The organism is Streptomyces sp. NPDC127595, from assembly GCF_042671685.1.
GTDB lineage: Bacteria > Actinomycetota > Actinomycetes > Streptomycetales > Streptomycetaceae > Streptomyces.
The window spans coordinates 1-57286 of sequence record NZ_JBHXWK010000022.1 but is presented as its reverse complement, the minus strand read 5'-3'; the positions used below and the strand labels follow the sequence as shown (position 1 = coordinate 57286).

Genomic DNA, 57286 nt, shown 5'->3' with positions numbered 1-57286 from the left:
GGGACGGTGTCGTACGGCCCGCGGGCGAGCTGCTCGCCGAGGCCGGCATCACCCCCGTCGAACTGCGCGAGAAGGAAGGCCTCGCCCTCCTCAACGGCACCGACGGCATGCTCGGCATGCTGGTCATGGCCCTCGCCGACCTGGAGACCCTCTACAAGTCGGCCGACGTGACAGCCGCCCTGTCGCTTGAGGCCCTGCTCGGTACCGACAAGGTCCTCGCCCCCGAGCTGCACGCCATCCGCCCGCACCCCGGGCAGAGCGCCGCGGCCGCCAACATGCTGGCCGTACTGAAGGGTTCGGAACTCACCGGGCACCACCAGGACGGCGCCCCGCGCGTCCAGGACGCCTACTCGGTGCGCTGCGCCCCGCAGGTGGCCGGTGCCGGACGCGACACCCTCGCGTACGCCCGCACGGTCGCCGAGCGCGAGCTGGCCTCCGCCGTCGACAACCCCGTGGTGCTCCCCGACGGCCGGGTGGAGTCGAACGGCAACTTCCACGGCGCCCCGGTCGCCTACGTCCTCGACTTCCTCGCCATCGCCGCCGCCGACCTCGGTTCCATCGCCGAGCGCCGCACCGACCGGCTGCTCGACAAGAACCGCTCGCACGGACTGCCGCCGTTCCTCGCGGACGACGCCGGCGTCGACTCGGGCCTGATGATCGCCCAGTACACGCAGGCGGCGCTGGTGAGCGAGATGAAGCGGCTTGCCGTACCGGCTTCCGCGGACTCCATCCCGTCCTCCGCGATGCAGGAGGACCATGTGTCGATGGGGTGGTCCGCCGCCCGCAAGCTGCGCACGGCCGTGGACAACCTCACCCGCATCGTCGCCATCGAGCTGTACGCCGCCACGCGCGCGATCGAGCTCCGCGAGGGACTCGTCCCGGCCCCGGCATCGCAGGCGGTCATCGAGGCCGTCCGCGCGGCCGGCGTCCAGGGCCCGGGGCCCGACCGCTTCCTCGCTCCGGACCTGGCGGCGGCGGACGCGTTCGTGCGCGCGGGGCGGGTGGTTGCGGCCGTGGAGCCCGTGACGGGTCCGCTGGCCTGACGGAGCAAGTCCTATGTGGCGAGGGCCGCCGTCGGCTGTACGGTGGTCCTCGTCACGTCCGGGCCCTTCGGGGGCCGGAGGCGATCACGGGTGTGCTACTGTCACATTGATACGTTTTTGGTACCCATTTACTTTGTGCGCCTGATCGGAATCTTCCGCAGGCGCGTTTTGTTTTACCGGCATCTCCGGCTTTTCCCGGTGCATCTCCGGATGGGGGCCCCTACCTATTCAGGAGAGAAACATGGCAACAGGCACCGTGAAGTGGTTCAACGCGGAAAAGGGCTTCGGCTTCATCGAGCAGGACGGCGGCGGTCCCGACGTCTTCGCTCACTACTCCAACATCGCCAGCTCCGGCTTCCGTGAGCTGCTGGAGGGCCAGAAGGTCTCGTTCGACGTCGCGCAGGGCCAGAAGGGCCTGCAGGCGGAGAACATCGTTCCCGCCTAAATCAGGGGAAGCGCTTTTCCAGAGCCGGGGCCCCGCACCTTCGGGTGCGGGCCCCGGCTCGCGCTGTGCGCGTGTGCTGTCCGTGTGGCCCAGGAAGGAAATCCAGATCCAGCATGACTCGATCCGAACGTCCCGTCCGTAAGAGGCCGGCGAACGCACGCGGTACTCAGCCCCAGACCGGCGCTGCCTCCGCCTCCGCGAGGAACGCGGGCCGGGGCGCCGGCAACAAGGGCGGGGCCCGTAAGGCCGCGCCCACGCCGCAGGAGTTCTCGCTGCCCGAGAGCATCACGCCCGCGCTGCCCGCCGTCGAGTCCTTCGACGCGCTGGACATGCCGGCCGCGCTGACCAAGACCCTGACGGCCCAGGGCGTCACCGAGCCCTTCCCGATCCAGGGCGCCACCCTGCCCAACGCCCTCGCCGGGCGCGACGTGCTCGGCCGCGGCCGCACCGGCTCCGGCAAGACGCTCGCCTTCGGCCTCGCCCTGCTGGCGCGCACCGCGGGCCGCCGGGCCGAGAGCAAGGCGCCCCTCGCGCTGGTCCTCGTCCCCACCCGTGAGCTCGCACAGCAGGTCAACGACGCGCTGACGCCGTACGCGACCGCGGTGAACCTCCGTATCGCGACCGCCGTCGGCGGTATGTCGATCGGCCGCCAGTCCGGGACGCTGCGGCGCGGCGCCGAGGTGCTGGTGGCCACCCCCGGGCGGCTCAAGGACCTCATCGAGCGCGGCGACTGCACGCTCGGCCAGGTCGCCATCACCGTCCTCGACGAGGCCGACCAGATGGCCGACATGGGCTTCATGCCGCAGGTCACGGCGCTGCTCAAGCAGGTCGAGCCGGGCGGTCAGCGGCTGCTCTTCTCGGCGACGCTCGACAAGAACATCGACCGGCTGGTCAAGATGTTCCTCACCGACCCCGTCGTGCACTCCGTGGACCCGTCGGCGGGCACGGTGACCACCATGGAGCACCACGTGCTGCATGTCGCCGACGAGACCGACAAGAAGGCCGTCGCGATGCGGATCGCGGCGCGCGAGGGCCGGGTGATCCTCTTCGTGGACACCAAGCGGGGCGCCGACCGGTTCACCAAGCGGCTGCTGGCCAACGGTGTCCGGGCGTCCGCGCTGCACGGCGGGCGCAGCCAGCCGCAGCGCAACCGCACCCTGGACCAGTTCAAGACCGGTGAGGTCACCGTGCTGGTCGCCACCAACGTGGCCGCCCGCGGTATCCACGTCGACGACCTCGACCTCGTGGTCAACGTCGACCCGCCGGCCGACCACAAGGACTACCTGCACCGCGGCGGCCGTACCGCCCGTGCCGGTGAGTCCGGCAGCGTCGTCACGCTGGTGCTTCCCGAGCAGAAGCGCGAGATGACCCGCCTGTTCGCCGACGCCGGCATCAACCCGCGCATCGCCCGGGTCACGTCTTCCGACGAGGAGCTGGCCCGTATCACCGGCGCCCGCGAGCCCTCCGGTGTCCCGGTGGTCATCGAGGTGCCCCAGGTCGCCGAGCAGCCGAAGCGGCCCAAGTCCCGTCCCCGGGTGGGCGGCGGAGCCCGTCGCCCCCAGGGCACGGGTACTCGCACACAGGGCACCGGGACGCGTACGCAGAGCACAGGTACGGGTGCCCGCACGCAGAAGTCGGGATCGGGCGCCGTCGGCGAGTCGCAGGGCCGTCAGCCCCAGCGCTCCGGCGGCCGCCGTACCGAGAACGGCGGCGCCGCGGGCGCGAGCCGTGCGGGCGGCCGTGGCCGTGCCCCGCAGCGCCGCACGGAACGCGGCGGCGAGGGCGGCGGAGGCCGTCGCGCGGCGTAGGCAGCAGGCGTACGGCTGAGGGGTGTCGTGCGGGCCGATCGGCCCGCACGGGGGGTGTGTCGCGCGGGGCGCGCCCCCGCCCCCCCCACCACACCCCTCAGTTTTTGCCGGAAGCCACCCTCAGTCGTGCACCTCGCCGAAGAAACCCGGGTCGACCGAGTCGAGCTTGAGGGCGGAACTGCGGTGCAGGTCCAGGAGCTCCGCCAGGGGGGCCGGGCGGCGGGTGGTGGCCGTGAGGTCGCGGCGGGCGTCGGCCGACCAGAGGAACGGGGAGACGGAGATGCCCTGCGTGCCCGTCAGAGCGCCGGACTCGCCCCGCCAGCCGGGCCAGCGCAGGGTGTCGTAGAACTGGTCCATACCGCCGGTCAGGAGCCAGTCGAGCCAGGTCGAGTAGCCCACTTCGAGGGACTCCCAGCGCAGCGAGTCCGGCGCGAAGTAGATCATCTCGCCGGGCCGGCCGGGGCGGCCCTCGGCTTCGGGGTCGGGGCCGTTCAGGACGAAGACGCCGCCCAGGACGTCATGGCCGATGACGAGCCCGCCCTCCGGCCGCCACGCGGGATCGAAGCGGGCGGGGAAGTCGTTCACCTCGGCGAGGCCGGGCGGGCCGGAGGGAGTCTCCTCGCCCGGGCTGCCGTAGATGCGCAGCCATCCGCTGTCCAGCACCACTCCGCCGCAGTTCAACACCAGCGCGCCGAGCCAGGACCGGGCCGTTACCTGTAACTGGAGCAGGGTCCCGCGGCCCTGCGCGGGGTCCACCGGGAGCACTTCCAGTGACACCGAGCTTGTGGTGGAGAGCTTCTCGGAGAGGAGTGGCCACGCGGGCTCCTCGACATCGGTCAGCTCGGTCAGGTCTCGCATGGGTTCCCCGATGGGTCCGGGCGCCGCAGCACCGCGCTCAGTAGGCCGCCGTGCGCTCCCGGCGCACCGAGTAGGTCACGAACCCGGCGCCGAGGCCGAGGCAGAGGGTGCCGCCGATGACGTACGGCGTCGTGTCGAAGCTTCCGGTGTCGGCCAGCCGGGTCCCGTCGCCCAACTGCGACTGCGGCCCCGACTCCGTGGAGGTCCCGTCCACGGTGGTCGTGGTGGTGGGACCGGCCGACGGACCGGCCGGTGCGCTGGTCGACGTCGAGACGTGCTCGACGGGCTCGTCCTGGGTCGCGTTGGCGGACGGGACGAACCACAGGGCCCCCAGGAGGGTCCCCGCGGCGGTGGCGGTCAGCAACGATCGACGTGCGGCGGACACGAAATATCGATCCCCTTGTGGCGCTGGCGAATTGGCCGTGTGGACCGATGCTAATGAAAGGCGCGGGTCGTGGGAAAGTCGCGGAACCTGTGGGTCGTACGCTCCGTCTCATGAGTACTCCTGAGACAGCACAGTTTGTCCGGCTTCGTGTCGAACTGGTGCTTGAAGTCGATGACGCCGACGCCGTCGCCAAGGCCGCGCTGCGGCGGATCGCCGAGGACACCGCCATGCCGGCCGACGAGCGGGCGCACGCGGAAAACGCAGTGACGGAAGACACTGCCGAAGCCCTCGCCTATCTCGTCGACCCGTTCGACCTGGTCAGCGAGGTGCCCGGGATCGAACTCGCCCAGGCTTCCTGGAGCAGCGAGCCGATCGACTACGACCCCGATTCGCCGGATTGGGACCTCGACGAGGATGATGACGCCGAGGACGACGAGGAAGTGGGCGTCGGCTGAAGCTTCTTGGGGAAATCGTGACCCCGGGTGGCAACCGCCGTCCGGGGTTTCCTCGTCTCTGGAGATCGCGGGAGGCGCACGGATCACCTCCGTGCCCCCCGCCTCGGACGTGGTGTGCCCCACACATCCACCGGATGTGGAACGGGATGAACCGGCCGTAGCGTTGAAAGTTCTTACGGGGCTCTCACGGTTTTTTGGGTATTCGGCAACGATGGAGAAGCGTGTGATGACGGATGGTAAGCGGCGCAGGGGCCTGATGGTCGCCTCCGCCCTGCTCGGCGGGGTGCTGGCGCTCTCCGCGTGCAGCGGGAGCGACGGCAAGGCCGGCGGTGACGGCGAGAGCAGCAGCGCGCAGGCCAGCGCCGACGCGGCCGCCGCCAAGAAGACCTCCGAGGCCTCGATCACGATCACGCCCAAGGACGGCTCCGACAACGCCTCCATCAACGACGCGGGCAAGGTCACCGTGAGCAAGGGCACACTCACGGAGGTCACCATGGAGACCGGGGACGGCAGCGCCGTCGCCGGTGAGATATCCGCGGACAAGACGAGCTGGGCCCCCACCGGTCAGCTCGAGCGCTCCACCACGTACAAGGTCACGGCCGCGGCCACGGACTCCGAGGGCCGCGTCGCCCACGAGAACGGCTCGTTCACCACGGTCTCCCCGGCCAACAGCTTCATCGGCAACTTCACGCCGGAGGACGGCTCCACCGTCGGCGTCGGCATGCCGGTCTCGATCAACTTCGACAAGGCGATCACGAACCAGGCCGACGTGCAGAAGGGGATCACCGTCAGCTCCAGCAGCGGCCAGGAGGTCGTCGGGCACTGGTTCAGCGCCAACCGCCTGGACTTCCGCCCCGAGGACTACTGGACCGGCGGCTCCACCGTCACCCTCAAGCTGAACCTCGACGGCGTCGAGGGCGCGAGCGGTGTGTTCGGTGTGCAGCAGAAGACGGTCACCTTCAAGATCGGCCGTAACCAGGTCTCCATCGTCGACGCCCAGACGAAGACCATGAAGGTCACGCAGGACGGCAAGACGATCAAGACCATCCCGATCTCCGCCGGTTCGCCCGAGAACAAGACGTACGAGGGCCAGATGGTGATCTCCGAGAAGTTCAAGGAGACCCGGATGAACGGCGCTACGGTCGGCTTCACGGACGACGACGGCAAGGGCGAGTACGACATCAAGGACGTACCGCACGCGATGCGTCTGTCGAGCTCCGGCACCTTCATCCACGGTAACTACTGGGGCGCCAAGTCCGTCTTCGGCAGCGTCAACACCAGCCACGGCTGCGTGGGCCTGTCGGACACCAAGGGCGCGAACGACCCGAACACGACTGCCGCCTGGTTCTACAACAACTCGATGATCGGCGACGTGGTGGTCGTCCAGAACACCGGCGACAAGACCATCGCCCCGGACAACGGCCTCAACGGCTGGAACATGGACTGGGCGGCGTGGAAGGCCGGTTCGGCCGCATAACACCCCTTGCCCGCGCTTCGTCCGAAGGCCCGTACCCGGCAGGGTGCGGGCCTTCGTGCTGGGCCGCACCCTGGCAGGAGAGGGGCCTTCGTGCTGGGCTCCCGCACAGGCTTGCTCGGTGGTGCACAGGTGAACTCCCGCTCCGCCACAGCCTTCTCATCATTCTCTTATCTCGGCCTTATGCCTTCATCACGCGCCGTACCTAGCTTTCGGCCATGTTCTTCACTTACCTGAGGCGCGAACTGCGCCGCCGCAGAAAGGCGGCCCTCGTCGTCGCCTCCGGGCTCGCCCTGGGCATCGCCCTGGTCATCGTGGTCAGCTCCGTGTCCTCGGGCATGGAGAAGGCCCAGGGCAAGGTCCTCCAGTCGCTGTACGGGCTGGGCACGGACATGACGGTCACCAAGGCCGCCGCGGCTCAGACGGACACCAGCCAGCGCCCGCGCTTCAACTTCGACGCGAGCGACGGCGACTCCGAGCAGAGCAGCGACCGCGTGATGGTCCAGGGCTTCCAGACCCTGGCCTCCAGCACCGTCACCAAGGTCGACTCCCAGGCGGGCGTCGCGGACTCCGTCGGAGGGCTGAGCCTCCAGGTCATCAAGGTCAACGGCCAGTTCCGGCAGGGCCAGTTCCAGCAGGACGAGGGCGCGTCGGCCGCTCCGGGCGGCCGCGGTGGCGGCAGCGCACCACCCCAGGGCCGTGTCGAGGGCGGCGGCGCCGACTTCGACGTCAACCAGTACACCGTCTACGGCACCGACGTCACCAAGCCGGAACTCGGCCCGCTGACCTCCTCGAAGATCACCAGCGGCCGTACGTTCACGACGTCCGAGACGGATGCCAAGGTCGTCGTCGCCGACGCGTCGTACGCCAAGGAGAACAAGCTCGCTCTCGACGACACCGTCACGATCAAGAGCGTCAAGTACAAGGTCATCGGCATAGCGACGCCCGACAGCGGTGACGCGGCGGCCAACCTGTACATCCCGCTCAAGCAGGCGCAGACGCTCAGCGACTCCAAGGACAAGGTCACCACGATCTACGTCCAGGCGTCCGACTCGCAGCAGATCGACAGCGTCAAGAGCACCATCCAGAAGAACATCTCGGGTACGACGGTCACCACCTCCGCCGACCTCGCGAGCACCGTCTCCGGGTCCCTGTCGACCGCCTCAGACCTCGCCTCGAACGTGGGCAAGTGGCTGTCCATCGCGGTGCTCATCGCCGCGTTCCTGGTCGCCGGTCTGCTCACCTCCTCGGCTGTCTCCCGGCGTGTCCGCGAGTTCGGCACCCTCAAGGCGCTCGGCTGGAAGTCCGGCCGGGTGACCCGCCAGGTGGTCGGCGAGGCCATCGTCAACGGTCTGGTCGGCGGCGCTCTCGGTATCGCGCTCGGCCTCGCCGGCGCGTTCGTCGTGACCGAGATCAGCCCCACCCTCCAGGCGGAGGTGGGGAGTTCGGGCGGTGCTGCGGCCGGTCCCGGCGGCGGTGGCGGCTTCGGCGGCGGCGGTGGCGGTGGTGGCGGCTTCGGCGCCGCCAGGGAGGCGGCGTCCTCGACCCTCGACGTCGCTCTCAGTGCGCCCGTCAGCGTCAACACCATCGTCGTCGCGGTCGGCCTCGCCGTCGCCGGCGGGCTGATCGCCGGTGCCTTCGGTGGCTGGCGAGCCTCCCGGCTGCGTCCCGCGGACGCGCTGCGCCGCGTCGAGTAGTCCGGCCCCGCACGGCTCAGGTGGTCCCGCCCCGCACGGCTCACGCGGCCAGGGCCTGTCCGGCCTGATCCGCCGGGCAGGCCCTAACCCTCTTACGCACAACAGGAGTTGTTCCATGTACGAACTCAGAGGCGTCATCAAGCGCTATTCGCGGGGCAGGGACACGATCAACGCCCTCGCCGGTGTCGACCTGACCATCGCGGACGGCGACCGGCTGGTCATCCAGGGCCCCACCGGTGGCGGAAAGTCCACCCTCCTTCAGATGCTCGGCGGCCTCGACCGGCCCACCGAGGGCAGCGTCGAGCTCGACGGCACGGACATGGCGAAGCTGTCCGAGGCGAAGCTCACCAAGGTGCGGGCCGAGAACATCGGCTTCGTCTTCCAGAGCTTCAACCTGATTCCCACGCTCACCGCGCAGGAGAACGTGGAGACCGCTCTCGTACCCCTCGGGGTGAAGGCGAAGGAGCGGCGGCAGCGGGCCGCCGACGCGCTGGCGTCGGTCGGCCTCGAGGAGCGGCTCGGGCATCTGCCCGCCGAGCTGTCCGGCGGTCAGCAGCAGCGCGTCGCGATCGCCCGCGCACTCGTCAAGCAGCCGAAGGTGCTGCTCGCCGACGAACCGACCGGCAACCTGGACGAGTCGATGCGCGACGAGATCATGGACGTACTGGAAACCATGTGGAAGGAGCACGGGCTCACTTTCATCATGGTCACGCACGACTCCTCGATCGCGAAGAAGGCCCCGCGACTTGCGACGATCCGCAAGGGCAAGCTCACCGTCAAGGAGAACGCGGGGGCGTAGTGGAGCGCAACAGAGGGGGCTCGGGGGTGCGGCGGAAGGTGCCGGTCAATTCTTAACCTGTGCCCCGCCATTGAGAAGCCGATCACCCCCCGGGCATACTTACGTATTCCGGGGGGTGCACGTATGCGCGTGCGGAACTTCCCTCCGGCCGGATGAATGGGGATTCGTCCGGATCTCATCTCAGGGGGAGTTTTGCGCAGACAAGTGAAACGAACGTGCCTTGCCACGGTCGCCACGGCGGCCGCTGTGGCCCTGGCGGCGGGAATGACCACCCCGGCGTCGGCGGAGCACGCGAGTGGTACGTCCGCGGCCGGGCAGGCAGCCCAGGCCAAGCAGGCCGGGCTCACGGCCAAGCACTACATCACGCTGATCACCGGTGACCGGGTGGCCGTCGACGCCGAGGGCCGTGTCGTCGGCGTCGAGCGTGCCGAGGGCCGCGAGAACATACCGGTCCGGACCCGCGAGGCCGACGGCCACACCTTCGTGGTGCCGGCCGACGCGCAGAGTCTGATAGCCAGCGGCAAGGTCGACCAGCGGCTCTTCGACGTCACCGAGCTGAACACGGCGGCGTCCATCAAGTCCCAGAAGCAGGGACTGAAGGTGATCGTCGGCTACAAGGGCACGGCGGCGGCCGCCAAGGACGACGTGCGTGACGCGGGCACCGTCCGCAGGACCCTCAAGTCCCTGAACGCGGACGCCGTGGTGACGCCGAAGCAGGACGCCACCGAGCTGTGGGACGCGGTCACCGAGGACGGGAGCCCCGCTTCCGGCGTCGCGAACGTCTGGCTGGACGGCGTGCGCGAGGTCAGCCTCGACAAGTCCGTGCCGCAGATCGGCGTCCCCAAGGCGTGGGCCGCCGGCTACGACGGCACGGGCGTCAAGATCGCCGTCCTGGACACCGGAGTCGACGCGACCCACCCGGACCTCGCGGGCCAGGTGACGGAGTCCAAGAACTTCTCCACCTCGCCCGACGCGACCGACAAGTTCGGCCACGGCACGCATGTCGCCTCGATCGCGGCCGGCACGGGCGCCAAGTCGAACGGCAAGTACAAGGGTGTCGCGCCCGGCGCGAAGATCCTCAACGGCAAGGTCCTCAGCGACGAGGGCTTCGGCGACGACTCCGGCATCCTCGCCGGCATGGAGTGGGCGGCCGCACAGGGCGCCGACGTCGTGAACCTCAGCCTGGGCGGCGGGGACACCCCCGAGATCGACCCGCTCGAGGCCGAGGTCAACAAGCTGTCCGAGGAGAAGGGCATCCTCTTCGCGATCGCCGCGGGCAACTCCGGCCCCGGCCCGCAGACCATCGGCTCCCCGGGCAGCGCGGCCGACGCGCTGACCGTCGGCGCCGTGGACGGCAGCGACAAGCTGGCGTCCTTCTCCAGCCGCGGCCCCGGCCTGGACGGCGCGGTCAAGCCGGAGGTCACGGCCCCCGGTGTGGACATCACGGCGGCCTCGGCCCCGGGCAGCGTCATCGCCACGGAGGTCGGCGAGAACCCGGCCGGCTATGTGACCATCTCGGGTACGTCGATGGCGACGCCGCATGTCGCGGGCGCGGCGGCGATCCTCAAGCAGCAGCACCCGGACTGGAAGTTCACCGAGCTCAAGGGTGCGCTGACCGGCTCCGCGAAGGGCGGCGCGTACACGCCGTTCCAGCAGGGCTCGGGCCGGATCCAGGTCGACAAGGCCATCCAGCAGACGGTGATCGCCGAGACCGCGTCGGTGAGCTTCGGCATCCAGCAGTGGCCGCACACCGACGACATCCCGGTGACCAAGCAGGTCACCTACCGCAACTTCGGCACGGCCGACGTCACCCTGAACCTCACGGCGACGGGGACCAACCCCAGTGGCCAGGCGGCTCCGGCGGGCTTCTTCACGCTCGGCGCGAAGACGGTCACCGTCCCGGCGGGCGGCACGGCCTCCGTCGACCTGACGGCCAACACGAAGCTGGGCGGCACCACGGACGGCGCTTACTCGTCGTACGTGACGGCGACCGGTGGCGGCCAGACCGTGCGTACGGCGGCGGGGGTGCAGCGCGAGGTCGAGTCGTACGACGTGACGGTGAAGTACATCACCCGTCCGGGCGAACAGCCCATCCACCTGACCGACCTGTGGGCCTACTCGGGCGCGGCCAACGGTCAGGACTTCTACCGTGAGGGCACCGGCGCCACCGACACCATCCGGGTGCCCAAGGGCTCGTACATCCTGGACAGCCTCCTGGTGAAGGACCTCATCACGTTCGAGGGCGGCGCGGACTGGCTGGTCCAGCCCAAGCTGAGCGTCACCAAGGACACCACGGTGACGATCGACCAGCGCACCGCCAAGACCGCCGACATCACGGTGCCGGACGCGGCGGCGCAGCAGGTCTCCGGCGCTGTCTCCTACTCGTACGACGCTGCCGGCGTCGGTACGGGCATCGGCGTGGACTCCTTCGCGAACCTGCGGGTGGCGCACGTCGGCCCTGCGATCACCTCCGGTCTCACCCAGAGCTGGTCCGGCACCTGGCTCAAGGGTGCCGCCACCGAGTACGACATCTTCACCGGCGGCAAGGTCACCAAACTGCAGGGCACCAAGACCAAGCACTACAAGGCGAGCGAACTCGCCACGGTGAAGGTGAACCTGGGGTCCTCGGTCGCCGGCAAGACGGGTGCGGTCGCCGCCTACGGCGAGCTGCCCGACGACTTCTCCTTCAGCGTCCCGGTCGAGCAGAAGCTGCCCGGCACACGGACGCTCCACGTGTCCACCGGGGACAAGGTCAAGTGGGGTGTCGACTTCGCGCAGTACGGGCCTCTCGTGGGCGGCTACCCGAGCATCGAGGCCTACTACACCCTGGACGACACGCTGACCCTCGCGGCGGGCAAGACCTACTCGAAGACCTTCAACAACCCGGTCTTCGGCCCGAAGCTCAGCAGTCTGTACGGCGTCTACCGCAGCGACGACTACCTCTACGCTTATCTGCCGGTGTTCGCCGACGGCGGGGGCCACGGAGGTGAGTCGCTCTACACCTCGGTCAAGACGACCCTGTACCGCAACGGCACCAGGATCGCCGCGACCGACGATACGCTGTACGGCGGCGGCCAGTACAAGGTCCCGGCCGCGGACGCGCTGTACCAGCTGTCCACCTCGATCACACGTTCCGCGAAGGTGGCCACGGCCGCCTCGAAGATCAACGCGAGCTGGACGTTCCGCTCGAAGAAGGTCACCGACGCGAAGCTGCCGATCTCCACGGCCCGCTTCGGCGCCTCCGTCGGCCTGGACGGCCGTGTCACGGCCGGCAAGAAGGTGACCATCCCGGTCATCGTCCAGGGCGCGGCCGCCGGCAGCAACCTCAAGTCCCTCTCCGTGTCCGTCAGTTACGACGCGGGCAAGAAGTGGACCAAGCTGACCGTCAAGAACGGCAAGGTCACCTTCAAGAACCCGGCGAAGGGCAAGGCCATCTCGCTCCACGCGACGATCACCGACAAGAAGGGCAACAAGTCGGCGGTCTCGATCTACAACGCGTACTACGGCAAGTGAGCCCGTACGTGAAGTGAGCCCATAGCGAACGGCCCGTCGGAGGGAGAGCCTCCGGCGGGCCGTCCGTGTTTGTGTGGGGGCATGACTGTTCAGACCGTCGAGTACATCCGGTACGGCATCCCCGAGCAGCAGTCGGCGGAGTTCCTCGCCGCGTACACCCGGGCCGCCGTGCATCTCGCGGCGGCGCCCGAGTGCGTCGACTACGAACTCGCGCGCTGCGAGGAGGACTTCGAGCACTTCGTCCTGCGTATCACCTGGACGTCGACCGAGGCCCACGAGGAGGGCTTCCGCAAGTCGGAACTCTTTGCCGACTTCCTCGCCGAGATCCGCCCCTACGTCTCCAGCGTCGAGGAGATGCGCCACTACAAGCCGACGGCGGTACGGGGGACGGGCGCGGCGGTTCCCACGCTGTACGCCTGGGCGGGGGGCGCCGAGGCGTTCACCCGCCTCACCGAGGTCTTCTACGACAAGGTCCTCAAGGACGACGTCCTGGCACCCGTCTTCGAGGACCTGGCCCCCGAACACGCCGCGCACGTGGCGCTCTGGCTCGGCGAGGTCTTCGGCGGCCCCGCGGCCTACTCCGAGACGCAGGGTGGCCACGGGCACATGGTCGCCAAGCACCTCGGCAAGGGCATCACCGAGGTCCAGCGCCGCCGCTGGGTCAATCTCCTCCAGGACGCCGCGGATGACGCCGGTCTGCCGACCGACGCGGAGTTCCGCTCGGCGTTCGTCGCGTACGCGGAGTGGGGGACGCGGCTGGCCGTCTATTTCTCCGGCCCGGACGCGGTCGCTCCGGGGGAGCAGCCGGTGCCGCGGTGGGGGTGGGGGGCGGTGACGCCGTATCGGGGGTGACGGGGCGGGTTTTTCGCCCCCTCCGCCCCTGCCCGTCCCGTACCTGGGGGCTGCCGCCCCCAGACCCCCGCATCGCGCTGAACACGCTCGTCCTCAAACGCCGGACGGGCTGAAACCGCAGCTCGGGACACCTACGGCGGTGACCCCGCCCCCGCACGCGTCGCGTCCCGCCCCCAGCTGGCCAGCAAGCGCAGCGCCTCCTCGGAGGCCGACCCGGGCTCCGCGTGATACGTGACCAGCATCTGCTCACTCTCACCGGCCAGTTGGAAGGACTCGTACTGAAGGGAGAGGTCACCCACCAGGGGATGACGGAGCCGCTTCACCCCGTGAGTCTTCTCCTTCACATCGTGCGTGGCCCACAGCCGCCGGAAGTCCTCACTCTTCACCGAGAGCTCACCGACCAGCGCGGACAGCCGGGGATCGTCGGGATGACAGCCCGCGTCCATGCGCAGCAGACAGACGATGTCGATCGCCTTCTGCTCCCACTCCACGAAAAGGTCCTGGTACTCGGGCCTGAGGAACACCATCCGCGCCCAGTTCCGCTCCTGCGCCGGCAACTCCGACCAGTCGCCGAACACGGCCGCGGCCATCCGGTTCCACACGAGAACGTCGGAACGCCGGCCGGTGATGTAGGCCGGCACCCCGTCCAAGGTGTCGAGGAGCTGCCGCAGGGCCCCCCGCACCTGCTGCTGCCGAGCCCCCTGCTTCTTCTTGTGCTGCTTGGGCTTCGCGAGGTGGGTGAGATGCGCGTGCTCGGCGTCCGTGAGCCGCAGGGCGCGGGCGATCGCGTCGAGTACCTCCGACGACACGTTCTGTCCGTTGCCCTGTTCGAGGCGCGTGTAGTACGCCACCGACACCCCGGCCAGCTGCGCCAGCTCCTCGCGGCGCAGCCCCGGCACCCGCCGGTGCCGGCCGAAGTCCGGCATCCCCACGTCCTCGGGCTTCAGCCGGGCTCGGCGCGTGCGCAGGAATTCGCTGAGCTCGGCGCGCCGGTCCAGTGGCTGCCCCGCCGCGCCCGCGGGCTGCTGAGAAGACTGTGGTGGCTGTGGGTCCATGCCTTCAGTATTCACGGTCCTCTCACGGTCGTACGCGTACGAGGCTGACCCCCTCAGTAGTAGGACCAGCGAACGTACGTAAAGCGGTGACCTGGGTGAATGTCACGCGGGCGAGCACGCTGGACGACGTACCCGGTCGGAAAGTTCAGCAAGGTCAGAAGGCAGCCGGGTACACGACCACTCCTTAGGAGAACCCCGGCATGACCACTGTTGCTGCGTACGCCGCCCCCGCCCCCAAGGCGCCGCTGGAGCGCACCACCATCGAACGCCGCGCGGTCGGCGAGTTCGACGTCCTGATCGACATCAAGTTCGCCGGCATCTGTCACTCGGACATCCACCAGGCCCGGGAGGGCTGGGGCGAGGCCATCTTCCCGATGGTCCCGGGCCACGAGATCGCCGGCATCGTCACCGCGGTCGGCTCCGGCGTCACCAGGTTCCAGGTGGGCGACCGCGCGGGGGTCGGCTGCATGGTCGACTCCTGCCGCGAGTGCGAGAACTGCAAGGCGGGCCTGGAGCAGTACTGCCTCAAGGGCGGCGTCATGACGTACAACGGTGTCGGTGTGGACGGCGCGCCCACCTACGGCGGCTACTCCACGCACATCGTCGTCGACGAGAACTACACCCTCCGCATCCCCGACGGCATCTCCCTCGACGAGGCCGCACCCCTGCTCTGCGCCGGCATCACCACATACGCCCCGCTCAAGCACTGGAACGCGGGCCCGGGCAAGAAGGTCGCCGTCCTCGGCCTGGGCGGCCTCGGCCACATGGGCGTCAAGATCGCGCACGCGCTCGGCGCCGAGGTGACCGTCCTCTCGCAGTCGCTCCGGAAGAAGGACGACGGCCTGAAGCTGGGCGCCGACCACTACTACGCGACCAGCGACCCGAAGACCTTCGAGGAGCTTGCGGGCACCTTCGACATCATCCTGTCGACGGTCTCGGCACCGCTGGACTTCGGCGCGTACCTCTCCCTGCTGAAGACGGACGGCGCCCTCGTGAACGTCGGCGCCCCCGAGGAGCCGATCTCCCTCAACCTCTTCGCCCTGATCGGCGGCCGCAAGACCCTCGCCGGCTCCATGATCGGCGGCATCGCAGAGACCCAGGAGATGCTGGACTTCTGCGCCGAGCACGGGCTGGGCGCGGAGACCGAGCTGATCACCGCATCCGAGATCAACGACGCGTACGAGCGTGTCCTCACGAGCGACGTCCGCTACCGGTTCGTGATCGACACGGCCACGATCTAGCCAGGTCCGCGGCACACCGCTGAACCCGGGTCCGATTCTCCGGGCCCGGGTTCAGTGCCAGGCCGGCCCGGTTCTCCGAGGCTGGGTTCAGCGCCTGCCCGAACGCCCCAGCAGCCACAGCAGATACGGCCCCCCGACCAGGGACGTTAGCGCCCCCACCGGGATCTCCAGCGGCGGCAGCAGCGTACGGGCCACCAGGTCGGCGCCGACCACGATGACCGCCCCCGTCAACCCGGAGGCGACGAGCGGCAGTTGAGGGGTGCGCGTGATGCGGCGGGCCAGCTGCGGCCCGGTGAGCGCGACGAAACCGATCGGGCCCGCGGCACCCGTCGCGACCGCGGCCAGCACCACGCCCAGGAAGGTGAGCCCGAGTTGGGTGCGGTGCACGCGTACGCCGAGCGCGGCGGCCGTCTCGGGGTCGAGGCCGAGCGGCCGCAGCGCCCGGTTCGCCCACACCAGCGCGGGCAGCGAGAGGAGCAGGACCCAGCCGAGCGGCCCCGCCTGCTCCCAGCCGCGCCCGTTCAGGCTCCCGGTCAGCCACAGCTTGAGCGCTTCGGCCTGGGAGAGTTCGCTCTCGGTCAGATACAGCTGTACGACGGCCGAGAGCGCGACCCCGATCCCGACTCCCGTCAGTACGAACCGACTTGGCTGCATCCCGTGCCGCCAGGCCAGCACGTACACCAGCGCGGCGGCCACCAGACCGCCGGTGACCGCGACGGCGGGGAGCGCGCCCGGTGAGGCGACGGTACCGGTGGCGAGCGCCAGGACGGTCGCGGCGGCTGCGCCGTGTCCGACGCCGATGACGTCCGGGCTGGCCAGCGGGTTGCGCGTCACCGTCTGCACGAGCGCCCCGGACAGCCCGAGCGCGGTGCCGACCAGCGCGCCGAGCACGATCCGCGGGACCCGAAGCTCACCGACGATCAGGTCGTACGGGCCTCCCTGACCGCGCAGCACCCGCCACACCTCACCCGGCGGGATGTACGTCTGCCCGACACACGCCGACAGCAGCATGACGCCCGCGAGGACCAGGACGAGTGCGCAGACGACGGCCGCCGAGCGCCGGTGCAGGAGGACGGAGAGGCCGCGGTGGCGGACGGCGGAGAGGCCGGCTGAGCGGGGGTAAGCGCTGGTGCTCATGCGCCCACCGACTTCCGGCGTACGAGCACGATCAGTACGGGCACGCCCACGAGCGCGGTCATCACACCGGCCGGGACCTCCGCGGGGGCGCGGACCACCCGTCCCGCCACATCAGCCGCGAGCAACAGGGCGCCGCCGAGGAGGGCGGACAGGGGGAGGGTCCAGCGGTGGCCGCCGGAGACGAGGCGGGCGGCGAGGTGGGGTACGGCGAGGCCGATGAAGGCGATGGGCCCGGCGGCGGCGACCGCGGCCGCGGTGAGGACCGTCGCGCCGAGCGCCGCACACCCTCGTACCAGCGCGACCCGGTGGCCCAGCGCCCGCGCCGTGTCGTCGCCGAGCGCGAGCGCGTCCAGGCCGCGGGCACAGGCCAACACCAGAAGCGCGCCCGCGATCAGGAACGGCAGCATCCGTCCGACGGTCCCCGCGTCCCGCCCGCTGAGCGCGCCCACCTGCCAGAACCGGAACTGGTCGAGGGTCGCCGAACTCGACGTCAGGACAACGGTGGTGGCGCCTGCCGTCATCGCGGACAGGGCCGTTCCTGCGAGCGCGAGCTTCACCGGCGAGGCGCCGCCGCGCCCGCGTGAGGCGATGGCGTACACGACACACGCGGCGGCGACGGCGCCGGCGAAGGCGTACCAGACGTACCCGGAGAAGCCGTTCGCCCAGCCGAGCGCGATCGCGAACACGACGCCGGCCGCCGCACCCTGGCTCAGTCCGAGGATCCCCGGATCGGCGAGCGGATTGCGGGTGACCGCCTGCAGCGCCGCCCCCGCGAGCCCCAGCGCGGCCCCCGCCGTCAGCCCGATCGCGGTCCGCGGCACCCGCAGCGACCGTACGACCAGCGCGTCCGGTGAACCCCCGCCGTGCACGAGGGCGTCGAGGACCGCGGACAGGGGGACGGGCCGGGTGCCGACGGCGAGACTGAGCGCGACGGCGGTGACCGTGAGGAGGAGGGCGGCGGTGAGCCAGGCGGTGCGCCTGGCGGCCGTGCGCCTGCCGACCGTCGTATGACTGGTCGCTTGCCGGTTCACTTGCCGATGGTGTCCGTGAGCTGCTTGATGACGAGCTTCGCGGCGGTCGGGCCGGCGTTGAGGTACCAGGGGTCGTCGTCGACCTTCACCGCCCGGCCCGCCTTGACGGCCTTCATCGACTTCCACAGCGGTCCGGCGAGCACGCTGCCGGCGTCGGTCTTGGACGCGTCGCCCTGCACGGAGTAGAAGATCCAGTCACCGTCCGCGGTGTCGATGCTCTCCGCGCCGATGTCCTGCGAAATCGCGTTGAACTGCTGCGACTTGGGCCGGCCGAGCCCCATGTCGACGGCGATCGACCCGGTGAAGGAGGACACCCCGAACATCCGCGTACGGTCCGGCGTGAACCGGAGCATCGACACGGCGGGATCGCCGAGGCTCTTGCCGCTGGTGGCGGCGTCGGCCGTGATGTCGTCGAGCAGCTTCTGCGCCTGCTCGCCCTTGCCGACCGCGTCGCCGACGAGCAGCAGGTCGCGCTTCCAGTTGATGCCGTTGCCTGCCGTGACGACGGTCGGCGCGATCTTCGACAGCTGCGGGTAGAGGTCACCGAGCGAGTCGTTGAGCAGGATCAGGTCGGGCTTGGCGGCGGCCAGCGTCTCCAGGTTCGGCGCCTGGCGGGTGCCCGCGTCGGTCATCTCCGCGAGCTGCTTCTTGTCCGCGGGGAAGGCGTCCGCCAGATAGTCCGGCACGAGCCCGGCGTTGTCGGCGCGGGTCGTGACCGTCGGGACGATGCCGAGGGACAGCAGGTCGTCGAGCTGTCCGGTGCTGAGCACGGCGATCTTCTCGGGCTCGGTCTTGATTTCCGTCTTGCCCTCGAAGTGCCCGACGGTCCGCGGGAACTCCCCGTCCTTGGCACTGCCGGCGCCCATACCGGCCTCGACGGCGCTGGGGGCCACGGAGGGTCCCTCGGAGGCGCCGGCCACGAGATTGCGGTCCGAGTCGGAGGAGGCGCTCCCGCTCTGGGAGGAGGCCTCATCGCTGGACGAGCATCCGGCCAACAGCCCGCCGACGACGGCAACGGCCAGTACGGCCTTCGATCCCCATGATCCCCAGGTGCGCACGACGACTCCGATCGGTGAATTAGGTAAGGCTTACCTTAAGCTCCCTTGCTGGGTCGGTCGGAACCGGGGGCCCCGCTTGTGCGTTGTGCCACTGCTGCCACTGCTGCCACTGCTGCCACTGCTGCCACTGCTACTCGGATCGCCGCCGGATCGCCGCGAGCAGGCGCCGCTGGCCCGCCGCGTGCGCGCCCGTTCCGGTGATGAGCCGTCGGTACAGGCGGCCGGCCGGGCCGGGGAAGGCGGCCCGGGTCTCGGCGCGCAGCCGGGTTCGTCCCGGTGCCGCGTGGTCCAGACGGAAGATGAGGGCGTACGTCGAGAAGCGGTGGCGCCCCTCGAGGAGCAGCTCCCGCCCCGGCACCGCGGTGACCACCCGGAACCCGGGGAAAGCCGACCCCTCGGCAAGGGGCCGCGGCCCGGCCGCCGTACGGTCGGCGCATCCGACCAGCCGCGCGTAGCCCGCCGCGCGGGGACGCGAGAAGGACCGCTCCAGCGTCTCGGCCAGAGCACGCCAGACGTCGTCGGCCTCCGCCACGACGACCGTGACGTGCTCGTCGACGTACGGCAACGAAGCGATGCCCACCAAAGCCTCCCGGCGCGGATACCGGCCTGACCCCCTGCGCCGTAGGATCCGCAGTGATCTCGGGCACATGCCAAGTCCAACGGCAAGTCCAGCGTCACCGCCGATGCCACAGTCGATGCCGAGGCCAACACCACGCTACGAGCAGTGAAACACTGAGCCGCGACAGGAGCGACCGCCCATGACGACCGACGTGTCCAGCGCCGAGTTGAGTGCGCAGGAGGCCGCCGCCCTGGCCGCGATCGACGAGGAGGCCATCGCCCGGAACCTCCTGGAGCTGATCGCCATCCCGAGCGTGACGGGGAGCCCGGCGGAGTCCGAGGCACAGCACGACCTGGCCGGACGGCTGGACCGGCTCGGCCTCGACGTCGACCTGTGGTCCATGGACCTGCCCGCGCTGCTCGCGGACCCCGGCTTCCCCGGGTCGGAGGCGCCGCGCGACGAGGCGTGGGGTCTGGTGGGGGTCACCGAGGACGGCGGCGACGGGCCGACCCTGATCCTCCAGGGCCATGTGGACGTCGTACCGCCCGGTGACCTGGCGGGCTGGGACGGGGACCCGTTCATACCGAGGGTGGCCGGCGACACCGTGCATGGCCGGGGCGCGTGCGACATGAAGGCCGGTCTGGTGGCCCACCTCGCCGCGCTGGCCGCGATCCGGGCGAGCCGTGTGCGGCTGCGCGGCAGGCTGGCGGTGCACTTCGTGGTGGGGGAGGAGGACGGCGGACTCGGCGCCTTCGGCACGCTCCGGCGCGGTCACACGGGCGACGCCTGCGTCATCACCGAGCCGACCAACAGCACCCTGATCACGGCCAACGCCGGCGCGCTGACCTTCCGTATCGCCGTTCCCGGTCTGGCCGCCCACGGCAGTTCCCGTGACGCCGGGGTCAGCGCCGTCGACGCGTACCTGCCCGTCCACCGCGCGCTGGCCGGCCTGGAGGCCGAGCGCAACGCCGACCCGGACCCCCTCATGGCCGAGCACCGCATTCCCTACGCGCTGTCCGTCGGTACGGTCCGCTCGGGCGACTGGGCGAGCACCGTGCCCGATCTGCTGGTCGCCGAGGGCCGGTTCGGCGTACGTCTCGACGAGGACCCCGTGATTGCCCGCGCCGCCCTGGAGAGGTGCGTGGCCGAGGCCTGCGCCGCCGACCCGTGGCTGCGCGACCATCCGGCGGAGGTCAGCTGGCCCGGGGGCCAGTTCGCCAGCGGGCGCCTGCCGGCGGAGCATCCGCTGCGGGATGTCGTACGGGAGGCGGCGCGGGCCGTCTCGGGCGGCGCCCCCGCCCCCTCCGAACACGGCGCCTCGTACGGCAGCGACCTGCGCCTCTACGCCGCCGCCGGCATCCCGACCCTGCAGTTCGGCCCGGGCGACATCCGCGTCGCCCACAGCACCCAGGAACACGTCTCCCTCACCGAGACCCTGCACGTCACCCGCACACTGATCCTTACGGCGCTGCGGACGGTGGGGACGAGGTGAGCGGCGCGCGGCGTGCCGGGTGGGCCGGACCGTGGGGCGGGTCCGCAAGCCCAGCCGGGTCGACCAGCGGGTAGCCCCCGGTGGACTCGCGGACGGTCCCGCCGATGAGCCTGTCGGTGAACCGACCGTCTCTGGCGGCCGATGCGGTGTCGGAGGAACCGGCGTCAGGGCGCGTAGTACGCGGCGTAGAAAGCCGAGTGGCCTTCTACGGAGAAGTCCTCGAAGTCGCCGGCCGCTTCGCATCGGAGCAGTTGTTGCAGTGCCGCCTCGGCTTCGGGTAGCTGCCGGCTCGACAGGTACGCCTTGGTCGTCGCCAGGCCGCTGCCGCACAGCAACTGCACGTCGATCGAGCAGCCCGCGTCCATACCGGCGGACTTCGCCCGCCAGATGAGGAGCACGTCTTCGAGTGTTCCGGCGTTGAAGAGCTGCACGCAGCACAACTTCATCAGCTCCGTATCACCGTCTCCCTGCGTCCGTGTCTCCAGCCGGGTCTGTTCGGTGAGCAGAGCTCGTACTTCGTCGAGGTTCGCCCCGACGGGGTGGAGGCCGTACTTGCGCAGGCTCTCGTCTTCGTCCATCGCCATGCCTTTTCGTTGGGCGTCCGTCCTGCGTGTCCACAGTGAGATGTCGCTGCTCGTCGCTACGGCGATGGTCTGCCCGGAGGGCGAGAAACCGACCGCGCGGAGTTCGGAATAGTTCGAGTGGAAGATGTGCCACCACCGTTCTCCGTGCGGACCGGAGTGGGGCAGGCCGCCGTCGCCGGAGAGCAGGACTCGGTGATTCGGCCAGGCCGGGGCGACGACTTCCAGAGTCCAGCCGTCCGCGGTAGTGGTGTGAAGCCCTCCGCCGAAAAGCCCTGCGATGTGTACGCGGCTTCCGGTGAGGGGCCCGAGGCCGGGGCAGGACAGGTCGGCAACCGCGTCGGGGGTGCTGTCCTCCGGGTCGGGGTCGCGGTCCCGGGCGATCTCCTCCCCGATGACGGTGTCGAAGAGACCGTCACCGTCGTGGGAGACGACCATCGCCAGATCGTGGCCGTTGTCGGGGTGCACAGCGAAGCCCATCCCGAGGAGCCCGCCGACCGGAACGAAGGCAACAGGCCGCCAGGGTTCGGGGGCAGGCAGCACAGGGGCCGCGAGAAGCCGGTTCCTCATTGCTTGCTGGTATGCCGAGAGCTCTGGTTCGAGATCCGCCCGCTCAAAGGGAGTTGCCTTCTTCGTCCACTTCGCCACGGCCCCATGATCCATGTCTGGGCAGGCTTGCCAAACAGAGTTGATGCAGGGCTGCGTTGAGGCACGTGCCCTTGCAGGCGGTGAAGGCCGCTTGATGACCCACGTCACCCGATCCCGTTTTCACGCCGGAGGGAAATGGCCCTCTTGGGCGGCGAGTTGGCCGATTTCCGGGGAGTACGCCTGGCAGACGGTGACCGTGGATGCCGTGTGGGCCACCCCGATCCCGCGCGGGGGTTCTTCCACGGCGTACAGCGCGGGGCCGGCCGGTGATGGCGGCCGCTGATTCTCGACCGGCCGAGTGACCCGCGGGGCAATCCCGCAGGCGCGGGCGGGGTGGTCGTATCGGGACGGTGGGGGAGGTCAGTTCTGGGCGGTGGGGCGGACGACGATCTCGTTCACGTCCACGGTGTCAGGCTGTTCCATGGCGAAGGCGATGGCCCGGGCGATCGCCTCCGGCGGGATCGCGAAGTCGTCCCGCATTTTCGTGATCTCCGCACGGACCCGACTGTTGGGCGACGCCTCGGCGAAGTCGGTCGCGGTCATACCGGGCGAGACGGTGGTCACCCGCAGGGAGCCGCCGGATTCCTGGCGCAGTCCATCGCAGATGGCCCGGACCGCGACCTTGGTACCGGCGTAGACAGCCATCGCCGGCGCGACGCGAAACGCGGCCGTGGAGGCGATGGTGATGAAGTGGCCGGTGCCCTGCGCCCGGAAGACCGGCAGCGCGGCACCGATTCCGTGCAGCACACCCTTCACGTTGACGTCGACCATCTGATCCCAGTGGTCGACGCGCAGATCGTCGAGAGGCGAGATCGTGCCGAGCCCGGCATTGCTCACGAGCGCGTCGAGTCGGCCGAAGCGCTCGCCGGCCAGCGCGACCAGGGCGTGGAGGTCATCCCGGCGGGTCACATCGGTGCGTATCTGCACGGCCTCGCCGCCCGCCTTCTCGATCCGGGCCACCAGCTCCTCCAGACGCTCGGACCGACGCGCGCCCAGAACGAGTCGTGCGCCGCGTTCGGCGAGCAACAGCGCCGTCGCTTCGCCGATGCCGCCGCTGGCCCCCGTGATCGCCACTACCTTGCCGTCGATTCCCGACATGACGCCCTCCTCCTTGCGTTGTGTTCCGTACTTGAATCCAGTGTGTGACAGGTTTAGCCTGGTATCCAGAACGTATTTATTCTGGAATAAGGGCTGCCACACACCATGCCGAAACAGCCGGATCAACGTCAGGAACTGAGCGCCTTCCTGCGCAGTCGCAGAGAACGCCTCACGCCGGACGAGGTCGGCCTGCCGCAGACCGGTCGCCGCCGGACGCCGGGTCTTCGACGGGAGGAACTCGCCCTGCTCGCCGGGATCAGCGCCACTTGGTACACGTACCTGGAGCAAGGGCGGGAGATCCGCGCTTCCGAGCAGGTATTCGAGTCGCTTGCTTCGGTGCTGCGGCTCGACCGGCACGAGCGCACGACCCTGCTCCAGCTGGCCGGTCACACGCCACTGGCCGAAGCCGAGACACCCGAGCCGCTCACGTCGGAGGTGGCGGCCGTCCCCCTGCTGCTCCAGCCGCACCCGTCCTACGTCATCGACGGAAATTACGACGTCCTCAGCCACAACCAGGCCGCCGACCAGCTCTTCCCGAACCTGATCACCGAGGCCGACCGGCCGGCGAACTTCGTCCGCTGGGTCTTCCTCGAACCCGCCGCCCGGGACGTGTTGGTGGACTGGGAGCCGGAGGCGCGAGGCCTGCTCGCCCGGCTTCGGACGCTGGCCGGGCGCCATCCCGCCGACCCGCGGTACACCCGGCTGATCGAGGAGTTGCACGAGGGCAGCCCGGAAGCGCGGATCTGGTGGCCCCAGTACGAGGTGCAGGCCAGGCACAGCGGAAGGAAACGGCTGCGGCATCCGGGACGCGAGGCGATCGACTACACGTACACCGCCTTCCACCTGGCCGAGCAGCCGGAACAGACGCTGGTGATCTATTTTGCCGACGCTGATTCGCCGACGCTCAACCGGCCGGACGAGGACCTCGTGGGCAAGTGAGACCACGGCGCTGACGGCGACCGTCCACTCGTCCGCGTAGCGTCGTACGGCCGCACCGGACAGGCCGAGTCGCAGGGAGCGATACGGCGGAGCGGTACGTCACCCCCGTGTCCGTGCCGTGCTTTCCTGGGCTTCGAGGAGCTCGTCGCCGTGCTCGACGGCCCAGTGTCCGAGTGCCGTCATCGGGCCCTCGACGAGGCTCTGGCCCAAGCTGGTCAGGCCGTACTCGACACGAGGTGGCGCCTCGGCGTGTGCGTGACGGCCGATCAGACCGGCGGCGAGCAAGCGGTGCAAGGTGTCGGTCAGAACCTTGTCGCTGATGCCGCCGATCGCCGTGCGCAGCTCGCGGCGTCGGCGCGGTCCCGTCCGAAGAGCCGCCAGTACGACGGGATCCCAGGTGTGGGCGAAGAGATCGGTGGCCGCACGCAGACGGCAGTCGGCGACCAACTCGTGGCAGTGGGTTTCGGGATCAGTCATCTCGCCGCCCATCGTCCCGCGTCGGTTACGCACTGATCGGTGCGTAACGCCTTCCCTACCGTAACTGCCGTACTGGCGCCAACTGCCGTACTGGCGAAGGCTTGTTGCGGCTTGCTACGCCTTGTTACGGCTTGAGAGAGGCAGCGACGATGAACATCGGGATCCTGGGAACAGGGACACTGGCGGCGGCCCTGGGTGAGGGCTGGGCACGTGCGGGGCATGAGGTGGTGATCGGCGGGCGGTCGCAGGCCAAGGCGGACAAGCTTGCCGAGCGGCTGGGGCACGGAGTGCTCGCCGTCCCGCCGCGTGAGGTGGTCGCCGGGCGCGACGCGGTGCTGCTCGCCGTGTCGTGGGACGGCGTCCAGGACATGCTGCGATCGGCGGGCGCGTCGGACGGTCTACTTGAAGGCACGCCGTTGATCGATCCCACGAACGCTGTCGCACATGGTGTCGGTGCGCTGCTCACCCGACCGGGCGAGTCGATGGCGAGGCGGATCGCCGAACTCGCCCCAGGGGCCCACGTCGTGAAGGCGTTCCACCTCTTTCCCGCCGATCAGTGGACGGGCCGGCGGACGGGTCAGCAGGCCGGCCAGTCGTCGACGCGCCCTCCCGGAGCTGTCCGGTCCCGCGTGACCGTCGCGATGTGCGGCGACGATACGGCGGCACTGCGCATCGTCGGCGAACTGGTGCGGGGCGTCGGCGGTACGCCGGCGGTCCTCGGGGCGCTCGATCGGGTCCACCAGCTGGAAGAGGTGGCGGGTTTCGTCATCGGGTTGGCGTTCGCAGGCTTCGACCCCAACTCGGCGATTCCGTGCGTCCCTTCATCGCCTGCGGCGGACTGACCCGTCTTCCACCGGGCCGGAAAAACCGGGGTGATCCGGCCACCCCTCGCGGAAAGGGGCAGTCGGTTCCCGGGAGCAACTCCGGGCGGCGGCCACGTTCGTCGAGGGTTGTGCCAGTTCTATTGACATGGACCCGACGTGAGGAACACGCTCCTGAGAGCGCTCTCACCTCCACCCATAGGGACGCCGCCTGACGGAGCAGCGCCAAGTGGCCGCCCCTCGCCCCCCACGGGGAAGGAGCACGGATGTCCATCAAAGGCCCGCGCCGGCACTTGGTTCCGCTGATTACGCGCCGAAGAGGCAGGCGGCGAACAGGCGTTGGCCTGCTCGCGGCGGTATCGGCCGTGGCGACGTTCGCGTTGGCCGGCGCTCCCGCCGCCCAGGGAGCTTCCGCACAGCCCCCGGCGGCGGCCATCGCGGCGCAGCCCGCCGCAGCGGCCGCCCCCGCGGCCGTACCAGCGGCACCCGCCGGTTTCACCACCACCTGGAGTGACGACTTCTCCGGCGCCGCCAACACCGGTCTGAACACCGATATTTGGCGCTACGACGTGGGCGAGGGCTGGACCTTCGGCACCGGCGAAGTCGAGACGATGACCAACAGCACGTCCAACGTCTACCAGGACGGCAACGGCCATCTGGTGCTCAAGGCCCTGCACACAGGTACCGATCCGGTCGCCGGCTGGACATCGGGCCGGGTCGAGACGCAGGCCGACGGCTTCGGCGCGCTGCCCGGTGGCGTCGTACGGGTCGAGTCGTCGCTCCAGCAGCCGAACGTCAACACGACGAACGGCCTCGGGTACTGGCCCGCGTTCTGGATGCTGGGCTCCCCGCTGCGGGTCGGCACGGTCTGGCCCGGCTCCGGCGAGATCGACATCATGGAGGACATCAACGGCCGCAGCTCGGTGTTCGGCGCCCTGCACTGCGGCACCAACCCGGGCGGCCCGTGCAACGAGTCCACCGGCGTCGGCTCCGGCGAACGCGCCTGCTCCGGCTGCCAGACCGGGTACCACACCTACGCGGTGGAGATCGACCGCTCGACCTCCCCCGAGCAGATCCGCTGGTACCTCGACGGCGCCAACTTCTACACCCTCAGCTCCAACCAGCTCGACGCCACCGCCTGGTCGAACGCGGTGGACCACAGCTTCTTCATCATCTACGACCTGGCCATCGGCGGCGGCTTCCCGGCCGCTTTCGGCGGCGGCCCCACCGCCGCCACCGTGTCCGGCGGTTCGCTGAACATCGACTACGTGGCCGTCTACAACAAGGCGCCGGCCGGCACCACGGGCACCAACATCGCCCAGGGCAAGCCCACCACGGCCTCGTCGGCGGAGAGCGCGTCGTTCCCGGCGTCCAACGCCACCGACGGCAACATCAGCACCCGCTGGTCGAGCGCGTTCAGCGACCCGCAGTGGCTCCAGGTCGACCTCGGCACCACCTACAACCTCACCCACGCGTCGGTGATCTGGGAGGCGGCCGCCGCATCGGCCTACCAGCTACAGACATCCACGAACGGCACCACGTGGACCACGGTCTACTCCAACAACAACAGTCCACAACTCCTCCAGGACACCGCGCTGTCCGGCTCCGGGAGATACGTCCGGATCTACGCCACAGCCAGAAACTCGACGTACGGCGCCTCGCTCTATGAGCTCAGGCTCTACGGTTCGACGTCCGGCGGGGGCACCGGCACGCTCCTGTCGCAGGGCAGGACGGCCACCGCCTCGTCCTCGGAGAACACCAGCTTCACCGCTCCCATGGCGGTCGACGGCAACACCGGCACCCGCTGGTCCAGCGCGTTCAGCGACCCCCAGTGGCTGCAGGTGGACCTCGGAGCCAGCCACACGATCAGCTCGGTGGCGCTGAACTGGGAGGGCGCCTACGGCACGGCGTACCAGATCCAGACCTCGGCCAACGGGACGACCTGGACCACCATCTACTCGACCACGGCGGGCAGCGGCGGCAACCAGACACTGAGCGTGACCGGTTCCGGACGGTATGTGCGGATGTACGGCACCGCGCGCTCCACCCAGTACGGCTACTCGCTCTGGGAGTTCCAGGTCTACGGCACCTGATCGCTCCCGAGCCGAAAGCTCGCCCCCTCGGACGCCCTGGTACGCCGCCGACGCACCAGGGCGTCCGCCTTGCCGGCCGCCGGCCCGCGTGACCAGGCCGGTGCACCAGCCGGTTTGGCGGGCACGGAATCGCCTGGAACCCTCACGCGTTGTGCGGAGTGGGTATGAGACGTCGGCGGTGTGTGAGCCGAGCAGCCCGAGTGACCGAGCTGACAGATGGCTGACAGATATTGGAGGGCCGCAATGGCTGCGCAGACGCAGAGGGCCGTGCTGGCGGGCGGATGCTTCTGGGGGATGCAGGACCTGATCCGCCGGCTCCCGGGCGTGACGGCGACCCGGGTCGGATACTCCGGGGGTGACGTGCCGAACGCGACGTACCGTAACCACGGCACGCACGCGGAGGCCATCGAGATCCTTTTCGACCCCGAGAAGACCGACTACCGCGCGATCCTGGAGTTCTTCTTCCAGATCCACGACCCGAGCACCAAGAACCGTCAGGGCAACGACATCGGCCTCAGCTACCGCTCGGCGATCTACTACGTGGACGACGAGCAGAAGCGCATCGCCGAGGACACGATCGCGGACGTGGACGCCTCCGGACTGTGGCCGGACAAGGTCGTCACCGAGGTCGAGCCGGTCGGCCCCTTCTGGGAGGCCGAGCCCGAGCACCAGGACTACCTGGAGCGCTACCCGGACGGCTACACCTGCCACTTCCCGCGCCCGGGATGGCGACTGCCCACACGCACGACGGGCTGACCGGGCGAGGCGGCCCGGCAAACGCGGAGCCTGACGAGATGACGGGTGAGCCAGCCCGTCATCCCAGCAGGTGTGCAAGAGGTTCGTCTCCAACGGGATAAGGGCGTTCCGGGGGCAGCAGTCGGGTGGCGGACTCCAAGTCGCCACCGCGGACAAGGGTGTGGATCTCGCGGGCGAGCGGAGTGATGTCGCGGATGGCGACCGTCCACTCGTCCGCGTAGCGTCGTACGGCCTCGCCGGAGAGACCCAGTTGCAGGGACCGGTACGGCAGGGGCTGGAGACGCAGGTCCCGCTCCGGATCCCACTGCACACGAGCGGGCGCACGCCTCAACTGGCGCTGCCAGGTGGCTCGGTCCGGGTGCACCCCGCGGACGTAGCTCGACAGACACGCGTGGCGCAGCGCCCACTCGAAGCCGGCACGGCTGATCTCGACAGCGAGGACGGTCTCCTGCCCCGCTTTCGCACTCCAGCCGCAGCGGTACATCATCCACAGGAACGACGGCTTGATCCACGTCATCCTGTCCCGCTTCCACACGCCCGGGAAACGGCCCTCGCGGGCAGCGGGCAGGCCGATCTCGGGCGAGTACGCCTGGTAGACGGTGATCGTGGACTCGGTGTAGGCCGCCCGGATCCCGCGTTGGGGTTCTTGCATGGCCTACAGCGTGGGGCCGGGCCGGTCGGGCGGCCACTGGATTTCGCCCGCCGGGCACTGGCACTGCGCCAGAGAACTCCCGCCGCACTGAGCGGCAGAGAACTCCCGCCCCGCCAGCGTGCCGGTTGTCGGTCCTACGGCCGCCCCGCCGGGTAATCAGCGGGGAAGCGTCGCCGGGCTCCCCCCGTTCGCCTCGTAGCCCGCCACCGCCAGGGCTCGGTACACCGCGTAGTCCGCTGCCGGGTCGGAGGTGAGGGTCCAGGGGAGGGCGCCGACGTGGCCGTCGATGTGGACCAGCTGGTTCATGGCCTCCGCCCAGCGCTCGCTGCGGACCAGGAAGAACAGCAGGAGGTGGCGGACGTGGGCGAGCATCGGGTCGTCGGGGCGGGCCGCGTGTACCGCGTGGAGGGCGCCGTGGACGGCCTTCGTCACGACCTCGCTCTGGTAGAAGCTGCGGATCAGATTGACCTCGGGGAGGTGCTCGAAGACCGCGAAGAGCGGCATGGCGGCCAGCAAGGAACCTTGCGGGGCACGCGCGGCCGCCGCCTCCGCGAACGAGTACGACATCTCGCGCGAGCCGTGCCACTTCTCGCACCAGTAGTGCAGGGCCGCGAGATGCGCTCCCATGTGGGCCGGCGCGCGGTCCAGGATCTTCAGCCAGAGCTTCTCGAACTCCGGCTGGGAGTAAGCGAGTCCGCGGGCCACCGACAGCTCGATGATGTACGGGACCGGGTCACCGGGGGACAGCAGCGCGGCCTCGCCGCACGCCGACCTCGCCTCCTCCATGATGATCCGGAACTCGTCCGTCCCCGGCGTCGACGTACGCCACGCCTGCTGCACCAGGAACTCCGCGTGCACCGCCGCGCCGCCCGCGTCCTTCGGCTTCTCGGCCCGCCACACCCGCAGCCACTGCCCGCCGGGAGTCTCGCTGACTCCACCGGGGCGCTGCCGCAGCTCCAGCGACGCGGCGCCCGCGAAGGCCTGCACCCGCTGCCAGCGCCGCTCACCCTCCGTCTCCGTGCCCGCGAGCAGCTGCGTGGCGGAGCGGTAGTCCTGCGTGCGCTGAACCAGGTCCAGCACGTCCAGCAGGTCCCGGTCGGGGCCCGGCATGCGGATGTCCAGCTCCTCCTGGAGCAGGAACCCGTAGTTCGCCGGGTCCGCGGCGTCCGGGTCGCCCGGCGAAACCAGCTGTATACCGGCACGCCTGCGCCGCAGCACCGGCAGCAGGACCAGGCTGAACATGGCCAGCGCCATCAGGACCCAGAGAATCTCCATGCCTCAAGCGAACCAGACGGGTCGGACAATTGGCCAACCCGGTCCGGCGCCCGGTGAAAAAACCGCTCGCCCCCACAGCTCCACCGGGCCGTGACGTCATCAGCCCCGCGAGCGCACTACGCTCGGGACGCATGAGCGACAGGCACATCAGTCAGCACTTCGAGACCCTCGCGATCCACGCGGGCAACACCGCCGATCCCCTCACGGGTGCGGTCGTCCCGCCGATCTACCAGGTCTCGACCTACAAGCAGGACGGCGTCGGCGGGCTCCGCGGCGGCTACGAGTACAGCCGCAGCGCCAACCCCACCAGGACCGCCCTGGAAGAGAACCTCGCCGCCCTTGAGGGCGGTCGCCGCGGCCTCGCGTTCGCGTCCGGACTGGCGGCCGAGGACTGCCTGTTGCGTACGCTGCTCAGCCCCGGCGACCACGTGGTGATCCCCAACGACGCGTACGGCGGCACGTTCCGCCTGTTCGCGAAGGTCGTTTCCAAGTGGGGGGTGGAGTGGTCGGTCGCCGACACCAGCGACCCCGCGTCCGTGCGGGCGGCCGTCACCCCCAAGACCAAGGTCATCTGGGTGGAGACCCCGTCCAACCCGCTCCTCGGCATCACGGACATCACCGTCGTCGCGCAGATCGCGCGTGACGCGGGCGCCAGGCTGGTCGTCGACAACACCTTCGCGACCCCCTACCTCCAGCAGCCGCTGGCGCTCGGCGCGGACGTCGTCGTGCACTCGCTGACCAAGTACATGGGCGGCCACTCGGACGTGGTCGGCGGTGCCCTGATCACCGCGGACCAGGGACTCGGCGAGGAGTTGGCGTACCACCAGAACGCGATGGGCGCGGTCGCCGGGCCCTTCGACTCCTGGCTGGTGCTGCGCGGCGCCAAGACCCTCCCCGTACGCATGGACCGGCACAGCGAGAACGCCACCAGGGTCGCCGAGATGCTCACCCGCAACGCGCGCGTGACACGTGTTCTGTACCCGGGTCTCCCGGAGCACCCCGGTCACGAGGTCGCCGCCAAGCAGATGAGGGCGTTCGGCGGCATGGTCTCCTTCCAGGTCGCGGGCGGCGAGGAGGCGGCCGTCGAGGTCTGCAACCGTGCCAAGGTGTTCACGCTCGGCGAGTCGCTGGGCGGTGTCGAGTCCCTGATCGAGCACCCGGGGCGCATGACGCACGCGTCCGTCGCCGGCTCGGCCCTCGAGGTCCCCGCCGACCTCGTACGCCTCTCCGTGGGCATCGAGAACGTCGACGACCTGCTTCAGGACCTTCAGCAGGCGCTGGGTTAGGGACCTGGGTCACCAACCCATCAGGTCTGGGTCACCAGCCCGTCAGTGGTGGAGTCGTCTCCGACGGCGGCTCCACCCAGGGCTGTGCCGTGATCGCCCAGACGATGAAGGCGACCGCGGCGGCGAACAGCACCAGCCACATCAGGCGGCGGGCCGCCGTCCTGCGGCGCAGTATGCGGCCCCCGCGGCGTACGACGTCCGCGTGCAGGTCGGGCGGCACCGGCGGCGGCGTCTGCTCCAGCATCCGCCGTACGGCCGCCTCGCGGTCGCGCAGGCTCATGACGGCACCGCCTTCGCCAGGGCCGGGGCCGGTCCGCGCGGCGGGTGCAGCAGGGTCGCCATCGCGCGGGCGCAGATCGCCCGCACCCGTTCGGTGGGGAGTCCCAGCAAGGCCGCCGTCTGCTCCTCGGCGACCCCCTCGTACAGCCTGAGGACCAGGATCAGCCGCTCCTGGGGTGTCAGGAGCGCCAGAACGCTGTCCGGCGACGGGCGGGCCCTGCCGAGGCTCCCGTGCTGGTGCCAGGCGCCGTGCGCGAAGCGGACGGCCAGGTGCTGGCGGGCGTGGTCGTACGGGTCCTCGCCGCGGAGGCGGTCCCAGGAGGCGTACGTCTGGGCCAGAGCGGACGTCAGCAGGCGCCGCGCACGTGGGTTGGCGTTCGCGGGCTCCGCCGTGAGCAGCGTCGCGGCATGCAGCAGCCGCCCTGCCGCGCCCGCGACGAACGCTTCGAACTCCCGGGCCCGGCGGGCGCCTTGGGACGCCTGCCGATCTCGCACCGCGCCTCCCGCCCGAGGACGACCCTGAGGGAAACGGGGCCCCGGCCGCGTACGACATCCCGCACCGCGTATGCGGCACCGAAAACGACAAGGACCCGGTCTCATATGAGGCCAGGCGCGGCCTTCCGGTCAAGAGCCCGGCGCACATGCACGCGCGCGTGGGGCACGAAACGGTCCACGCGCGCGTGGACGGGAGGAAAGCCTCGCGCACGCGCGCGGGAACCGAGAGCATCCCCTCCTGCTCGCACATGCCGCACGGCAGCCTCGCGTACGCGCGCGTGAACCAAGACCTTCCACCCACGGGTGCAGCAGGCCGCCGACCTCGCGCACGCGCGCGTGGAGCAGTGGAGCAGAGGGCCCAAGGGACCCGTACGCCGGTCCGGCCCCTGTCGCTCAGGAAGTCGGCTGCGACTCGTCCACCGGCACGCCCTGGGCGGCCTGGCGGGCCGAGAGCGCGCTGTTGAAGCGCGTCAGGAGCGTGCAGAACGCCTCGCGCTCCTCCGGTGCCCAGTCGTGTGTCAGCTCGGCCATCAACTGACGCCTGGAGGAGCGCACTTCGTCGAGGCGGGACTGGCCGCGCGGCGAGAGCTGAAGGACCACCGCGCGCCCGTCCTCGGGGTGCGAGGTGCGCTTCACGAGCCCGGTGTCGACCAGGGGGGCCACCTGCCGGGTGACCGTCGAGGAGTCGATCCCCATGCTCGCGGCGAGCGCCTTGACGCCCATCGGGCCTTCCTTGTCGAGGCGGTTGAGCAGCAGGTAGGCGGCGCGGTCCATGGAGTTGCGCACCTGCCCCACTCCGCCGAGCCGGGTCTGTTCGGCACGGCGCGCGAATACCGCGACCTCGTGCTGCAGGGTGTCGAGGAGACCGGTGTCACCGACGGTCGTCATGTCCATCGACATCTCTGGTGTTGTGGGCATGGCCGGGGGCTCAATTCATGCGTGGGAGCTGGGTTGGGGGACAGGGTACGCGGCCGGGGCGCGGGCCGTACCGACGCTGCGTAAACCAGTCTCGGAGCGTGGTCACACCGGGAGGAGGCCCGTGTGAACTGCGAGACTGGTCGTCATGAGCTACAGCACGGCTGACTCCTTGCCCAGCGTGACTCTCGACGACGTACGCGGCGCGCAGAAGATGCTCACGGGTGTGGCGCGGATGACCGCGATGGAGGGCAGCAGGTATCTGTCCCAGCTCGTGGGCGCGCCCGTGCACCTCAAGTGCGAGAACCTCCAGCGCACGGGCTCGTTCAAGCTGCGCGGCGCGTACGTGCGGATCGCCGGCCTGCTTCCCGAGGAGCGTGCCGCGGGTGTCGTCGCCGCGAGCGCCGGAAACCACGCCCAGGGTGTCGCGCTGGCCTCCACGCTCCTCGGTGTGCGGTCCACGGTCTTCATGCCCACCGGGGCGCCGCTGCCGAAGATCGCGGCCACGCGCGACTACGGCGCCGAAGTGCGGCTGCACGGTCAGGTGGTGGACGAGACACTGGCCGCCGCGCAGGAGTACGCGGAGCGGACAGGGGCCGTGTTCATCCACCCCTTCGACCACCCGGACATCATCGCGGGGCAGGGCACGGTCGGCCTGGAGATCCTGGAACAGTGCCCCGAGGTGCGCACGATCGTCGTCGGGATCGGCGGCGGGGGCCTCGCCGCGGGCATCGCGATCGCGGTGAAGGCGCTGCGCCCCGACGTGCGGATCGTCGGCGTGCAGGCGGCGGGCGCGGCCGCGTATCCGCCCTCGCTGGCGGCCGGACGCCCCCTGTCGATAGAGAATCCGGCGACGATGGCCGACGGCATCAAGGTCGGGCGGCCGGGCGATGTGCCGTTCCGGATCATCGGCGACCTGGTGGACGAGGTCGTCACGGTGACCGAGAACCATCTTTCCAGCGCGCTGCTGCTCTGCCTGGAGCGGGCCAAGCTGGTTGTCGAGCCGGCGGGCGCGAGCCCTGTGGCGGCGCTGCTGGCCGATCCCGGCGCCTTCGAGGGGCCGGTCGTGGCGCTGCTCTCGGGCGGCAACGTGGACCCGCTGCTGATGCAGCGCATCCTGCGGCACGGCATGGCGGCGAGCGGCCGCTACCTCGCGGTCACCCTGCGTCTGACGGACCGTCCCGGCGCCCTGGCCACACTTCTCGGGGTGTTGTCAGTGGCCGACGCTAACGTCCTTGATGTGAGCCACGTACGGACCGATCCACGGCTCGGGCTCACGGAGGTGGAGGTCGAACTGCACCTGGAGACGAAGGGGCCCGAGCACTGCGCCGAGGTGAACCAGGCGCTGCGCGACGCGGGTTACACGGTCATCGAGCTGAGGCCTGCCGCGGTCCGCTGAGGACATCTGCGGGAATCCGCGGGTATCTCTCCAGGTCAGAGCCATTGTCAGTGCGAGGTGTAAAAATCTGTTGAGTAACGCGATACATCGCGTTACTGTGTGTCTCTCGCCACACATCCCACCACAGCTCTGTCCAGGCGGTCGAACGTTTTTGAACGCGGGGCGGGACAAAACAGCGAAAACTAAGCTCCTTCCTAGGAATTCCCCAACCACTTGGGAGACCTCACATGCCAGGCGCCATCTATGCCGAAGGCCTGGTGAAGACCTTCGGCGACGTAAGGGCTCTGGACGGCGTCGATCTCGATGTCCCGGAGGGCACCGTGCTGGGCCTGCTCGGGCCGAACGGCGCGGGCAAGACGACCGCCGTCCGCTGCCTGACCACCCTGCTGCGCCCCGACAGCGGCAAGGCGATCGTCGCGGGCATCGACGTGCTCAAGAACCCCGACGCGGTGCGCCGCCGGGTCGGTCTGTCCGGCCAGTTCGCCGCGGTCGACGAATATCTGACCGGCCGCGAGAACCTCCAGATGGTCGGCCAGCTCTACCAGATGAAGGCGAAGGCCGCGAAGGTCCGGGCGGAGGAGCTGCTGGAGCAGTTCAACCTCACCGACGCGGGCGACCGCACCGCGAAGACGTACTCGGGCGGTATGCGCCGCCGGCTCGACCTGGCGGCCGCGCTGGTCGTCTCGCCTCCGGTGATGTTCATGGACGAGCCGACGACCGGCCTCGACCCCCGCAACCGCCAGCAGTTGTGGGAGGTCATCAAGCAGCTGGTCTCCGGCGGTACGACACTGCTGCTGACCACGCAGTACCTGGAAGAGGCCGACCACCTCGCGCACGACATCTGCGTGGTCGACCACGGCCGCGTCATCGCCCGCGGCACCGCAGACCAGCTGAAGGCGCAGACCGGCGGCGAGCGCGTCGAGGTCGTCGTGCACGAGCGCGAGCACATCGAGACGGCGTCCGAGGTGTTGCGCGGCTTCGGCAAGGGCGAGACCACCGTCCAGGAGCACACCCGCAAGCTCACAGTGCCTGTCACCGGGGGCGCCAAGCTCCTCGCGGAGGTCATCCGCGAGCTGGACAGCCGCGGCATCGAGATCGACGACATCGGCCTGCGCAGGCCCACCCTGGACGACGTCTTCATCTCCCTCACGGGCCACGCGGCCGAGGAGCGGGAAGAGGGCAACGGAGTGGCCGACAGCAAGGACGGCAAGGACGGCAAGGACAGCAAGGGCCGTAAGCGCAAGAAGGAGGACGCGAAGTGAGTGCCGTAACCGACGCCGTGCAGGTCGCGGCGCCCGCCAACCCCGTCGGCCAGTCCATCCGGGACTCCCTGGTCGTCGCCAAGCGCAACCTGATCAGAATGTCCAGAATCCCGGAGATGGTGATCTTCGGGCTGATCCAGCCCATCATGTTCGTGGTGCTGTTCAGCTATGTCTTCGGCGGTTCCATGCAGATCGGCGGCAGCACCAGCTCCACCGACTACCGGAACTTCCTGATGGCCGGCATCTTCGCGCAGACCGTCACCTTCGCCACCGCGGGCGCCGGTGCGGGCATCGCCGACGACATGCACAAGGGCCTCATCGACCGCTTCCGCTCGCTGCCCATGGCGCGCGGCGCGGTGCTGACCGGGCGGACCCTCGCCGACCTCGTGCAGACCGCGCTCACCCTGCTCGTCCTCGCGATCGTCGCCCTGCTGGTCGGCTGGCGGGTCGGGTCGGACGGTGACACCAACGCCGGAAAGGTCCTCGGCGCCTTCGGGCTGCTCCTCCTTTCGGGGTACGCGTTCACCTGGATCGGCGCGCTCATCGGCCTCTCCGTGCGCACCCCGGAGGCGGCCACCTCCGGCGGACTGATCTGGCTCTTCCCGGTCACGTTCATCTCGAACGCGTTCGTGGACTCCAGCAACATGACGCCCTGGCTGCGGCACATCGCGGACTGGAACCCCTTCAGCGCCACCGTGCAGGCCTCGCGAGAGCTCTTCGGCAATCCGGGCGTCTCACAGTCGGACGCCTGGCCCATGCAGCACGCGGTCTGGGCCTCGCTGATCTACTCGGTGCTGATCGTCCTGATCTTCCGGACGCTGGCCGTGCGCAAGTACCGGTCCGCCACTGCGTGACCCGGGCCTTGACCCAGGTGTGACGATGCCCTCGGCCGCGCGGCCGAGGGCATCGTCATGGACACAGGTGGGCCCTGGGCACAGGTGGTCCCGGACTCCGGGTGGTGGTCCTCGGGTCAGCCCTGGTAGGGCACGGACTTGAGGATCTTCACCGAGGCGAGCTTTCCGTTCGGCAGCTCGTACTGGGCGTCCTCGCCGACCTTCTTGCCGTTCACGCCGGAGCCCAGCGGGGACTGCGGCGAGTACGTCTCGATGTCCGCGCTCGCGTACTCGCGCGAGGCCAGCAGGAAGTCCAGGGTGTCGTCCTCGTCGCCGTCGAAGGCGATGGTGACGACCATGCCGGGCGCGACCGCACCGTCCGCCGCGGGAGCCTCGCCGACCTTGGCCTTCTCCAGGAGCTGGGTCAGCTGGCGCACACGGAGCTCCTGCTTGCCCTGCTCCTCCTTGGCCGCGTGGTACCCGCCGTTCTCGCGCAGGTCGCCCTCCTCGCGCGCCGCCGCGATCTTGGTCGCGATCTCCGTGCGTGCGGGACCAGACAAATACTCCAGCTCGGCCTTGAGCTGGTTGTACGCCTCCTGGGTCAGCCAGGTGACGTTCTCGCTGGTCTGGGTCACAGGTGCTCCTCGTAGGTACTGGGAATACAAAGCATCGCCCTACCCAGAAGAATGTTCCTCCACCGGTGGGCGAAACCACGAGCCTAACAATTCAGCGGCTGAAGGGGGAGGACATAAGGCATCAGAATTACGTCAACGCAGGTCAGCACGTAAGTGCTGAGGGTGACGTCAGTCGTCGTAGCACCCCAGGAGCTCCGCGGTGGTGCCCTTGGCGGTCGTACGGAGCGTGAGGACCTTGTCGATACGGGAAGCGTCCTGGTCGAAGCGGAAGTCCGCGCGGCCCACCTCGGCGCCGTCCGCGGCCTGTGAGCGCAGCGTGCAGTAGCCGTGGGCGTCCGCGTCCTTGCGGACTTCCAGGTGCACCTGGACCTCGGTGTCCGACGCGCTGAACGTGATCACCTCGGCGCTGATCTTCGTCCCGGCGACGTGGTCGTACCCGTACCAGCCGATGAGCACGAGCAGGATCACACCCAGCACACCGCCGATGACCTTGAGCTTCCGGTCGGCGCGCTCGTCCGCGGAGCGGCCGTACCGGCCCTCGGGAAGCTGCGTGCTCGCCGTGCTCATGGTCGTCCTCTCGGCAGGGGCGGCGGCATGGGTCCAGGAGGGCCCACGGGCCGGCCCCGGAATTATTCGCCCCCCGGTTCCGTCACTATAGAAGCCGCCCATCGAGCTGATTCACGCCGGGCGCCCACTTGCCGACTGGCCGACTTACTGAGGATCGAGTCTTGACTGACCACCTGCGACTGATGGCAGTGCACGCCCACCCCGACGACGAGTCGAGCAAGGGCGCCGCCACCATGGCGAAGTACGTGTCCGAGGGGGTGGACGTGCTGGTCGTGACCTGCACGGGCGGCGAGCGCGGCTCCATCCTCAATCCGAAGCTTCAGGGTGACAAGTACATCGAGGAGCACATCCACGAGGTACGCAAGAAGGAGATGGACGAGGCGCGCGAGATCCTCGGCATCAAGCAGGAGTGGCTCGGCTTCGTCGACTCGGGCCTGCCCGAGGGCGACCCGCTGCCGCCGCTCCCCGAGGGCTGCTTCGCGCTGGAGGACGTCGACAAGGCGGCCGGCGAGCTGGTGAAGCAGATCCGTGCCTTCCGGCCGCAGGTGATCACCACGTACGACGAGAACGGCGGTTACCCGCACCCCGACCACATCATGACCCACAAGATCTCGATGGTGGCGTTCGAGGCGGCGGCGGACACCGAGAAGTACCCGGAGCCGGAGTTCGGCCCGGCGTTCCAGCCGCAGAAGCTCTACTACAACCAGGGCTTCAACCGCCCGCGCACCGAGGCGCTGCACCACGCCCTCCTGGAGCGCGGCATGGAGTCGCCGTACGGGGACTGGCTGAAGCGGTGGTCGGAGTTCGAGCGCACCGAGCGCACGCTGACCACGCACGTTCCGTGCGCCGAGTTCTACGAGATCCGTGACAAGGCGCTGATCGCGCACGCCACGCAGATCGACCCCGACGGTGGCTGGTTCAAGGTCCCGCTGGAGCTCCAGAAGGAGGTCTGGCCGACCGAGGAGTACGAGCTTGTGAAGTCCCTCGTCGATACCTCCCTCCCCGAGGACGACCTCTTTGCGGGCATCCGCGACAATGCCTGACATGAGCGCAAGCCTGGCACTGACGCACCTCGTCCCCCTCGCCAAGGAGGTCGACGAGAACAAGGTCACCCCCGGCGTCCTCGGCTTCATCGTCTTCGCGGCGATGGCCCTGGCGGTGTGGGCACTGATGAAGTCCATGAACCGGCACATGGGGAAGGTCAACGACAACTTCGAGGCGGGTGCCTCCGGCAAGGGGGGAGGGGGTGACTCGGCCGAGAGGCGCGGTGGCCCGGACGCCTCGGCCGATGAGCCCTCGCCTGCGAAGGCCTCGGCGGGGAGGGCCGAGAAGGGCTGACCGGCGAGCCGGGAGTTCGACCCGCGGTGAGGCGCCACCCCTCGTCGGCGCGCGGCCTGTGAGCGCCTGCGGTCGCTGAGCCGTCAGCGGTCGCAGACGGTCGGCGTGCCGCGCTGCGCCTGCCTGTTCACTCCCGCGCCTCGGCGCGGTGCCTCCGCCCCATCGGGCGGAGCCGGTCGCCCGTCGGCGGCGGCCACGCCGCTGCCGGACGCACGCGTGCGGTGCGGTGCGGTGCCGTTTGAACCCGCCCGAGCCCGATCGACGCGAGGCGCTCGCAGCAGTACGCCGCCTCGCTGCGGCGCGATGCGCCCTGGCCGCTGCGGTGCGGTGCCGTTTGGGCCCGCCGCCGTCACCCCCGCGCCCGGCGCGCGCCCTCACCCCCGCCCCGCGCCCACCGCCACCCCCATCACGTCCCGGGCGTGTCGCTTGGGGACCATCTGGAGGCGCCATGCCTGCCAGCCGGTTTCCAGGCTTACGCCTCGTTCCAGGAGGAGTTGGTAGGCCTCGACGTAGTCGTCGAGTTTTGTGTCCCGGGTTGCGTGGCCGGTGCGGGAGAGGCGGCTGAGTTCCTCCTGGGCGACGGCGGTGCCGATCTCGGAGCCGCCGGGGGCGGCGTAGGGGAGCAGGGTGCAGCGCAGGAAGCGGGCCCAGTCCTCGCCGCGGCGGTCGCCGTAGGAGGTGAAGAGGGCGATGGCCTCGTCGCACAGCTTCAGTGCCTGTTGGGTACGGGCGTTGCCGCCGTCGACGACGGCCAGTTCCAGGCACGTCCACGCCTCGCCGTGGGCGACGCCGATGCGCTGGAAGTCGGCGCGGGCGTCGACGAGGAGCTGGCGGGCGAAGCCGGAGTTGCGCAACGAGCCTGTCTGGCCCGCCCGTTGGTCGCGGGTGACACGGGCCGAGTGATGGCGGGCGCAGGCCAGTCCGTACACGTCACGCATGCGGGAGAACATCGTGCGGGAGCGCTCCAGTTCGCGCACCGCCTGGTCCAGGTTGCCGGTCTCCTCCAGGGCCTGGCCGAGGTAGTACAGCGTCCACGCCTCGCCGCGCGCGTCCTCGTTGTCGCGGTGCCGGGAGGCCGCCTGGCGCAGGCCGTCGACCGCGGGGGACGGGTCGCCGGCGACGAGGCGGGCGCGGGCGAGCTGGGTCAGCGCCCAGGCCTCGCCGCGCGGGTCGCGGGTACGGCCGTACAGTTCGAGCGCCTCGCGCAACTCCCGCTCCGCGCGCGGAACGTCGCCCATCCGCAGGCCCAGTTGGCCGAGGTGGAAGTGCGCCCACGCCTCGCCGTGCACGGACTCGCTCTCGCGGTGCAGGACCAGGGCCCGGGTGAGCAGGTCCTGGGCCACGGCGAGCCGGGAGCGGTCGCGTTCCACGCCCGCCAGCGCGTGCATCGTCCAGGCGCGGTCCCCGGCCAGTTCGGGCGAGGCCTGGAGGTCCATGGCCTCCTGGAGCTTCGCCACGGCCCCGGTGAGGTTGCCCTGGTGGTGGAGGGTGATGCCGAGGGAGCACAGGGCAAGGGCGGCGCCCGCGTCCTGGTGGGCCTCGAAGTAGAGGTCGACGACCGAGGAGAGCGTCGTACGGGCCTTGTCCAGCTCGCCGAGCTGGCGGGCCGCGATGCCCGTACGCCACTGGACCGAGCGGACGAGCAGGCCCTGGTCGACCGCCTGTGTCAACTCGCTGATCTCGCCCAGGCGGTAGAGGTCGCCGCGCAGCAGGCAGTAGTCGCAGAGGGCGCCCAGGAGATGGAGTACGGCCGCCTGGTCGACGCCCTCCGCGTTCCGCAGGGCCGACGTGATGAAGCTCGACTCGTCGTCCAGCCAGCGCAGGGCCGCGTCGAGAGAGGTGAAGCCGTGCGGGCCGAACTGGTCGGCACGCGTGGACGTCTTGCCGTCGACGAGCCGGATCACCGAGTCCGCGAGCTCCGCGTAGTTCACGATCAGGCGTTCCTGGGCCGCCGTACGCTCGGCCGGTTCCTCCTCGTCCAGGAGGCGGGCCTGCGCGAAGGTGCGGACGAGGTCGTGCAGGCGGTAGCGGCTGCCGCGGACGTGGTCGACGAGGCCCGCCCGGGAGAGCGCGGTCAGATGGCGGGTGGCCTCCGGCTCGTCCGTGGCGAGGAGGGAGGCGGCCGCGACGGCGCCCAGGGAGGCGCGGCCCGCGAGGGCGAGGCGGCGCAGCAGCCGGCGGGCCGTGTCCGTCTGGTCCGTGTAGCGCAGCCACAGGACGCGCTCGACCGGTTCGACCGGGCCGTACGCCGCCAGGTCCGAGGCCAGTTGGCGGGGCGTCCGGGGGCCGAGCGAGGAGCCGGCGATGCGCAGGGCCAGCGGCAGGCCGCCGCACAACTCCCTTACGCGGTCGGAGGATTCGGCGTCGTAAGGACCCGACTTGTCCTGTGCGGCCGCGCTCAGCAGCTCCTCGGCGCCAGCCGCCTCCAGCGCCTCGACGGGGAGCTGGTGCACCCAGGCGGCGAGGTCGGCAGGCAGGTCGAGGGGCTTGCGGGCGGTGACCAGGACCAGGCTGTCCGAGCGCTCGGGGACCAGGATGCGGACCTGCTCGGCGTCGCTCGCGTCGTCCAGCACGATCGTCACCGGCAGGCCGGTCAGGTGCTGGTGGTACAGCTCGGTCAGCCGCCTGACCTGCTGGTCCTGCTGGTTCTGCGAGGAACGCTCGCGGAAGAGAAGCTGCTCGCGCGGCGCGCCGAGACGATTCAGCAGATGGAGCAGCGCGTCACGCGTCGTCAGCGGCGACTCCTCGGGGTTGTCGCCGCGCAGGTCCACCACGCAGGCGCCCCGGAACTGGTCCTTCAGGGCATGCGCCGCCCGGATAGCTAGCGTGCTGCGGCCGGAACCGGGCACGCCGTACAGCACCACCACCGTCGGCTTCGTCTCCGTGCTCGCGCGCGCCGCGTGCACCCACTGCGCGACCCGCGACAGCTCGGCGCGACGACCGGCGAACGGGCCTTCCAGGTCGGGCAGTTGACCGAAGGACTGCTCCAGCACACTGCGCCGCCTGGCCGCCGCGCTCTTGTCGGTGCGCCGCAGCTGGGGCCCGCCCTGCTTCGCGCCCGTGGTGGCGCTGAGCACGCGCTGCTGGTCGATGAAGGGCCGGATCCCGCGTACCTCCAGGGCCGTCAGCCACTGCAGACGCAACTGCTCGGCGCCGCCCGGCTGTCCCAGCGCCCCGGCCCGGCGGCTCGCCGCCGGCAGATGCGCGGCCGTCACCTTGAGCACGGTGGCCGCCGCGCCCACCACGCCCACGGTCGCCCCCGCACCGAGCGCCGTCCCCGTGCCCGTACCGAGCGCCAGGTCCGCCACGACGGCCGCGACCGCTGCAACGACCGCCACCAGCAGAGGAGTTCCGGCGCCGTCCCGGGCGTACCGCTGCCCGAAGGTCAGCCGTCCCGCCTCCGCCTCGTCAAGCGCTCCCGTGTACGCCCCGTACTCCTCGGCCGCCGTCTCTCCCATCGCGTCCAGCGCACCCCGGGCCCGCGAAAGAAGCACGCCCCCGTCGGTTCGTCCGCCCGACCGCCGTACCTCTTCCTCCACGGCCCGGGCCAACAGCCGCTCGGCATCCGCCCGGTGGCTGTCCCGCATGTCACGTCCCCCTCCGGCGGCAACATCTGTCGCCGCCAAGTGTCCTGCGTACGGGGCATCCGCGCGAGGGTGCGCACGGATCATCACCGTGGCCGGCCGGATCCGTGGATCAGTACGGTGCCTGCGCGGCGATGAGGGGTGTGGTGCGCGAGGATGGAGGTATGCCGAACCGACTGGCCCACGAGACGTCCCCCTACCTCCTCCAGCACGCCGACAACCCCGTCGACTGGTGGCCCTGGTCGGCCGAGGCCTTCGACGAGGCGCGCAAGCGGAATGTGCCGGTACTGCTGAGCGTCGGCTATTCCAGCTGCCACTGGTGCCATGTGATGGCTCACGAGTCCTTCGAGGACGAGGCGACGGCCGCGTATCTGAACGAGCACTTCGTGAGTGTCAAGGTCGACCGCGAGGAGCGGCCGGACGTCGACGCCGTCTATATGGAGGCCGTGCAGGCCGCCACCGGTCAGGGCGGCTGGCCCATGACCGTGTTCCTGACCGCCGACGCCGAGCCCTTCTACTTCGGGACCTACTTCCCGCCCACGCCCCGCCACGGCATGCCGGCCTTCCGGCAGGTCCTGGAGGGGGTGCACAGTGCCTGGACCGAGCGGCGCGGTGAGGTGACCGAGGTCGCGGAGAAGATCGTGCGGGACCTCGCCGGGCGGAAGCTGAGCTACGGGGACGCCTCGGTTCCGGGGGAGGAGGAGCTCGCCGGGGCGCTGCTCGGGCTCACCCGGGAGTACGACGCGCAGTACGGCGGATTCGGCGGGGCACCCAAGTTCCCCTCGTCCATGGTGATCGAGTTCCTGTTGCGGCATCACGCGCGGACCGGATCCGAGGGCGCGCTCCAGATGGCCGTCGACACCGGTGAGCGGATGGCGCGGGGCGGGATCTACGACCAGCTCGGCGGCGGGTTCGCGCGGTACTCCGTCGACCGTGAGTGGGTTGTGCCGCACTTCGAGAAGATGCTGTACGACAACGCCCTGCTCTGCCGGGTGTACGCGCACCTCTGGCGGTCCACCGGGTCCGAGCTCGCGCGTCGCGTCGCGCTGGAGACCGCCGACTTCATGGTGCGCGAACTGCGCACGAACGAAGGAGGGTTCGCCTCCGCGCTCGATGCCGACAGTGACGACGGGAACGGGAAGCATGTCGAGGGGGCGTACTACGTATGGACGCCCGGGCAGTTGCGGGAAGTCCTCGGGGAGGACGCCGAACTCGCCGCCGACTACTTCGGGGTGACCGAGGAGGGGACCTTCGAGGAGGGGGCTTCCGTTCTCCAACTCCCGCAGCGCGAAGGTGTCTTCGACGCCGAGAAGATCGACGGAATCCGTGGCCGGCTGCTCGCCGCCCGCGCGGAGCGCCCCGCCCCCGGCCGTGACGACAAGGTCGTCGCCGCCTGGAACGGGCTCGCGGTGGCCGCCCTCGCGGAGACGGGCGCCTACTTCGAGCGTCCGGACCTCGTGGAGGCCGCGATCGGCGCCGCCGATCTCCTCGTACGGCTGCACATGGACGACCGGGCGCGGCTGGCCCGTACCAGCAAGGACGGCCAAGTCGGGGCTAACGCGGGCGTGTTGGAGGACTACGCGGATGTCGCCGAGGGGTTCCTCGCGCTGGCGGGGGTCACCGGTGAGGGGGTGTGGCTGGAGTTCGCCGGGTTCCTGCTCGACCATGTGCTCGTGCAGTTCACGGACGCCGAGACCGGTGCTCTGTACGACACGGCCGCCGACGCCGAGCGGCTGATCCGGCGTCCGCAGGATCCCACCGACAACGCGACGCCCTCGGGGTGGAACGCGGCGGCCGGCGCACTGCTCTCGTATGCGGCGCAGACCGGGGCGGAGCCCCATCGGACCGCGGCGGAGCGGGCGTTGGGGGTTGTGAAGGCGCTCGGGCCGCGCGTGCCGCGCTTCGTCGGCTGGGGGCTGGCCGCGGCGGAGGCGCTGCTCGACGGGCCGCGGGAGATCGCCGTGGTGGGTCCGATGGAGGATCCCGCGACCCGGGAACTGCATCGGGCGGCGCTCCTGGGCACCGCGCCGGGGGCCGTCGTCGCCGTCGGCGCTGCGGAGAGTGACGAACTTCCGCTGCTCGCTGACCGTCCGTTGGTCAACGGCCTGCCCTCCGTTTATGTTTGCCGTAACTTCACCTGTGACGCTCCGACCTCCGACGTTCAGCGGGTGCGCGAGGCCGTGGGAGGCGGAAATGCCGTCTGACATGGGACTACAGCGACCGTAAACCTCCGACGTAGCGGGATACGTCCGGGTACTCGCCGTTACTCGATGGGGCATTCCGAAACATTCTATTTATCTGATGAGCTTCCCGGCTTCACAGTTCCCCCATAGTCTCTGCACGTTGACGCGGCAGGAGTGACTCACTGTCGTGACAGGGGGTTTTTGGGATCTGGGGGGATCTGTTGCTCACGTCTGTCTTCATCGCTGCCGTTTCGCTGGCCTTGTTCTGGATGGCGGCCTTCACCCTGTGGTGGCAGATGCACGCGTGGCGTACGCCCGAGGTGCTCGCTTCCACCCGATTCAGCAGTCCCGACGGCGGCGAAGGCCTGGCGTTCTCGCTGCTGCTGCCCGCTCGGCACGAGCAGGCCGTACTCGACCACACCATCCAGCGGCTGCTGGAGTCGAGCCATGACGACTTCGAGATCATCGTCATCGTCGGGCACGACGACCCGGAGACCACCGAGGTGGCCCGCGGCGCCGCGGCACGCGACCCGCGCGTGAGGGTCGTCGTCGACCACCACGAGAAGAAGAACAAGCCGAGGGCCATGAACACGGCGTTGCCGCACTGCCGCGGCGATGTCGTCGGAGTCTTCGACGCCGAGGACCAGGTCCACCCGGAGCTCCTCGCCCACGTGGACCACGCCTTCCGTACGACGGGTGCGGACGTCGTCCAGGGCGGCGTGCAGCTCATCAACTTCAACTCCAGCTGGTACAGCCTGCGCAACTGCCTGGAGTACTTCTTCTGGTTCCGGTCCAGGCTCCATCTGCACGCGCAGAAAGGGTTCATCCCGCTCGGCGGCAACACCGTCTTCGTGCGGACGGACGTGCTCCGGGAGGCGGACGGCTGGGATCCCGACTGCCTGGCCGAGGACTGCGATCTGGGCGTGCGACTGTCCAGCGTCGGCAAGAAGGTCGTCGTCGCCTACGACTCCGACATGGTGACCCGGGAGGAGACCCCGGGCAGCCTGATGTCGCTGATGAAGCAGCGAACTCGCTGGAACCAGGGCTTCCTTCAGGTCTACCGCAAGAAGGACTGGAAGCAACTCCCAGGATTCGGGCAGCGGTTGCTGGCCCGCTACACCCTCATGACGCCGTACCTTCAGGCGGTCTCCGGCGTGGTCATTCCGCTCAACGTGGCCATCGCACTATTCCTGGACGTGCCGGTCGGCATCGCGTTCATCACGTTCCTGCCGGCGGTGACCGCACTGGTCACCTTCGTCTTCGAGCTTGTCGGACTGCACGACTTCGGCAAGCAGTACGGGCTTCGCGTCCGCTTTGTCCACTACCTGAAGCTGATCGTAGGTGGCCCCTTCTACCAGGTGCTGCTGGCCGGCGCCGCCGTTCGAGCCGTCTGGCGCGAGCAACGGGGGCGCAACGACTGGGAGTTGACCAGCCATGTCGGCGCGCACCTCACCGAAGTCGAAGCGGCCCGCTAGTCCGCGAGATCGCCAGTGGTGAGACCGCCAACCGGCGAGATCGCGACTTCGCCCGTCCGGCAGCCCGAGAGTCCAGTAGTTCGGTAGCCCGAGAGTCCCGAGAGGACATTCCCGCGTGACCTCCACCCTTCCCGCGGTGGCCACCTCCACGGTCCCCGCGCAGCGGCCCCTTGCGCCCAAAAACGTCCCCGATCCCCGTCCGCCGCTACGTTTTCGCAGCTCGCGCCCCGATCTGCTGCTGTGCCTTGCGCTCCTCGTGGCGATCATGGTCGTGCAGGGCTGGAACATCGCCGACTACCCGACCCTCAGTGACGACGAGGGCACCTACCTCGCCCAGGCCTGGGCCGTGCAGGAGGGCAACGGCCTCGCCCACTACACGTACTGGTACGACCACCCGCCACTGGGCTGGATCCAGATTGCCGCGCTGACCTGGATCCCCGCCCAGATCAGCCCCGGGCTGATGACGGTCGGCTCGATGCGCTTCGCGATGCTCCTGGTCAGCGCCATCAGCGCGGTCCTCGTCTACGTCCTCGCGCGCCGCCTCTCGCTGCCCCCGTGGGCGGCCGGGCTCGCGATGGTGCTCTTCGGGCTCTCGCCGCTGTCAGTCGTGCTCCAGCGCGAGATCTTCCTGGACAACATCGCGGTGATGTGGACGCTGCTCGCGTTCTGCCTCGCGGCCTCCCCGAGCCGTCATCTCTGGCACCACTTCGGGGCGGGCATCGCGGCCGCGGCGGCCGTGCTCACCAAGGAGACGATGCTCGTCATCCTGCCCGCGCTGCTTGTCACCATGTGGCGGCACGGCCACCGCGACACCCGGAAGTTCGCGCTCACCGGAGCCATCACCGCCTGCACCCTGATCGGCCTGGCGTACCCGCTCTTCGCCTTGCTCAAGGGCGAGTTGTTCTCCGGCGCGGGCCATGTCTCGCTCTTCGACGGCATCAAGTACCAGATGAGCCGCCCCGGTTCGGGCTTCATCCTCGACTCCGGCACCGGCTCGTACGGCGTTCTGCAGTCCTGGCTCTACTACGACCGCGTGCTGCCCCTCGGCGGCCTCGCCGGCGCCCTGCTGCTCCTGGTCACCTGGCGCTGGTCGGTGACAGCACGCGCGCTGGCCGGACCCGCGCTCACCGTGGCGATCCTCGCCCTGGTGGCCATGCGCCCGAGCGGCTATCTGCCCGCGATGTACGTCATCCAGGCCCTGCCGTTCCTCGCGCTCGTCCTGGCCGGCGGCACCGCCAGCGTCGCCCACGCGGTGCTGCGCAGATGGCGCAGCGAGGACGAGAAGCGGTACATCCTGTGGGGACGGCGGGTGACGGCGGTGCTGCTCGTGGCGGGCGCCGCCGCCTACGTCGTACCGCGCTGGTACGACGGCAACCGCACCGCCGTCACCGTCGACGCCAACGCCCCCTACAGGGCGGCCTCTTCATGGCTCAAGACCGAGGTCGAGAACCCGGCGCAGACCCGGGTCCTCGTCGACGACGCGCTCTGGCTGGACCTCGTGCACGCCGGCTACAAGCCGGGGCTCGGCGTCATCTGGTTCTACAAGGCGGACCTCGACCCCGCGGTGACCGAGACGATGCCGGACGGCTGGCGCGACCTCGACTACGTCGTCGCCTCGCCGACCGTGCGGCGCGACGCGGTCGACCTGCCCAACGTCAAGGCGGCGATGGAGCATTCGACGCCCGTCGCCACCTTCGGCAAGGGCGAGGACCGGATCGAGATCCGGCGGATCGAAGGAAGTACCACCACAGCGACCGACGGAGGCAGTCGATGAGCAGCTTCGAGAGCACTGTCCCTGACGAGCTGGGCGATCCGGCCGTACGGGCTGCGGAGGTTCCTGAACCGGGGGCCGTCACCATCGTCGTACCGACGTTCAACGAGGCCGCGAACATCGGGGAGTTGCTGCACCAGATCACCGAGTCGGTGCCCACGCGGCTGCCCTGTGAGGTCGTCTTCGTGGACGACTCCACGGACAACACCCCCGAGGTGATCCGGGAGGCCGCGCAGGACTGCCCGTTCCCCGTCACCGTGCTGCACCGCGCCGAACCCGTGGGCGGGCTCGGCGGCGCCGTCGTCGAGGGACTGAAGGCGGCGACCTCCGACTGGATCGTCGTCATGGACGGCGATCTGCAGCATCCGCCTTCGCTGGTACCGGAGTTGGTCGCCACCGGGGAGCGTTCCTCGGCCGGGCTCGTCGTCGCCTCGCGCTACATCAAGGGCGGCAGCCGCGAAGGGCTCGCGGGCGGCTACCGCATCGCCGTCTCGCGCGGCGCGACCTGGCTGACCAAGACGCTCTTCCCGCGCAAGCTGCACGGCATCAGCGACCCGATGAGCGGCTTCTTCGCGATCCGCCGCAGCGCGGTCACCGCCGAGATCCTGCAGCCGCTCGGCTACAAGATCCTCCTCGAACTCGCGGTGCGCAGCCGCCCCCGCGAGGTCACCGAGGTGCCGTTCGTCTTCCAGGACCGGTTCGCGGGCGAGTCCAAGTCGACCGCGCAGGAGGGTTTCCGCTTCCTGCGCCACCTGGTCGGGCTGCGGACCGCATCGCCCGTCGCGCGCATGGTGGTCTTCGGCCTGATCGGCGCCACCGGCTTCGTACCGAACCTGCTGGGCCTGTACGCCCTCACCGCCGCCGGAATGCACTATCTGCCGGCGGAGATCCTCGCCAACCAGCTCGGGGTCGCCTGGAACTTCCTGCTCATCGAGCATCTCCTGTTCCGTGAGCGCCGCAAGCACCGCAACTGGTGGGACCGCGTCGGCCGGTTCGCCCTGATCGCCAACGCCGATCTGGTGCTGCGCATCCCGCTGATCGCCCTGTTCGTGGGGCACTTCGGGATGGGCGCACTCCCCGCCACGGCCCTGGCCCTGGTGACGACCTTCGTCCTGCGCTTCGTCGGAACCGAAGCGCTGGTCTATCTGCCGCGCCGCAGCAGTGAGTCCGCGGGCGGGAGCAGCAGCCGCACAGCAAGGAGAGCCGCGTGAAACACACCGTACGACCACGGAGGAGAACCTCGCTCCTGGCGATTGCCGGCCTCGCCGCGGGCCTGCTGCTCATCTCGCCGCAGCCCGCCTCCGCCGCCAACCTCGTCACCAACCCGGGCTTCGAGACGGCCGGTACGGACGGCATGCCGTACTGCTGGGAGAAGTCGGGCTGGGGCGACAACGACTTCACCTTCTCCACGGTGGCCGGCGCCCATTCGGGCACCAAGGCCATGAAGGTCGAGCTGACCCGCCGGGTCGACGGTGACCGCAAGGCGCTGATCACCGAGTCCGCCACCTGCGCGCCGCCGGTCACTCCGGGCAAGCAGTACGACCTGGGTCTCTGGTACAAGTCGACGACCCCGGACACCTCGCTCACCCTCTTCCGGCACGACACGACGGCGGGCTGGCAGTACTGGACCGACCTGAAGACGCTGGAGATACAGGGGAGTTGGACCCAGGCGACGGTCCGTACGCCCGCGGTCCCCGTCGGCACCGACCGCATCACCTGGGGTGTCTCCGTCTACGGCACCGGCTCCGCGACCACCGACGACTACACGATGGAACAGGTCGCCGACACGCTCCCGCCGCCCACCTGCACCGGCACCGCCGAGCAGTGCGCCAACGGCAAGTGGGACGTGCTGCCCACGCAGAACCCGGTCCGCTCCATGCACTCCGTAGTCCTCAACAACGGCAAGGTGCTGCTGATCGCGGGCTCCGGGAACAGCGAGGAGCAGTTCAACGCGGGCACGTTCACCAGCGCGGTGTACGACCCGGTGGCCGGCACGTACAAGACGATCCCGACGCCCAAGGACATGTTCTGCGCGGGGCATGTGCAGTTGCAGGACGGGCGCGTGCTCGTGATGAGCGGCAACAAGGCGTTCCCGGTCGTCGGCGGGCACGGGTACGAGGGGTACAAGGACTCGTACATCTTCGACCCGGTCACCGAGACGTACAGCAAGACGAACGACATGAACGACGGCCACTGGTATCCGTCGGCGACCGAGCTCGGCAACGGTGACATCATCTCCTTCGGCGGTCTGCGCGAGGACTCCACCGGTTCGGTGACCGCCGAACTCTGGTCGGACGACGAACAGAAGTGGCTGCCGCTCTGGCAGGTCAACCAGACCTGGTCGTACTGGGGTCTGTACCCGTCGATGATCCTCATGCAGGACGGCCGCCTCTTCTACTCGGGCAGCCATGTGTTCGGCAACGGCACGCCGGGCACGGGCTCGGCGATCTACGACTACGGCGCGAACACGGTGACATCGATCCCGGGACTCCAGAACAAGGACGAACGCGACCAGTCCGCAAGCGTGTTGCTGCCCCCGGCCCAGGACCAGAAGGTCCTGACCATCGGCGGCGGCAACATCGACTCGAACCCGGACGCCAACCGCCTGACGGACATCATCGACCTCAAGGCCGCCAACCCGACGTACACGGTCGGCCCGCCGCTGCCGCAGGGCACGGTGGACCTGGGCGCCGGTCAGGTGGCCCAGACGGGCAACCAGGGCAAGATGTACGTCTCCGCCGTACTGCTGCCCGACGGCAAGGTCCTTGAGACGGGCGGCGCCCTGCACAACCGGGCCAACCCGGTGTACGAGTCGTCGATCTTCGACCCGGCGACCTCGACGTTCGACCCGGTGGCTCCCGACCCGGAGGAGCGCGGCTACCACTCCTCCGCGTTCCTGCTGCCCGACGGCCGGGTGATGACGACCGGCGACAACCCGGGCAACGGCACCTGGAACCACGACGTGTCCATCTACACCCCGCCGTACCTCCTCAAGGGCGCCCGCCCCACGATCACTTCGGTGATCGACAACGAGTGGGTGTACGGGGACACGCAGCGCATCACCGTCGACCGGCCCATCGCCAAGGCCGAGTTGATCCGCCCGGCCGCGGTGACGCACTCCTCCGACCCGAACCAGCGGTTCGTGGACCTGCCGCTGTCCGTCGACGGCAACAACGTCGACCTGAACGTGACGAGCAACCCCAACCTCGCGCCGCCCGGCTGGTACATGCTCTTCGCGGTCGACGCCAACGGGGTGCCGTCGGTGGCCAAGTGGGTGCATCTGCAGGGCCCGTCGGCGATGGCCGCCGAGTCGAGCGCCGACGCGCACGTCCACTCCTTCGCCGACTCCCTTCAGGGCAAGGTCACCGAGCCCGGCAAGAAGCGGGCCTCGCAGCCGGTCAGCCCGACGATCTCCGGGTGCGACCGGCACTACGGCTCGATCAACGTCTGCGTACCGACCGTCTTCCCCGACGAGGTGAAGAAGACGACGGCCGCGCGCTGCGCGTGGCTCAAGACGAACGACTACGGCCGCCTGAAGGTCAACGGAAAGGACGATCCCCTGAAGCTCGACCCGAACAAGGACGGGGTGGCCTGCGGGGCGAAGGATCTGAAGAAGCGGTAGGAATCTGTAGGGATCTGATGGGGGGCGGGGCGCCAGCAGGCCTCCCCTCAGGTCCCGAACTCGGCAAGGGCGTGCTCCACGATGGCCTCCAGGCGGTCGTGGTGCGCGCCCTTCCAGTAGGCGCGCTCGCACTCCTCGCACCGCGCGAAGACGTCGTACGACCGCTGGGTCCCGCTCTTCAGCCGGTCCGCGACTTCTTCCTTGCTGGCCTCCTTGAGCAGGCCGTTGCACGCCGTGCACCGTGTCCAGGGCTTCAGTTCGGGTGCGAACCGGCTCAGTACGTCACGGAGTTGGTCGTCCGGCTGGGTGCTGTAGATGAAGGCGCCCGCCCACAGTTCGCGGCGGTGGAGCAGTCCGCGGTCGCGGCTGAGCATGACGCGCCGCTCGGCGGCGGATCGGGCGGCGAGGGCCGGGTCGCCGATGTCTGTCGACTCGTACGCCGTGTCGACCCCGAGCAGGCGCAGCCGACGGGCGAGGGTGCCGAGGTGGACGTCGAGGAGGAAGCGCAGGGGAGCGTCGGGAACCCGCTGGGGGCGCTCGACCGGTCGCACGTGGACGGACTCGCCCGCCGCTGGGACATGGGACACGGGCACCTCGCGGCCGTCCACGACCAGCGAGCCGACCTCGGTCAGCGGGACGCCGAGCGACTCGACGACATGGCCGAGGGTCGAGACACCGTCGGTGACGACCTGGGTCCCGCCGCCTTCACGCCGTCCGCGCGGCACGAACATCCCCAGCTCCGGGGCGAATTCGACGTGGATCTCCGGTCCGTTCACCAGCCCAGGATGCCACGGACGTAGGCCGCGACCTCGGGGATTTCTGGGCAGGGCGGGCGGTCAGAGGCTTAGTTGGGGCGGTATGCGCGGTGGGCGCGGAGCGCGGAAGTCATCTCATCAAGGGAGACGGAACCGTCGCTCCCCTCGGACCCCGCCTCGTCGGCCAGCTGGTACAGCCATGCCTCTTCGGCCTTCTCCGGGAGCGTACGGTGGCGCTCGCTGTCGCCATTGTCCACGGCCGGCTCCTCCTGTCCGTCGTTCGTCACGTCTGCTTCGAAGCTCAGGGCGTCAGCCCCTTCTCCATGACGTCCAGGGCCCGGTCGACGAGGTCGGCGAGGTTCTCCTCGTGGCCGCTCTCGGCCCAGTACATGGAGGTCTCCATCAGGCCGCCGATCAGGGACATCGCGTAGACGCGTACTTCGAGGCCGTCGGGGTCCTTGCCGGTGCGCTCCGCGAGGACGCGGCACAGCATGCGGCCGGTGACCGACATGCTCTCCATCATCCGGGAGCGCACGGCGGGCACCTGGACCATCAGGTGGGTCCGCAACCGCGTCACCTCGGGCTCTTCCGTGTTCCCGGGGCCGACGGCCTTGCGCAGGATGTGGCGCAGGGAGTCCATCCACGGCTCGTCGGCGGGCCGCGCGCGCAGCTCCTGCTCCAGGATGGGGTCGAACTCGTCGGTGAGGACGATGTCCTCCTTGGCCGGGAAGTAGCGGAAGACCGTGGACGGGGACACCTCGGCCGCCTCCGCGATCTGCTCGACGGTCGTCGCGTCGTACCCCTGTTCCCTGATCAGCCGGTATGTCGCGTCGCGGATCGCGATCCGCGTCTTCTGCTTCTTCCGCTCGCGGAGTCCGAGCCGGGGCTCCGTGGGGGAGGCGGAGCTGTGTGCGGTGGCGGCCATGGGGCTCATTGTCCGGCATCGGCGGCGGCCGGGGCCATGTCGGTGTCCCACCCGGGCGCGGGGCGGTCGGTGGGCCCGGCCGGCTTGGCGTTCGGCAGCAGCGCCGCCGCCAGCAGCACGGTGACGAGCGCCGCGACACCGCTGACCAGCAGGACCAGGTTCATGCCGTGGACGTATGCGGCGTCGGCGGAGGCGGCGAGCGGTACGGCGCTGTCTTGAGTGGAAGTATCGATGAAATGAGAGTAGCTGTCAAAAGATGGTGTCTGTCAATAAAAAGAGAGTGTGTGTTGTCGGGGCGGGTGCATTGTCAGTGCGGCATGTCACTCTGAGGTGGGGCTGATTCACGTTCTGTGAGGCGGAGGGGGGAGGTGGGGTTCGTGAGGGGCAGCTTCGAGGTGCCGGCGTTCGTGGTGGCGTTGCTGTGCGTGGCCGGATATCTGGTCGGCGGTGCGGCTGTCGTTCTCGGAGTCGTCGTGGTGGGCGTCGCCGCTCTGACATGCAGAGTGGCCGCGGCTTCGAAGCCACGGCCACTGAGGCGGAGTCGGTGGAGAAGGTCGAGACGGCTGAGAGGGTTGAGCGGGCCAAGAGGGTCGAGAAGGCCGAGAGGAAAGGCGCGAAGTGCTTCCTTGAAAGGGGGGTGGTGGGAGACGGCCGGGCGATCAGCCGTGCTGATAGGCCACCAGCGAGATCCCGACGTAGTGCACGACGAACGCCCCGACGGTGAGGGAGTGGAAGACCTCGTGGAATCCGAACCAGCTGGGTGACGGGTTGGGCCGCTTGATGCCGTAGATCACGCCGCCCGCGCTGTAGAGCAGCCCGCCGACGACCACCAGGACGAGTACGGCGATCCCGCCCGCCCGCATGAAGTCGGGGAGGAAGAAGACGGCCGCCCAGCCCATCGCGATGTAACAGGGGGTGTAGAGCCAGCGGGGGGCGCCGACCCAGAACACCCGGAAGATGATGCCCGCGGCGGCCGCGGCCCAGATGCTCCACAGGAGCCACTGCCCCTTGGCGTCCGGCAGCAGCAGCATCGTCAGCGGTGTGTACGTGCCCGCGATGATCAGGAAGATGTTCGCGTGGTCGAGTCTGCGGAGCACGCCGTCCATGCGCGGGCTCCAGTTGCCCCGGTGGTAGAGCGCGCTCACTCCGAACAGGAGGCAGGCGGTCAGGGCGAAGATCGCGCAGGCGATGCGGGCGCGGGTCGAACTCGCGAGCGCCGTGAGCACCAGTCCCGAAACGAGGGCGGCCGGAAACATGCCGAGGTGCAGCCAGCCGCGGAGCTTGGGCTTGATCTCGTCCGGCACGTGCGGGTGCGGCAGGGACAGGTGCGACGGGGACGAGTGCGACGCGGAGTGCGCGACGGAGTCGTGGCCGGTGGCCGGTGAGTCCGTGGGCGCGTCGGGGACGGACGCAGTCATGGGCCGAATTCTACCTACGGAACCGTAAGTTACCTATCAGTGTGGCCAGATGACCGGTCAATAGTGGCCATGGTCTCACGCACGCCCGGGGTGCGGTACGTCGCGGCACGTCGCGATATCGAGGGTGAACCCGAAGTGGCGCGGAGAAAACCCGGAGAGGACCTGGAGGTGAGTGGCGATGGTCACTCCGCTCAGCTGTGAGGCCCTCTGGACATATGCGCGGTCTAGTCGGATGATCAAATGAGTGCGGTCGGCACCGGATGAGCGCCAGGGCATGAGCATCGTGAAGCATCCGGGTCGCAGCCCCCACGGGGCACAACAAACAAAATCCCTCATTTAGGAGCAATCGTGGCGCGCGACATCGCGGCTCCCACCGTCGTACCCACCAACCACAAAGCACTGATCTCGTGGGTGAACGAGATCACCGAACTGACCGAGCCGGACAGCGTGGTCTGGTGTGACGGATCCGAAGCCGAGTACGAGCGACTGAGCGAGGAACTCGTCCGTAAGGGCACCTTCAGGAAGCTCGACCCGATCAAGCGCCCCAACTCCTACTACGCCGCCTCCGACCCGACCGATGTCGCGCGGGTCGAGGACCGGACGTTCATCTGCTCGGAGAAGGCGGAGGACGCCGGCCCGACGAACCACTGGAAGGCGCCCGCCGAGATGCGGGAGATCTTCCAGGGGACGGACGGCAAGGGCGGTGTCTTCCGCGGCTCGATGCGCGGCCGGACGATGTACGTCGTGCCCTTCTGCATGGGCCCGCTCGGCTCGGACCTCTCCGCGATCGGAGTGGAGATCACCGACTCCGCCTACGTCGCCGTGTCCATGCGCACCATGACCCGCATGGGACAGCCGGTCCTCGACGAACTCGGCACCGACGGCTTCTTCGTGCGTGCTGTGCACACGCTCGGAGCGCCGCTGGCCGAGGGCGAGGCGGACGTGCCGTGGCCGTGCAACTCCACGAAGTACATCTCGCACTTCCCGGAGTCCCGCGAGATCTGGTCGTACGGCTCGGGCTACGGCGGCAACGCGCTGCTCGGCAAGAAGTGCTACGCGCTGCGCATCGCCTCCGTGATGGCGCGCGACGAGGGCTGGCTGGCCGAGCACATGCTCATCCTCAAGCTGACCCCGCCGCAGGGTGCCTCGAAGTACGTCGCCGCCGCCTTCCCGAGCGCCTGCGGCAAGACGAACCTCGCCATGCTGGAGCCGACGGTCGGCGGCTGGACCGTCGAGACGATCGGTGACGACATCGCGTGGATGCGGTTCGGCGAGGACGGCCGGCTGTACGCCATCAACCCCGAGGCCGGTTTCTTCGGCGTCGCGCCCGGCACCGGTGAGCACACCAACGCCAACGCGATGAAGACGCTGTGGGGCAACTCCGTCTTCACCAACGTGGCGCTGACCGACGACAACGACATCTGGTGGGAGGGCATGACGGAGGAGACTCCGGCCCACCTGACGGACTGGAAGGGCAACGACTGGACACCGGAGTCCGGCACGCCCGCCGCCCACCCGAACGCACGCTTCACCGTGCCCGCCGCGCAGTGCCCGATCATCGCGCCCGAGTGGGAGGACCCCAAGGGCGTGCCGATCTCGGCGATCCTGTTCGGCGGCCGTCGCGCCACGGCGGTCCCGCTGGTCACGGAGTCCTTCGACTGGAACCACGGCGTCTTCCTCGGCGCCAACGTGGCGAGCGAGAAGACCGCCGCCGCCGAGGGCAAGGTCGGCGAGCTGCGCCGTGACCCGTTCGCCATGCTGCCGTTCTGCGGCTACAACATGGGCGACTACATGGGCCACTGGATCGACGTCGCCAAGGACAAGGACCAGGCGAAACTGCCGAAGATCTACTACGTGAACTGGTTCCGCAAGGACGACGCGGGCAAGTTCGTGTGGCCGGGCTTCGGTGAGAACAGCCGTGTCCTGAAGTGGATCGTCGACCGCCTGGACGGCCGGGCCGAGGGCGTCGAGACCCCGATCGGCATCCTGCCGGCCAAGGGTGCCCTCGACACCAACGGTCTCGAACTGTCCGAGTCCCAGCTCGACTTCCTGCTCACCGTCGACAAGGACGTGTGGCGCGAGGAGGCCGCGCTCGTGCCGGAGCACCTCAACACGTTCGGCGAGCACACCCCCAAGGAACTGTGGGACGAGTACCACGCGCTGGTTCAGCGCCTGGGCTAGGTCCTGGCAGGAGAGCTCCGCGGCCGGTCTGACTTGCCCTGACCTGCGACGTCGTCAAGGCCGGCCGCGGTGACGGCAACACGAGAGGGCCCGGGTGCCCGCACAACGGCGTGCGGGCACC

49 protein-coding genes and 1 pseudogene (1 of these 50 cut by a window edge) are annotated in these 57286 nt (G+C 69.7%); 27 read left to right on the top strand and 23 right to left on the bottom strand.

The window, feature by feature from the left end:
- The 3 genes from hutH to ACFVKT_RS39405 form a co-directional block, all read left to right on the top strand.
- On the top strand, window positions 1-1043 hold the 3' portion of the coding sequence (gene hutH, locus ACFVKT_RS39415) for a histidine ammonia-lyase (RefSeq protein ID WP_385741625.1). 496 nt of this gene lie to the left of the window's left edge; the window shows 1043 of its 1539 coding nt (coding positions 497-1539); its start codon lies off the left edge, out of view; the stop codon is at window positions 1041-1043.
- Between the two features lie 241 nt (window positions 1044-1284).
- Window positions 1285-1488, top strand: coding sequence for a cold-shock protein (locus ACFVKT_RS39410; RefSeq protein ID WP_266455269.1), 204 nt, complete (start codon window positions 1285-1287; stop codon window positions 1486-1488).
- Window positions 1489-1601: 113 nt separating this feature from the next.
- The gene (locus ACFVKT_RS39405) at window positions 1602-3296 is read left to right on the top strand and encodes a DEAD/DEAH box helicase (RefSeq protein ID WP_385741554.1); all 1695 of its coding nucleotides are present in this window, start codon (window positions 1602-1604) and stop codon (window positions 3294-3296) included.
- 120 nt (window positions 3297-3416) lie between these two features.
- Here the strand turns inward: ACFVKT_RS39405 and ACFVKT_RS39400 are convergent, their stop codons facing one another.
- Both ACFVKT_RS39400 and ACFVKT_RS39395 read right to left on the bottom strand, forming a co-directional pair.
- Complete coding sequence (locus tag ACFVKT_RS39400) at window positions 3417-4154, bottom strand: DUF2625 family protein (RefSeq protein WP_385741551.1); 738 nt, start codon at window positions 4152-4154, stop codon at window positions 3417-3419.
- Window positions 4155-4191: 37 nt separating this feature from the next.
- Window positions 4192-4539, bottom strand: coding sequence for a hypothetical protein (locus ACFVKT_RS39395; RefSeq protein ID WP_385741549.1), 348 nt, complete (start codon window positions 4537-4539; stop codon window positions 4192-4194).
- A gap of 110 nt (window positions 4540-4649) precedes the next feature.
- Here ACFVKT_RS39395 and ACFVKT_RS39390 point away from each other — a divergent pair, with 110 nt between their 5' ends.
- From ACFVKT_RS39390 to ACFVKT_RS39365, 6 genes are all read left to right on the top strand, one after another.
- Window positions 4650-4994, top strand: coding sequence for a hypothetical protein (locus tag ACFVKT_RS39390; RefSeq protein WP_385741546.1), 345 nt, complete (start codon window positions 4650-4652; stop codon window positions 4992-4994).
- Between the two features lie 211 nt (window positions 4995-5205).
- Window positions 5206-6471, top strand: a complete 1266-nt coding sequence (locus ACFVKT_RS39385; RefSeq protein ID WP_385741543.1) for an Ig-like domain-containing protein — start codon at window positions 5206-5208, stop codon at window positions 6469-6471.
- Between the two features lie 215 nt (window positions 6472-6686).
- Window positions 6687-8165, top strand: coding sequence for an ABC transporter permease (locus ACFVKT_RS39380; protein WP_385741539.1), 1479 nt, complete (start codon window positions 6687-6689; stop codon window positions 8163-8165).
- 115 nt (window positions 8166-8280) lie between these two features.
- Entirely contained in the window at window positions 8281-8964 is a 684-nt protein-coding gene (locus tag ACFVKT_RS39375) for an ABC transporter ATP-binding protein (protein ID WP_385741536.1), read from the top strand.
- Between the two features lie 264 nt (window positions 8965-9228).
- Entirely contained in the window at window positions 9229-12477 is a 3249-nt protein-coding gene (locus tag ACFVKT_RS39370; RefSeq protein WP_385741622.1) for a S8 family serine peptidase, read from the top strand.
- An 81-nt stretch (window positions 12478-12558) separates the two neighbouring features.
- Window positions 12559-13329, top strand: coding sequence for a group II truncated hemoglobin (locus ACFVKT_RS39365; protein WP_385741533.1), 771 nt, complete (start codon window positions 12559-12561; stop codon window positions 13327-13329).
- A gap of 131 nt (window positions 13330-13460) precedes the next feature.
- Here the strand turns inward: ACFVKT_RS39365 and ACFVKT_RS39360 are convergent, their stop codons facing one another.
- On the bottom strand, window positions 13461-14384 hold the full coding sequence (locus ACFVKT_RS39360) for a helix-turn-helix transcriptional regulator (protein WP_385741530.1): 924 nt from the start codon (window positions 14382-14384) through the stop codon (window positions 13461-13463).
- A 200-nt stretch (window positions 14385-14584) separates the two neighbouring features.
- On the opposite strand from ACFVKT_RS39360, the gene ACFVKT_RS39355 reads away from it, so the two are divergent.
- On the top strand, window positions 14585-15625 hold the full coding sequence (locus ACFVKT_RS39355; protein WP_385741527.1) for an NAD(P)-dependent alcohol dehydrogenase: 1041 nt from the start codon (window positions 14585-14587) through the stop codon (window positions 15623-15625).
- Between the two features lie 87 nt (window positions 15626-15712).
- Here the strand turns inward: ACFVKT_RS39355 and ACFVKT_RS39350 are convergent, their stop codons facing one another.
- From ACFVKT_RS39350 to ACFVKT_RS39335, 4 genes are all read right to left on the bottom strand, one after another.
- Window positions 15713-16762, bottom strand: coding sequence for a FecCD family ABC transporter permease (locus ACFVKT_RS39350; protein WP_385741525.1), 1050 nt, complete (start codon window positions 16760-16762; stop codon window positions 15713-15715).
- Window positions 16759-17793, bottom strand: a complete 1035-nt coding sequence (locus tag ACFVKT_RS39345) for a FecCD family ABC transporter permease (protein ID WP_385741522.1) — start codon at window positions 17791-17793, stop codon at window positions 16759-16761. The genes ACFVKT_RS39350 and ACFVKT_RS39345 overlap by 4 nt, the downstream gene beginning before the upstream one ends.
- Entirely contained in the window at window positions 17790-18851 is a 1062-nt protein-coding gene (locus ACFVKT_RS39340; RefSeq protein ID WP_385741520.1) for an ABC transporter substrate-binding protein, read from the bottom strand. The genes ACFVKT_RS39345 and ACFVKT_RS39340 overlap by 4 nt, the downstream gene beginning before the upstream one ends.
- A gap of 130 nt (window positions 18852-18981) precedes the next feature.
- Window positions 18982-19431, bottom strand: coding sequence for a hypothetical protein (locus tag ACFVKT_RS39335; protein ID WP_385741517.1), 450 nt, complete (start codon window positions 19429-19431; stop codon window positions 18982-18984).
- A 178-nt stretch (window positions 19432-19609) separates the two neighbouring features.
- On the opposite strand from ACFVKT_RS39335, the gene ACFVKT_RS39330 reads away from it, so the two are divergent.
- Complete coding sequence (locus tag ACFVKT_RS39330; protein WP_385741514.1) at window positions 19610-20902, top strand: ArgE/DapE family deacylase; 1293 nt, start codon at window positions 19610-19612, stop codon at window positions 20900-20902.
- A 605-nt stretch (window positions 20903-21507) separates the two neighbouring features.
- Here ACFVKT_RS39330 and ACFVKT_RS39325 read toward each other — a convergent pair.
- Window positions 21508-22131: pseudogene (locus ACFVKT_RS39325) on the bottom strand (hypothetical protein); the annotation flags it as partial.
- Window positions 22132-22491: 360 nt separating this feature from the next.
- Window positions 22492-23229 carry an SDR family oxidoreductase gene (locus ACFVKT_RS39320; RefSeq protein WP_385741511.1) on the bottom strand — a complete coding sequence of 246 codons (738 nt, stop codon included), beginning with the start codon at window positions 23227-23229 and terminating at the stop codon, window positions 22492-22494.
- Between the two features lie 105 nt (window positions 23230-23334).
- Here ACFVKT_RS39320 and ACFVKT_RS39315 point away from each other — a divergent pair, with 105 nt between their 5' ends.
- The gene (locus ACFVKT_RS39315; protein WP_385741508.1) at window positions 23335-24168 is read left to right on the top strand and encodes a helix-turn-helix transcriptional regulator; all 834 of its coding nucleotides are present in this window, start codon (window positions 23335-23337) and stop codon (window positions 24166-24168) included.
- 99 nt (window positions 24169-24267) lie between these two features.
- Here ACFVKT_RS39315 and ACFVKT_RS39310 read toward each other — a convergent pair whose 3' ends face one another.
- The gene (locus tag ACFVKT_RS39310) at window positions 24268-24645 is read right to left on the bottom strand and encodes a winged helix-turn-helix transcriptional regulator (RefSeq protein WP_385741505.1); all 378 of its coding nucleotides are present in this window, start codon (window positions 24643-24645) and stop codon (window positions 24268-24270) included.
- Between the two features lie 149 nt (window positions 24646-24794).
- On the opposite strand from ACFVKT_RS39310, the gene ACFVKT_RS39305 reads away from it, so the two are divergent.
- The 3 genes from ACFVKT_RS39305 (at window position 24795) to msrA (ending at window position 28315) form a co-directional block, all read left to right on the top strand.
- On the top strand, window positions 24795-25487 hold the full coding sequence (locus ACFVKT_RS39305; protein ID WP_385741502.1) for an NADPH-dependent F420 reductase: 693 nt from the start codon (window positions 24795-24797) through the stop codon (window positions 25485-25487).
- Between the two features lie 344 nt (window positions 25488-25831).
- Entirely contained in the window at window positions 25832-27559 is a 1728-nt protein-coding gene (locus ACFVKT_RS39300) for a discoidin domain-containing protein (RefSeq protein ID WP_385741500.1), read from the top strand.
- Window positions 27560-27802: 243 nt separating this feature from the next.
- Window positions 27803-28315: a peptide-methionine (S)-S-oxide reductase MsrA gene (gene msrA / locus ACFVKT_RS39295; RefSeq protein WP_385741497.1), complete on the top strand. Its 513-nt coding sequence runs from the start codon at window positions 27803-27805 to the stop codon at window positions 28313-28315.
- 58 nt (window positions 28316-28373) lie between these two features.
- Here msrA and ACFVKT_RS39290 read toward each other — a convergent pair whose 3' ends face one another.
- Window positions 28374-28967 carry a DUF4291 domain-containing protein gene (locus ACFVKT_RS39290; RefSeq protein WP_385741494.1) on the bottom strand — a complete coding sequence of 198 codons (594 nt, stop codon included), beginning with the start codon at window positions 28965-28967 and terminating at the stop codon, window positions 28374-28376.
- Between the two features lie 156 nt (window positions 28968-29123).
- Window positions 29124-30242 (bottom strand): hypothetical protein, encoded by a 1119-nt coding sequence (locus ACFVKT_RS39285; RefSeq protein ID WP_385741491.1) that lies wholly within the window; start codon window positions 30240-30242, stop codon window positions 29124-29126.
- A gap of 131 nt (window positions 30243-30373) precedes the next feature.
- Here ACFVKT_RS39285 and ACFVKT_RS39280 point away from each other — a divergent pair, with 131 nt between their 5' ends.
- Entirely contained in the window at window positions 30374-31528 is a 1155-nt protein-coding gene (locus ACFVKT_RS39280; RefSeq protein WP_385741489.1) for a cystathionine gamma-synthase, read from the top strand.
- A gap of 31 nt (window positions 31529-31559) precedes the next feature.
- Here ACFVKT_RS39280 and ACFVKT_RS39275 read toward each other — a convergent pair whose 3' ends face one another.
- The 3 genes from ACFVKT_RS39275 to ACFVKT_RS39265 all read right to left on the bottom strand — a co-directional run bounded on the left by ACFVKT_RS39275 (window position 31560) and on the right by ACFVKT_RS39265 (window position 33202).
- Window positions 31560-31808 (bottom strand): hypothetical protein, encoded by a 249-nt coding sequence (locus ACFVKT_RS39275; RefSeq protein ID WP_385741487.1) that lies wholly within the window; start codon window positions 31806-31808, stop codon window positions 31560-31562.
- Entirely contained in the window at window positions 31805-32302 is a 498-nt protein-coding gene (locus tag ACFVKT_RS39270) for a sigma factor-like helix-turn-helix DNA-binding protein (RefSeq protein WP_385741485.1), read from the bottom strand. Before ACFVKT_RS39270 ends, ACFVKT_RS39275 begins: the two co-directional genes overlap by 4 nt.
- Window positions 32303-32695: 393 nt before the next feature.
- Entirely contained in the window at window positions 32696-33202 is a 507-nt protein-coding gene (locus tag ACFVKT_RS39265) for a MarR family winged helix-turn-helix transcriptional regulator (protein WP_385741619.1), read from the bottom strand.
- Window positions 33203-33365: 163 nt separating this feature from the next.
- Here ACFVKT_RS39265 and ilvA point away from each other — a divergent pair, with 163 nt between their 5' ends.
- From ilvA to ACFVKT_RS39250, 3 genes are all read left to right on the top strand, one after another.
- Window positions 33366-34616 carry a threonine ammonia-lyase gene (gene ilvA / locus ACFVKT_RS39260; RefSeq protein ID WP_385741483.1) on the top strand — a complete coding sequence of 417 codons (1251 nt, stop codon included), beginning with the start codon at window positions 33366-33368 and terminating at the stop codon, window positions 34614-34616.
- 227 nt (window positions 34617-34843) lie between these two features.
- Window positions 34844-35878: an ATP-binding cassette domain-containing protein gene (locus ACFVKT_RS39255; protein ID WP_385741481.1), complete on the top strand. Its 1035-nt coding sequence runs from the start codon at window positions 34844-34846 to the stop codon at window positions 35876-35878.
- Entirely contained in the window at window positions 35875-36732 is an 858-nt protein-coding gene (locus ACFVKT_RS39250) for an ABC transporter permease (protein ID WP_385741478.1), read from the top strand. Before ACFVKT_RS39255 ends, ACFVKT_RS39250 begins: the two co-directional genes overlap by 4 nt.
- 116 nt (window positions 36733-36848) lie before the next feature.
- Here the strand turns inward: ACFVKT_RS39250 and greA are convergent, their stop codons facing one another.
- Both greA and ACFVKT_RS39240 read right to left on the bottom strand, forming a co-directional pair.
- Window positions 36849-37346, bottom strand: coding sequence for a transcription elongation factor GreA (greA, locus tag ACFVKT_RS39245; RefSeq protein ID WP_385741475.1), 498 nt, complete (start codon window positions 37344-37346; stop codon window positions 36849-36851).
- 168 nt (window positions 37347-37514) lie between these two features.
- Window positions 37515-37913, bottom strand: coding sequence for a DUF4307 domain-containing protein (locus ACFVKT_RS39240; protein ID WP_385741472.1), 399 nt, complete (start codon window positions 37911-37913; stop codon window positions 37515-37517).
- Window positions 37914-38095: 182 nt separating this feature from the next.
- On the opposite strand from ACFVKT_RS39240, the gene mca reads away from it, so the two are divergent.
- Window positions 38096-38956: a mycothiol conjugate amidase Mca gene (mca, locus tag ACFVKT_RS39235; protein ID WP_385741615.1), complete on the top strand. Its 861-nt coding sequence runs from the start codon at window positions 38096-38098 to the stop codon at window positions 38954-38956.
- Window positions 38949-39251 (top strand): hypothetical protein, encoded by a 303-nt coding sequence (locus ACFVKT_RS39230; RefSeq protein WP_385741469.1) that lies wholly within the window; start codon window positions 38949-38951, stop codon window positions 39249-39251. The genes mca and ACFVKT_RS39230 overlap by 8 nt, the downstream gene beginning before the upstream one ends.
- A 374-nt stretch (window positions 39252-39625) precedes the next feature.
- Here the strand turns inward: ACFVKT_RS39230 and ACFVKT_RS39225 are convergent, their stop codons facing one another.
- Window positions 39626-42838, bottom strand: coding sequence for a tetratricopeptide repeat protein (locus ACFVKT_RS39225; RefSeq protein ID WP_385741466.1), 3213 nt, complete (start codon window positions 42836-42838; stop codon window positions 39626-39628).
- 161 nt (window positions 42839-42999) lie between these two features.
- On the opposite strand from ACFVKT_RS39225, the gene ACFVKT_RS39220 reads away from it, so the two are divergent.
- From ACFVKT_RS39220 to ACFVKT_RS39200, 5 genes are all read left to right on the top strand, one after another.
- Complete coding sequence (locus tag ACFVKT_RS39220; protein WP_385741463.1) at window positions 43000-45039, top strand: thioredoxin domain-containing protein; 2040 nt, start codon at window positions 43000-43002, stop codon at window positions 45037-45039.
- Between the two features lie 200 nt (window positions 45040-45239).
- Window positions 45240-46493, top strand: coding sequence for a glycosyltransferase (locus ACFVKT_RS39215; RefSeq protein WP_385741461.1), 1254 nt, complete (start codon window positions 45240-45242; stop codon window positions 46491-46493).
- A gap of 115 nt (window positions 46494-46608) precedes the next feature.
- Complete coding sequence (locus ACFVKT_RS39210; RefSeq protein ID WP_385741458.1) at window positions 46609-48267, top strand: ArnT family glycosyltransferase; 1659 nt, start codon at window positions 46609-46611, stop codon at window positions 48265-48267.
- Window positions 48264-49475, top strand: coding sequence for a glycosyltransferase (locus tag ACFVKT_RS39205; protein ID WP_385741455.1), 1212 nt, complete (start codon window positions 48264-48266; stop codon window positions 49473-49475). Before ACFVKT_RS39210 ends, ACFVKT_RS39205 begins: the two co-directional genes overlap by 4 nt.
- Window positions 49476-49618: 143 nt before the next feature.
- Complete coding sequence (locus ACFVKT_RS39200) at window positions 49619-51886, top strand: galactose oxidase-like domain-containing protein (protein WP_385741612.1); 2268 nt, start codon at window positions 49619-49621, stop codon at window positions 51884-51886.
- Window positions 51887-51933: 47 nt separating this feature from the next.
- On the opposite strand, the gene ACFVKT_RS39195 is transcribed toward ACFVKT_RS39200, so the two are convergent.
- From ACFVKT_RS39195 to ACFVKT_RS39175, 5 genes are all read right to left on the bottom strand, one after another.
- The gene (locus ACFVKT_RS39195) at window positions 51934-52662 is read right to left on the bottom strand and encodes a Mut7-C RNAse domain-containing protein (RefSeq protein WP_385741452.1); all 729 of its coding nucleotides are present in this window, start codon (window positions 52660-52662) and stop codon (window positions 51934-51936) included.
- A 68-nt stretch (window positions 52663-52730) separates the two neighbouring features.
- Window positions 52731-52898 (bottom strand): hypothetical protein, encoded by a 168-nt coding sequence (locus ACFVKT_RS39190; protein WP_385741449.1) that lies wholly within the window; start codon window positions 52896-52898, stop codon window positions 52731-52733.
- Between the two features lie 44 nt (window positions 52899-52942).
- Complete coding sequence (locus ACFVKT_RS39185) at window positions 52943-53575, bottom strand: TetR/AcrR family transcriptional regulator (RefSeq protein WP_385741446.1); 633 nt, start codon at window positions 53573-53575, stop codon at window positions 52943-52945.
- Entirely contained in the window at window positions 53572-53730 is a 159-nt protein-coding gene (locus ACFVKT_RS39180) for a hypothetical protein (protein ID WP_385741443.1), read from the bottom strand. Before ACFVKT_RS39180 ends, ACFVKT_RS39185 begins: the two co-directional genes overlap by 4 nt.
- Before the next feature lie 495 nt (window positions 53731-54225).
- Window positions 54226-54984 carry a hemolysin III family protein gene (locus tag ACFVKT_RS39175; protein WP_385741440.1) on the bottom strand — a complete coding sequence of 253 codons (759 nt, stop codon included), beginning with the start codon at window positions 54982-54984 and terminating at the stop codon, window positions 54226-54228.
- Window positions 54985-55332: 348 nt separating this feature from the next.
- Between ACFVKT_RS39175 and ACFVKT_RS39170 the strand changes: the two genes are divergently transcribed.
- Window positions 55333-57165, top strand: coding sequence for a phosphoenolpyruvate carboxykinase (GTP) (locus ACFVKT_RS39170; RefSeq protein WP_385741437.1), 1833 nt, complete (start codon window positions 55333-55335; stop codon window positions 57163-57165).
- The last annotated feature ends 121 nt before the right edge of the window (window positions 57166-57286 follow it).

Coding starts and splice junctions, on each gene's coding strand:
- ACFVKT_RS39410 (WP_266455269.1), top strand. CDS start 1,285: ATGGCAACAGGCACCGTGAAGTGGTTCAACGCGGAAAAGGGCTTCGGC.
- ACFVKT_RS39405 (WP_385741554.1), top strand. CDS start 1,602: ATGACTCGATCCGAACGTCCCGTCCGTAAGAGGCCGGCGAACGCACGC.
- ACFVKT_RS39400 (WP_385741551.1), bottom strand. CDS start 4,154: ATGCGAGACCTGACCGAGCTGACCGATGTCGAGGAGCCCGCGTGGCCA.
- ACFVKT_RS39390 (WP_385741546.1), top strand. CDS start 4,650: ATGAGTACTCCTGAGACAGCACAGTTTGTCCGGCTTCGTGTCGAACTG.
- ACFVKT_RS39385 (WP_385741543.1), top strand. CDS start 5,206: ATGGAGAAGCGTGTGATGACGGATGGTAAGCGGCGCAGGGGCCTGATG.
- ACFVKT_RS39380 (WP_385741539.1), top strand. CDS start 6,687: ATGTTCTTCACTTACCTGAGGCGCGAACTGCGCCGCCGCAGAAAGGCG.
- ACFVKT_RS39375 (WP_385741536.1), top strand. CDS start 8,281: ATGTACGAACTCAGAGGCGTCATCAAGCGCTATTCGCGGGGCAGGGAC.
- ACFVKT_RS39370 (WP_385741622.1), top strand. CDS start 9,229: ATGACCACCCCGGCGTCGGCGGAGCACGCGAGTGGTACGTCCGCGGCC.
- ACFVKT_RS39365 (WP_385741533.1), top strand. CDS start 12,559: ATGACTGTTCAGACCGTCGAGTACATCCGGTACGGCATCCCCGAGCAG.
- ACFVKT_RS39360 (WP_385741530.1), bottom strand. CDS start 14,384: ATGGACCCACAGCCACCACAGTCTTCTCAGCAGCCCGCGGGCGCGGCG.
- ACFVKT_RS39355 (WP_385741527.1), top strand. CDS start 14,585: ATGACCACTGTTGCTGCGTACGCCGCCCCCGCCCCCAAGGCGCCGCTG.
- ACFVKT_RS39350 (WP_385741525.1), bottom strand. CDS start 16,762: ATGAGCACCAGCGCTTACCCCCGCTCAGCCGGCCTCTCCGCCGTCCGC.
- ACFVKT_RS39330 (WP_385741514.1), top strand. CDS start 19,610: ATGACGACCGACGTGTCCAGCGCCGAGTTGAGTGCGCAGGAGGCCGCC.
- ACFVKT_RS39320 (WP_385741511.1), bottom strand. CDS start 23,229: ATGTCGGGAATCGACGGCAAGGTAGTGGCGATCACGGGGGCCAGCGGC.
- ACFVKT_RS39315 (WP_385741508.1), top strand. CDS start 23,335: ATGCCGAAACAGCCGGATCAACGTCAGGAACTGAGCGCCTTCCTGCGC.
- ACFVKT_RS39310 (WP_385741505.1), bottom strand. CDS start 24,645: ATGACTGATCCCGAAACCCACTGCCACGAGTTGGTCGCCGACTGCCGT.
- ACFVKT_RS39305 (WP_385741502.1), top strand. CDS start 24,795: ATGAACATCGGGATCCTGGGAACAGGGACACTGGCGGCGGCCCTGGGT.
- msrA (WP_385741497.1), top strand. CDS start 27,803: ATGGCTGCGCAGACGCAGAGGGCCGTGCTGGCGGGCGGATGCTTCTGG.
- ACFVKT_RS39290 (WP_385741494.1), bottom strand. CDS start 28,967: ATGCAAGAACCCCAACGCGGGATCCGGGCGGCCTACACCGAGTCCACG.
- ACFVKT_RS39285 (WP_385741491.1), bottom strand. CDS start 30,242: ATGGAGATTCTCTGGGTCCTGATGGCGCTGGCCATGTTCAGCCTGGTC.
- ACFVKT_RS39280 (WP_385741489.1), top strand. CDS start 30,374: ATGAGCGACAGGCACATCAGTCAGCACTTCGAGACCCTCGCGATCCAC.
- ACFVKT_RS39275 (WP_385741487.1), bottom strand. CDS start 31,808: ATGAGCCTGCGCGACCGCGAGGCGGCCGTACGGCGGATGCTGGAGCAG.
- ACFVKT_RS39265 (WP_385741619.1), bottom strand. CDS start 33,202: ATGTCGATGGACATGACGACCGTCGGTGACACCGGTCTCCTCGACACC.
- ilvA (WP_385741483.1), top strand. CDS start 33,366: ATGAGCTACAGCACGGCTGACTCCTTGCCCAGCGTGACTCTCGACGAC.
- ACFVKT_RS39255 (WP_385741481.1), top strand. CDS start 34,844: ATGCCAGGCGCCATCTATGCCGAAGGCCTGGTGAAGACCTTCGGCGAC.
- ACFVKT_RS39240 (WP_385741472.1), bottom strand. CDS start 37,913: ATGAGCACGGCGAGCACGCAGCTTCCCGAGGGCCGGTACGGCCGCTCC.
- mca (WP_385741615.1), top strand. CDS start 38,096: ATGGCAGTGCACGCCCACCCCGACGACGAGTCGAGCAAGGGCGCCGCC.
- ACFVKT_RS39230 (WP_385741469.1), top strand. CDS start 38,949: ATGCCTGACATGAGCGCAAGCCTGGCACTGACGCACCTCGTCCCCCTC.
- ACFVKT_RS39225 (WP_385741466.1), bottom strand. CDS start 42,838: ATGCGGGACAGCCACCGGGCGGATGCCGAGCGGCTGTTGGCCCGGGCC.
- ACFVKT_RS39220 (WP_385741463.1), top strand. CDS start 43,000: ATGCCGAACCGACTGGCCCACGAGACGTCCCCCTACCTCCTCCAGCAC.
- ACFVKT_RS39205 (WP_385741455.1), top strand. CDS start 48,264: ATGAGCAGCTTCGAGAGCACTGTCCCTGACGAGCTGGGCGATCCGGCC.
- ACFVKT_RS39200 (WP_385741612.1), top strand. CDS start 49,619: ATGCCGTACTGCTGGGAGAAGTCGGGCTGGGGCGACAACGACTTCACC.
- ACFVKT_RS39185 (WP_385741446.1), bottom strand. CDS start 53,575: ATGAGCCCCATGGCCGCCACCGCACACAGCTCCGCCTCCCCCACGGAG.
- ACFVKT_RS39180 (WP_385741443.1), bottom strand. CDS start 53,730: ATGAACCTGGTCCTGCTGGTCAGCGGTGTCGCGGCGCTCGTCACCGTG.
- ACFVKT_RS39175 (WP_385741440.1), bottom strand. CDS start 54,984: ATGACTGCGTCCGTCCCCGACGCGCCCACGGACTCACCGGCCACCGGC.